General features: G+C 31.6%; 38 protein-coding genes. 5 read left to right on the top strand and 33 right to left on the bottom strand.

Annotation, left to right across the window (positions count from 1 at the left end):
* Positions 1-231: 231 nt before the first annotated feature.
* The 20 genes from rlmD to abc-f all read right to left on the bottom strand — a co-directional run bounded on the left by rlmD (position 232) and on the right by abc-f (position 30,898).
* Complete coding sequence (gene rlmD / locus KPL55_RS17805; RefSeq protein WP_246599590.1) at positions 232-1,659, bottom strand: 23S rRNA (uracil(1939)-C(5))-methyltransferase RlmD; 1,428 nt, start codon at positions 1,657-1,659, stop codon at positions 232-234.
* Between the two features lie 294 nt (positions 1,660-1,953).
* Positions 1,954-2,337 (bottom strand): DUF1540 domain-containing protein, encoded by a 384-nt coding sequence (locus tag KPL55_RS17800; RefSeq protein ID WP_216308093.1) that lies wholly within the window; start codon positions 2,335-2,337, stop codon positions 1,954-1,956.
* A gap of 289 nt (positions 2,338-2,626) precedes the next feature.
* Positions 2,627-4,387, bottom strand: coding sequence for a pyruvate kinase (pyk, locus tag KPL55_RS17795; RefSeq protein ID WP_216308092.1), 1,761 nt, complete (start codon positions 4,385-4,387; stop codon positions 2,627-2,629).
* Positions 4,388-4,479: 92 nt separating this feature from the next.
* Positions 4,480-5,439 carry a 6-phosphofructokinase gene (pfkA, locus tag KPL55_RS17790; RefSeq protein ID WP_216308091.1) on the bottom strand — a complete coding sequence of 320 codons (960 nt, stop codon included), beginning with the start codon at positions 5,437-5,439 and terminating at the stop codon, positions 4,480-4,482.
* A 352-nt stretch (positions 5,440-5,791) separates the two neighbouring features.
* Complete coding sequence (locus KPL55_RS17785; protein WP_376770466.1) at positions 5,792-9,352, bottom strand: DNA polymerase III subunit alpha; 3,561 nt, start codon at positions 9,350-9,352, stop codon at positions 5,792-5,794.
* A gap of 118 nt (positions 9,353-9,470) precedes the next feature.
* Positions 9,471-9,755: a Dabb family protein gene (locus tag KPL55_RS17780; RefSeq protein ID WP_216308090.1), complete on the bottom strand. Its 285-nt coding sequence runs from the start codon at positions 9,753-9,755 to the stop codon at positions 9,471-9,473.
* A 37-nt stretch (positions 9,756-9,792) separates the two neighbouring features.
* Positions 9,793-11,094 carry a DRTGG domain-containing protein gene (locus KPL55_RS17775; RefSeq protein WP_216308089.1) on the bottom strand — a complete coding sequence of 434 codons (1,302 nt, stop codon included), beginning with the start codon at positions 11,092-11,094 and terminating at the stop codon, positions 9,793-9,795.
* An 8-nt stretch (positions 11,095-11,102) separates the two neighbouring features.
* Positions 11,103-12,053: a DNA-binding protein WhiA gene (gene whiA, locus KPL55_RS17770; protein ID WP_216308088.1), complete on the bottom strand. Its 951-nt coding sequence runs from the start codon at positions 12,051-12,053 to the stop codon at positions 11,103-11,105.
* A 4-nt stretch (positions 12,054-12,057) separates the two neighbouring features.
* Complete coding sequence (mgfK, locus tag KPL55_RS17765) at positions 12,058-13,392, bottom strand: gluconeogenesis morphogenetic factor MgfK (RefSeq protein ID WP_216308087.1); 1,335 nt, start codon at positions 13,390-13,392, stop codon at positions 12,058-12,060.
* Positions 13,389-14,273, bottom strand: a complete 885-nt coding sequence (gene rapZ / locus KPL55_RS17760) for an RNase adapter RapZ (protein ID WP_216308086.1) — start codon at positions 14,271-14,273, stop codon at positions 13,389-13,391. Before rapZ ends, mgfK begins: the two co-directional genes overlap by 4 nt.
* A gap of 248 nt (positions 14,274-14,521) precedes the next feature.
* On the bottom strand, positions 14,522-15,457 hold the full coding sequence (gene murB / locus KPL55_RS17755; RefSeq protein ID WP_216308085.1) for a UDP-N-acetylmuramate dehydrogenase: 936 nt from the start codon (positions 15,455-15,457) through the stop codon (positions 14,522-14,524).
* A gap of 177 nt (positions 15,458-15,634) precedes the next feature.
* Entirely contained in the window at positions 15,635-17,500 is a 1,866-nt protein-coding gene (gene uvrC / locus KPL55_RS17750; RefSeq protein WP_216308084.1) for an excinuclease ABC subunit UvrC, read from the bottom strand.
* Positions 17,501-17,674: 174 nt separating this feature from the next.
* Positions 17,675-19,105 carry a peptidoglycan D,D-transpeptidase FtsI family protein gene (locus tag KPL55_RS17745; protein WP_216308083.1) on the bottom strand — a complete coding sequence of 477 codons (1,431 nt, stop codon included), beginning with the start codon at positions 19,103-19,105 and terminating at the stop codon, positions 17,675-17,677.
* Positions 19,098-20,342: an FtsW/RodA/SpoVE family cell cycle protein gene (locus tag KPL55_RS17740; protein WP_216308082.1), complete on the bottom strand. Its 1,245-nt coding sequence runs from the start codon at positions 20,340-20,342 to the stop codon at positions 19,098-19,100. Before KPL55_RS17740 ends, KPL55_RS17745 begins: the two co-directional genes overlap by 8 nt.
* 26 nt (positions 20,343-20,368) lie before the next feature.
* Positions 20,369-20,797: an FHA domain-containing protein gene (locus KPL55_RS17735; RefSeq protein ID WP_216308081.1), complete on the bottom strand. Its 429-nt coding sequence runs from the start codon at positions 20,795-20,797 to the stop codon at positions 20,369-20,371.
* A 66-nt stretch (positions 20,798-20,863) separates the two neighbouring features.
* Positions 20,864-23,686: an excinuclease ABC subunit UvrA gene (gene uvrA / locus KPL55_RS17730; RefSeq protein ID WP_216308080.1), complete on the bottom strand. Its 2,823-nt coding sequence runs from the start codon at positions 23,684-23,686 to the stop codon at positions 20,864-20,866.
* Between the two features lie 71 nt (positions 23,687-23,757).
* Positions 23,758-25,743 (bottom strand): excinuclease ABC subunit UvrB, encoded by a 1,986-nt coding sequence (uvrB, locus tag KPL55_RS17725; protein ID WP_216308079.1) that lies wholly within the window; start codon positions 25,741-25,743, stop codon positions 23,758-23,760.
* A 488-nt stretch (positions 25,744-26,231) separates the two neighbouring features.
* Positions 26,232-27,116: a YncE family protein gene (locus tag KPL55_RS17720; protein WP_216308078.1), complete on the bottom strand. Its 885-nt coding sequence runs from the start codon at positions 27,114-27,116 to the stop codon at positions 26,232-26,234.
* A gap of 362 nt (positions 27,117-27,478) precedes the next feature.
* Positions 27,479-27,910, bottom strand: coding sequence for a hypothetical protein (locus KPL55_RS17715; protein ID WP_216308077.1), 432 nt, complete (start codon positions 27,908-27,910; stop codon positions 27,479-27,481).
* 1,344 nt (positions 27,911-29,254) lie between these two features.
* Positions 29,255-30,898, bottom strand: a complete 1,644-nt coding sequence (abc-f, locus tag KPL55_RS17710; protein WP_216308076.1) for a ribosomal protection-like ABC-F family protein — start codon at positions 30,896-30,898, stop codon at positions 29,255-29,257.
* Positions 30,899-31,199: 301 nt separating this feature from the next.
* Between abc-f and KPL55_RS17705 the strand changes: the two genes are divergently transcribed.
* A complete protein-coding gene (locus tag KPL55_RS17705) occupies positions 31,200-31,442 on the top strand; it encodes a hypothetical protein (RefSeq protein WP_216308075.1) in 243 nt (80 codons plus the stop codon).
* A 1,339-nt stretch (positions 31,443-32,781) separates the two neighbouring features.
* Here KPL55_RS17705 and KPL55_RS17700 read toward each other — a convergent pair.
* The 13 genes from KPL55_RS17700 to KPL55_RS17640 all read right to left on the bottom strand — a co-directional run bounded on the left by KPL55_RS17700 (position 32,782) and on the right by KPL55_RS17640 (position 43,798).
* Complete coding sequence (locus tag KPL55_RS17700) at positions 32,782-34,074, bottom strand: PDZ domain-containing protein (RefSeq protein WP_216308074.1); 1,293 nt, start codon at positions 34,072-34,074, stop codon at positions 32,782-32,784.
* Positions 34,075-34,223: 149 nt separating this feature from the next.
* A complete protein-coding gene (locus KPL55_RS17695) occupies positions 34,224-35,495 on the bottom strand; it encodes a S41 family peptidase (protein WP_216308073.1) in 1,272 nt (423 codons plus the stop codon).
* A 121-nt stretch (positions 35,496-35,616) separates the two neighbouring features.
* Entirely contained in the window at positions 35,617-36,507 is an 891-nt protein-coding gene (ftsX, locus tag KPL55_RS17690) for a permease-like cell division protein FtsX (RefSeq protein ID WP_216308072.1), read from the bottom strand.
* A complete protein-coding gene (gene ftsE / locus KPL55_RS17685; RefSeq protein WP_216308071.1) occupies positions 36,497-37,183 on the bottom strand; it encodes a cell division ATP-binding protein FtsE in 687 nt (228 codons plus the stop codon). Before ftsE ends, ftsX begins: the two co-directional genes overlap by 11 nt.
* Before the next feature lie 282 nt (positions 37,184-37,465).
* A complete protein-coding gene (locus KPL55_RS17680) occupies positions 37,466-37,813 on the bottom strand; it encodes a type II toxin-antitoxin system PemK/MazF family toxin (protein WP_071614469.1) in 348 nt (115 codons plus the stop codon).
* The gene (locus KPL55_RS17675) at positions 37,773-38,093 is read right to left on the bottom strand and encodes a CopG family transcriptional regulator (protein ID WP_216308070.1); all 321 of its coding nucleotides are present in this window, start codon (positions 38,091-38,093) and stop codon (positions 37,773-37,775) included. The genes KPL55_RS17680 and KPL55_RS17675 overlap by 41 nt, the downstream gene beginning before the upstream one ends.
* Before the next feature lie 159 nt (positions 38,094-38,252).
* Positions 38,253-39,413: an alanine racemase gene (gene alr / locus KPL55_RS17670; protein WP_216308094.1), complete on the bottom strand. Its 1,161-nt coding sequence runs from the start codon at positions 39,411-39,413 to the stop codon at positions 38,253-38,255.
* Between the two features lie 53 nt (positions 39,414-39,466).
* Positions 39,467-40,081, bottom strand: coding sequence for a germination lipoprotein GerS-related protein (locus KPL55_RS17665; protein ID WP_216308069.1), 615 nt, complete (start codon positions 40,079-40,081; stop codon positions 39,467-39,469).
* A gap of 134 nt (positions 40,082-40,215) precedes the next feature.
* The gene (acpS, locus tag KPL55_RS17660; RefSeq protein ID WP_216308068.1) at positions 40,216-40,686 is read right to left on the bottom strand and encodes a holo-ACP synthase; all 471 of its coding nucleotides are present in this window, start codon (positions 40,684-40,686) and stop codon (positions 40,216-40,218) included.
* A gap of 224 nt (positions 40,687-40,910) precedes the next feature.
* Entirely contained in the window at positions 40,911-41,264 is a 354-nt protein-coding gene (locus KPL55_RS17655) for a DUF6514 family protein (protein ID WP_216308067.1), read from the bottom strand.
* Positions 41,265-41,641: 377 nt separating this feature from the next.
* On the bottom strand, positions 41,642-42,241 hold the full coding sequence (locus KPL55_RS17650; RefSeq protein ID WP_216308066.1) for a hypothetical protein: 600 nt from the start codon (positions 42,239-42,241) through the stop codon (positions 41,642-41,644).
* 157 nt (positions 42,242-42,398) lie between these two features.
* Positions 42,399-42,857, bottom strand: coding sequence for a COG2426 family protein (locus KPL55_RS17645; RefSeq protein WP_216308065.1), 459 nt, complete (start codon positions 42,855-42,857; stop codon positions 42,399-42,401).
* Positions 42,858-42,907: 50 nt separating this feature from the next.
* Positions 42,908-43,798: a DegV family protein gene (locus KPL55_RS17640; protein ID WP_216308064.1), complete on the bottom strand. Its 891-nt coding sequence runs from the start codon at positions 43,796-43,798 to the stop codon at positions 42,908-42,910.
* A gap of 201 nt (positions 43,799-43,999) precedes the next feature.
* Between KPL55_RS17640 and KPL55_RS17635 the strand changes: the two genes are divergently transcribed.
* From KPL55_RS17635 to KPL55_RS17620, 4 genes are all read left to right on the top strand, one after another.
* Positions 44,000-46,549: an FAD-dependent oxidoreductase gene (locus tag KPL55_RS17635; protein ID WP_216308063.1), complete on the top strand. Its 2,550-nt coding sequence runs from the start codon at positions 44,000-44,002 to the stop codon at positions 46,547-46,549.
* Positions 46,550-46,721: 172 nt separating this feature from the next.
* The gene (locus KPL55_RS17630) at positions 46,722-47,027 is read left to right on the top strand and encodes an ArsR/SmtB family transcription factor (RefSeq protein ID WP_216308062.1); all 306 of its coding nucleotides are present in this window, start codon (positions 46,722-46,724) and stop codon (positions 47,025-47,027) included.
* 32 nt (positions 47,028-47,059) lie between these two features.
* Entirely contained in the window at positions 47,060-48,217 is a 1,158-nt protein-coding gene (locus KPL55_RS17625; RefSeq protein ID WP_216308061.1) for a DUF362 domain-containing protein, read from the top strand.
* A gap of 144 nt (positions 48,218-48,361) precedes the next feature.
* Positions 48,362-48,604, top strand: coding sequence for a hypothetical protein (locus tag KPL55_RS17620; protein ID WP_216308060.1), 243 nt, complete (start codon positions 48,362-48,364; stop codon positions 48,602-48,604).
* The last annotated feature ends 197 nt before the right edge of the window (positions 48,605-48,801 follow it).

The following is a 48,801-nucleotide window of genomic DNA, read 5'->3' as shown; positions in this document are numbered from 1 at the left end:
AATAGAAATCGAGCCTGAAAATGGGCAAGGTGAAACCTCTCCAAATAAGATGAATCACTAAAAACATGTGAGATAATTCCAGTTCATAAAATTGTATATTAGCTTCACAAACTTAAAAATCTAGCTCAAGACATAACATTCATACTCATAGTAAAAAGGTATAAAAATAGAACTAAGGTAACTCACTCCTTAGTTCTATCATTATTCTATCTTAGCGATTGGTATAGTTATCTACAATTTCTTCTCTATCCTCACAACGCACTCCACATGCGCCGTCTGCGGAAACATATCCACTGGCTGAATTTCTAAAGTTTTATATCCTAGTTCATCTAAAATCCCTAAATCACGAGCTAAAGTACCAGGATCACAAGAAACGTAAACTATATTTTTTGGGTTCATACTACAAATAGCTTCCAAAAGAGATTTATCACAACCCTTTCTTGGTGGATCAACTACCACTACATCAGCCTTTACGCCTTTATCTATAAGTTCTGGGATGATTTTTTCTGCATCTCCTACTATAAATTCCGCATTGTCTATCTTATTTTCTTTAGCATTTTTTATAGCATTCTCTATAGCCTGAGGTACTATTTCTACACCATACACTTTTTTAGCTTTCTGCGATAAAAATAATGATATAGTTCCTGTACCACAATAAACATCAAGCACCGCTTCTCCACCACTTAAATTTGCATATTCTAGTGCCTTATTATAGAGTACCTCTGTTTGAATTGAATTAACTTGGAAAAATGACAATGGCGAAACTTCAAATTTAAAATCACTTATGTAATCAGTTATAGTATCTTTTCCCCAAAGCGTTAAACATTGCGCCCCAAGTATTACATTTGTCTTATCAGTATTAATATTTTGTACTATACTAACAAGCCCTTTAATCTTTTTACAAATCAATGTTATAAATTCTTCTTTATGAGGAAGATTATTACCATTTGTAACTAGTACAACCATAACTTCTCCTGTTTTAATACCTTTTCTAATCATAATATGTCTTAGAATTCCTTGGTGATTTTCCTCATTATAACTTTCAATATTAAATTCTTTTATCCACATTCTCGTAAGTTTTACTACAAGATCTGCAACTGAATCCTGGATATGACAATTTTCCATATTTATAATATCATGACTTCTTGCCGCATAAAACCCAATCCTTACTTCGCCATTCATATTGCTTGCTGGTAATTGAACCTTATTTCTATAATTATATGGAGATTCCATTCCTATTGTAGGGTGAACTATCACGTCATCTAATTTCCCTATTCTATTTATAACTTGTATTACCCTATTAGTTTTAAAATCTAATTGTGCATCATAATCTATATGTTGAATATTGCATCCGCCACAGTTTTTATATATATTACAGACTGGCTCTACTCTATCTATAGATTTCTCAATAATCTCAAGTAATTTTCCAAAAGCAAACTTTTTAGAAACCTTAACAATTTTAACAATTACCCTTTCTCCTATAATTGCACCAGCTACAAAAATGGTAAAGTTGTCTATCTTACCTACGCCCTCACCATCATATCCCATATTATCTATAGTCATTTCATAATCTTCATTTTTTTTAACAGGAATAACATAATTTTCGATTTCTGTTTTTCCTTCAGTTTCTCTTTTCATCGTTTTGCTTCTACTTTTCATAATTTCTCCTCCTAAGCTTATCTATGCCAATCTTTTATGCATACGCCACTCTTTTAGGCATACGCCACTCTTTTAGGCACACGCCACTCTTTTAGGCACACGCCACTCTCTTAGGCATACGCCACTTCTTTATATAAGGCACATAGAAACAAATAACTATGCAAAAATGCCAGTATATTTATCACCATGTGCCTAACTAATTGTAATAAAAAATTTATTACTTGTAATAAAAATTTACTAATCCAAATTTTATAATTTTAAAATATTAAATATTGCATAATTTTTTCTTAAAAATTATTGTTCATCGAAGGTTTCACATTGTGTTTTCTCGATACACAAAGGTGTTTTATCAATACATGAACCCTCTAATACATCCACCAATATATTTTTTGCTAAACATAATTCTTCTTCATTGTGTTTACAATTAATCGCTTCACATCTAATTCTTGGACTCATCTCTATAGAATCATTATCAAATACTTGCTTAAACTGACCAATCACATTCATATTAAGTACATTAGATAACGAATTCTTTAATCCCTTTTCATCAAATGTCTCGCATTGTGTTTCTTCACTTCTATGAGCATCGACTCCTGAAACATGGATAGTACTAGCTGAGCATATTCCAGACATATTATTAACACATACTGTTGCACTACAACTTAGAATTCCCCTCATGTTAATCCCTCCGCAAACTTATTTTCAATAAAAAACATAATATTAATTATAATACATTACTTTTAATTATAATTCCTAGCATCTGCTTTCATTATACTACAGATAAAAAAAAAGCACCATATAGATGCTAATAAAGAATCAGTCGCCAATTATTTGCTTGTACTTTTAATTATAACCTTAATTACATTAATTATACATAGATTTATTTTATATTTAGAATTTTTTTAATAATAAAAAAGATTGCCAGTAATAAACTGACAATCTTTTTTGCTCTAATCCGTTTTTTAAATTAGTTTTTTACGTTAGCTCTTCCACTATAAACAAGACCTCTAGTTGCATCCATTGTTATAAATGAACCAGTTTTAATAATTCCTATTGCTCCTGTTGCATTGAATATTATTGGAACTGCTTTCGAAGTACCTTCTATAACAACATTTGAAGTTACTGCATCTTCTTCTACAATAATTCCAGAAACTCTATCTAATATATCAGTGTAGTCAGCATCTAATGTTTTAACTACTAATATATCTCCATCTTGCATAGTATCACTAGCTTCTTGCGCATTAGCAGCATAAAAAGCTGTACCACAAGCTGATGCACTTATGTTTCCTTTACCTTGAAGTAATATATCTCCAACAATATGAACCTTCATCATATTTGTACTACCTACAAAATTGGCAGGGATTCCAGCAGCAATAACTACTAAATCACCTTTTTGTACATAACCTGATTGTAACGCAATAGCAACAGAATTATCTATAAGATCATCTGTAGATTCTACCTTATCTGCACATATTGAAATTACGCCCCAGTTTAATGCTAAACTTCTAGCTACTCTTTCATAAGGAGTAACAGCGATAACTGGACATTCTGGTCTATATGTTGAAACCTTTTTAGCAGTATTACCACTTTGAGTTGCAGTAATAATAGCTGAAGCTTTAAGTTCCATAGCTGTACTACATGTAGCTAAACTAATAGCATTTGGTACGTTTGGAACATGAGATTTTCTCTTCTTCTTTAATTTCTCTTCATAATTAAGAGCATTTTCAGCGGTTTGTGCTATTTTAGACATTATGCTTACAGCTTCTAAAGGATATTTACCATTAGCAGTTTCACCACTTAGCATTATAGCATCTGTACCATCAAATATTGCATTTGCAACGTCTGAAGACTCTGCTCTAGTTGGCCTTGGGTTTCTCATCATAGAATCAAGCATCTGAGTAGCTGTTATAACAGCTTTTCCAGCAGCATTACATTTTTGTATAATCATTTTTTGAACTATTGGAACTTCTTCAGTTGGAATTTCTACTCCTAAATCTCCTCTGGCAACCATAACGGCATCAGAAAATTTAACAATATCATCGATATTATTAACGCCTTCTCTGTTTTCTACCTTAGATATTATTTGTATTTTTTCTCCACCATTTTCATTAAGAACACGTCTTATATGAAGTACATCTGATGCTTTTCTTATGAAAGATGCTGCAACAAAATCAACGCCTTGTGCACATCCGAATTTCAAATCTTCTATATCTCTAGCTGTAAGTGCAGGTAGATTTATTGAAACTCCAGGAACATTAACTCCTTTGTGATTGCCTATCATACCAGTGTTTGCAACTATACATAGGACTTTTTTGCCTACCACTTCTTGTACTTTTAGTCCAACTAAACCATCATCTATTAATATAATATCGTTAGGTTTAACATCTTGATATAAATTATCATATGTTACTGAGCAGATAGTTTCATCTCCAATAACTTCCTCACCACAAACAACAGTAAATTTAGCGCCTTCTTGTAATTCAACTTTACCAGCTGCAAAATTTCCTGTTCTTATTTCTGGTCCCTTAGTATCGAGTATTATAGCAATATGTTTATTAAGTTCTACTCTAAGCTCTTTTACTAAATCCATTCTTATTTTATGTTCTGCATGATCACCATGAGAAAAGTTATGTCTTGACGCATCCATGCCTGCATTGATTAAGCTTTTTATAGTTTCGCTATTATCACTTGCTGGTCCTACTGTACATATAATTTTAGTTTTTTTCATAAATTACTCCTCTTATTGTATATTATTTTAAATTCATTTGATTAATATATAATCTTTCTTTTTAAATTATCAATTATAATTTTAATAATGATTTAGTAAGAAAGAATTTTTGATATATGATATAGACTTTCGTTGAATTCTCTAGGTACTGCTATTGCCTCATTTATGTCTTGATCCATTATTTGGCCATCTTTCATTCCTATAGCTCTTCCTGATTTGCCATCTATAAGCACTTCAACTGCTGCTACTCCCATTTTAGAAGCAAGCATTCTATCAAATGCACTTGGACTTCCACCTCTTTGAATATGTCCAAGAATTGTAGCTCTTGATTCAATACCTGTTATTTCTTCAACTTGCTCGGCAAGCTCATTCGCTCCACCAACGCCCTCAGCAAGAATTATAAGATTATGCATTTTACCTCTAAGCTTTCCTTCAAAGATAGTTTTGCATAACTCATCCATTTCATAACCTTTTTCTGGAACAATTACTTCTTCAGCTCCTCCACCTATACCAGCGTACAAAGCTATATCTCCACAATTTCTTCCCATTACTTCAATTACACTAATTCGTTCATGAGAACTTGATGTATCTCTTATTTTATTTATTGCATCAAGTACTGTATTGAGAGCTGTGTCAAATCCTATAGAATATTCACTGTAAGGTAAATCATTATCAATAGTTCCAGGTATACCAACAGTTGAGATGCCCATTTCAGATAGAAGTTGTGCACCTTTAAAAGATCCATCTCCTCCAATTACAACTAGGCCATCAATGCCAAATACTCTTAGTACGTTAGCTGCTTTTTTTCGTCCAGCTTCGGTTCTAAATTCCTCACAACGTGCAGTTCTAAGAATAGTTCCACCTCTATGAACTATATCCGATACTGAATGTCTATCCATTTCAACAATTTCACCGTTTATAAGCCCACTATATCCTCTTTGAACGCCCATAACTCGTATGCCTTTATATATACCCATTCTAACTACAGCTCTAATGGCGGCATTCATTCCTGGTGCGTCTCCTCCACTCGTAAGTACAGCAATTGTTTTCATAAAATTCCTCCTTGTAGTTCTTTAGGGCATAAAACAATATTTTCCTTTGTAGTTCTCTGGATCATTAGACCATGCATTGGACAATTATTAATTGTTTTTTCTTTGTGGTTCTATAGTTGTACCAGCGGGACATATAAAGTCCCACTATAGTTGTGATTAGTTCATGTCCTAAAACAAAACCTTACTACTTATTAAAAATACCCTTTATATTATAATATTATACATTATTCTCGAAATATTCAACGTTTTATCCGAAAAAAAATTTATTTATTTTTTAGATATTGACTTTAACTAAGGTTACCATAAGTAATTTTTTACCTATGGCAACTAATTATATAATGTTATACAAACTTTATTGTATTTTTATATTACTTTCTCCAAATATACTTCTAAGAATTTCCATAGTGTCTATTTCCTCACTTAGCCATAAGCCCTTATCTACAGCATACATTTTTCTTGGTTGTTTTGTACAAAGATATACAGGTGTATTCCCTCGATAAATAACAAGATTTGTTTTTAATTTTTTTAACGCATCCTTCATCATATCTTCATTTTCTACCAATATATAGATTTTTTCACTGTTTATCTTTAAAAGTGGTTTAATATCTTCACATAATATCTTAGGCTGCTCTTCTTCTCTAATGCTAACTCTACCTTTTAATATTACTATCTCATCCTCTTCTATAAGAGTTTTATATTTTTCAAAAGTCTTTGGAAAAACTATTACTTCTACACTGGCATATAAATCCTCTAGATTAATAAAAGCCATCATGTCATTATTTTTAGTAACTTTTTTATTAACAGATGATATAATGCCTCCGATAATAACTTTGTCACCATCTTGAAGTTTAAAGCTATCACCTAAAAGTTCATTTCCATCTTCTAAGCTTTCATCCACTACAATATCAGATATTCTAGTATTAGTTTGTATTTTAAGCGTCTCTTCATATTCATCTAGTGGATGACCAGATAAATATATTCCTGTCATTTCCTTTTCCATAGCTAAAAGATGTTTCTTTTTAAATTCCTGAATGTTCGGATACTCTATTTCAAAATTATCATACTCATTATCAAAATCCAAAAATAAATTGATTTGTCCTGAAATATTTCTCTTCCTATCATTGTTCACTCCATCTAATACTTTTTCATATATTGCTAGGAGTTGTGACCTATGGATCTTAAAATCATCAAAAGCTCCTGACTTAATAAGGCTTTCTACTGCTCTTTTACTAACGCAGGCTGTATCTATTTTATTGCAAAAATCCATAAAGCTCGAGAAATTTCCTTTTTCTCTCCTATTGCGAACAATGCTCTCTATTACATTTACCCCTACATTTTTAAGTGCAGATAGACCAAATCGTATAGTATCACCTTTTACAGTAAATCCAGCGAAACTTTCATTAATATTTGGAGGTAAGACTCCAATATTAATTTGAACTGCATACCTAGTATAAAAGGCTATTTTCTCACTATTACCCTTTACACTATTAAGCATAGCAGCTATAAACTCAGTAGGATAATAACACATCAAATATGCTGTCTCATATCCAACAACAGCATAAGCTGCTGCATGAGATTTATTAAACGCATATGACGCAAAATCCATCATTTGATCAAATATACGGTTTGCTGCTTTTTCAGTAATTCCATTTCTAAGGCAACCCTCAACTTCTATATTTCCATCAGTACCTACTATTCCATGGATAAAGTTATAACGTTCCTCTTCCATAACCTTGTGTTTCTTTTTAGACATGGCACGACGTACAAGATCGGATCTACCCATAGAATATCCAGCAAGTTTTCTAACAATATCCATAACTTGTTCTTGATACACCATTACCCCATACGTAACTCCTAGAATTTCTTCAAGCTCTGGCGTTTCATATTCAATCTTGTCTCCACTATTTTTATTTCTTATATAACGTGGAATTTCAGCCATTGGGCCTGGTCTGTACAAACTTATACCGGCGATAATATCCTCTAAATTGTCAGGTCTAAGTTCCTTCATAAAGCTAGTCATTCCAGCAGATTCTAGTTGAAATATCCCTACAGTTTTACCTTCTCCTATCATCTTATAAACCTTATGATCTTCAATGTTTAGATCATCTATATCAATATCTACATTTCTATTTTGTTTTACGAACTTTACGCAATCTCTCATTACTGTAAGGGTACGAAGCCCAAGGAAATCCATCTTTAAAAGACCAAGTTCCTCAAGGGTTCCCATAGGAAACTGCGTTACTATCATTTCATCATTTTTCTGAAGTGGAACATAGCTAACTAGAGGTTTTGACGCAATAACTACTCCTGCTGCATGAGTAGAACTGTGCCTTGGAAGTCCTTCTAGTGCCTTTGCAATATCAATTAAAGCTTCAACCCTTGTATCATCCTCATATAATGTTCTAAGCTCTGCATTCATCTCAATAGCCTTATCTATAGTTATATTAAGGACACCTGGTATCATCTTAGCAATCCTGTCTACCTCTGCGTAAGAATAATTCATAGCCCTTCCCACATCTCGTATACAAGCTCTAGGGGCCATTGTTCCAAAGGTTATGATTTGCGATACATTATCCGATCCATACTTATCTACAACGTAATCAATAACTGCTTGGCGCCCCTCGTAACAGAAATCAGAATCTATATCTGGCATAGATACCCTTTCCGGATTAAGGAAACGTTCAAAAACAAGACTATATTTAATAGGGTCTATTTTAGTTATATCTAATGTATAAGCAAGTATTGAACCCGCAGCAGATCCACGCCCTGGCCCTGTTGGAATACCACTATCTACTGCGAACTTTATAAAATCCCATACTATAAGAAAATAATCTACGAACCCCATCTGTTTTATTATATTAAGTTCAAATTCGAGTCTATCTATATACATCTTAGCTTGGTCATTACCAGCAGCTATTTCATTTATATATTCTATAGAAAAATTCTCACCAGTGGCATCACTAAATTCATGATACCTTGGTGCCAATCCCGCGTAACAAAGTTCTCTTAAGAATTCATAAGGGTCTACCCCCTCAGGTAGTGGAAACCTTGGAAGTTTTGATACATGAAATTCATAATCGAAGTTACACATCTGAGCTATTTTAACTGTATTGCTAAGCGCCTCTGGAACATATGCAAAAGTCTTCTCCATCTCACTTGAAGATTTTAAGTAAAACTGGTCTGATGGATATCTCATTCTATTTTCATCATCAACAGTTTTCGCTGTTTGAATGCATAGTAATACATCATGAGCTTTTGAATCTTCTTGCAATATATAATGAGTATCATTAGTACAAATTAGAGGGATTCCAGTTTCCTTAGATAACTTTACTAAAAGTTCATTAACCTTAAACTGGTCCTGCATACCATGATATTGTAATTCTAAGTAAAAACCATCTTTAAATATTTCATTATATTTAAGTGCTATTTCCTTGGCTTTTTCATAATTATCACGAAGCAATAGGCTTTGAATTTCGCCACCAAGACAAGCACTACTAGCAATTATTCCTTCGCTATGCTTTGATAAAAATTCAAAATCAACCCTTGGTTTATAATAGAAACCCTTAATTGAAGCTGCTGAAACTATTTTCATCAAATTATCATAGCCCAATGAATTCTTAACTAAAAGCACTAAATGATGAGTCTTATTTTCCCTATCTGGTGCCTTAATGTCCATTGATTTAGCTGCCACATATATTTCACAACCAATAATAGGTTTAATTCCCTGCTCTTTTGCCTGTTTATAAAATTCCACGCATCCATACATTACTCCGTGGTCAGTTATAGCAATGCTCTTCATACCAAGTTCCTTGGTTTTAGCAAGTAGCTCTTTAATTTTTCCGGAACCATCCAAAAGACTATACTCAGTATGTACATGAAGGTGCACAAAACTTCCAAGGTCTTCTTTTTCTATATTTTCTTCAATTTCTTTTTTTATCTGTAGTTCTTTGTGCACACTTTATCCCTCCCCTTGTAACCATATAATTATCCACAGATGGTTTAATTAATAATCTAGCTCATCATATTATGATTTAACTCTCATAATCCACAGATTTAGAACTTTCCAGCATTGGTTTTAAATATTTTATTACTTCATTTACATGATACTCATGTACTGCATATGTATTCATATCCTCAAAAGTTTCAAACCTAGTAATAAGCGCCAAATCATAAGAACGCTCTGAATGCACAACATCAATTCCTACCTCAATCTCCTTAAGTTCTGATATCTTTCCCTCCATACTAAGTAAAAGATTCCTAGCTTCAATTGTTTGATTTTTATTTTTCAATTTAAAAAATATTATGTGTGTAAACATTTCATTACCTCCTTATAATCATTAATATAAAAGAATATTATTTACTAAATATTTTAGCAGAAATCATAGCTTTTGCAACAGGTTCCTTAAGTCTATTAAACATACTTATCTCTACCTTAGAAAAACTTCTACCTTTATCGATAACTTCTGCATATATATCTATATCACTACCCATTTGAACAGGTTTCATAAAATATGCTGTAATACTATCTACTGAAATATTGATATTGTTATTTTGCCTTAATGCCATTATTCCCATAGTCGATAATAACATATTGAGTGAGCTCCAAGATGCCGTACCAAAAGGATCTAACATTTGGGGTATAATTTGACCATTAAAATGCAAACTATCTCCCTCGTGTATACAACTAAAATTCATTAAAACAAGATCTTCTATAGTTTCAGCAACTTGTGGTTGCCTTAAGGCAAACTCCATTGCTTTCATAACATCTTGTATACTTAGTACCCCTACAAGCTTCTTCTTATTAACTACAGGACAAAGTTTTTTCCCATCCCACCCCATAATATGAGCAGCATAAGCTACCGTTGTTTTTGGTGTTACACTTATAAGTTCCCTATTCATAACCTTATGTATTGATTCATTTTCATCATGTCCTTGTAAATCTCTTAAAGTAATCATGCCAACAAGCTTCATATTCTCATCTACCACAGGATATCTCTCATGATTAGTTTCAGCCATTAATATTCTATAACTTGCAATAGTATCCGTACTTCTCAGAAATTTAGCATCACTTTCCATAACATCTTCAACTAAAATAATTTCCTTTTTAATCATACTGTCATAAATAGCTTTATTTATCATACTTGCTACTGTAAAGCTATCATATGTTGATGATAATAGTGGGATACCTTTTTCATTCGCAAGGGCTTTTATTTTTTCACTACAATCAAACCCTCCTGTAATGAGTACTGCCGCTTCAGTTTCAAGAGCAAGTTCTTGTGCTTCTTCGCGATTACCAACAATAAGCAAATACCCTGGTCTCAGATACTTACTTATTGATTCAACAGCCATCGCGCCTATAATAAATTTATTTAAAGTTCTATTTATACCTTCTTTTCCACCTAAAATAGTTGCATCAAGTATACTTACAACCTCAGTATAGGTAAGTGCTTCAATATTTTTTTTATATACTTTTTCAACTCTTATTGTCCCAACCCTAGGCACAGTTTTAACAATACCCATATTTTCTGCTTCTTTCATAGCTCTATAGGACGTACCATCGCTAAGCCCTAGTTCTGAGCTTATACCTCTTACCGATATTTTAGCTCCAATTTGCAGTGAAAGAATATAATTAATAACTTCTTCGCGCTTTGACATTACATGTTTTACCTTCCTTCGCTTCTTAATTCTTCTGCAATCTTCTCTATTCTTCTTAATCTATGGTTAATTCCAGATTTACCTACAGGAGGTTCAAGTATAGCACCAAGTTCCTTTAGTGATTCATCTGGATATTCAAGCCTAAGTTCTGCTATTTCCCTTAAATTTTTAGGAAGCCTTTGAAATCCGATTGACTGTTGTATAAGCTTAATACTTTCAACTTGTCTTACTGACGCATTTACTGTTTTACTAAGATTTGCTGTTTCACAGTTCACAAGTCTATTAACATTGTTTCTCATTTCCTTCATTATTCTTACATTTTCCAAAAACAATAATGAATTATGTGCACCTATTATATTAAGGAGATCTACAATCTGTTCACCCTCTTTAATATAAATTACGAAACTACTTTTCCGCTGAATTATCTTTGAGTATAAACCATAACTATTTATAAGTGTCCTTAGCTCCTCTGCATAGTCACTATCATGTGTAACAAACTCCACATGGTAGTTCTTTTCAGGATTACTAATACTTCCGCCCCCTAAGAAGGCCCCTCTTATATATTTACGTTTGCATTCCTCAGCATCAATTAACCTCTCAGGTATAGTATAATCTATTGAAAAAAAGTTATCATTTTCAAGTACAGCCACTTGTTTTAATAATTCTTTAACTCCCATTTCTTCGGTAATTATAACTACATAAACATTCTTTTTCTTAAGAGAATTACTTCTCTTAACTAATAACCTAGGATGAATTCCAAAATGTTCTTTTAATAATTTAAATATTAGTCTTGCTATTGCAGGATTTTCAGTGGTTATTTGGAAATTCATTTGTTTATTTGACCCAAGTCCAATAGTTCCACTAACCTTCATTATAGCCGCTAGTTCAGCCATTGCTTCATTTTTGCTCATTTCTGTGAATCTACAAATTTCATTTTTAACCTTCGATGAAAATGACATTACTTTACTCCTTATTTCTTTTATTTTCTTTTAGTCTTTGTGATAAATAAAAGTATTCTACTAATTTCTTTTTATCATATAATAATTTTTTCTCCATAATTGTTTCTACAAGAGTTACTGCAAGCTTATCTGTATCATGTCTTACATATCCTTTTCCAATTTTAACAAAATCACTCTTAATAATTCCTATTCCAAGCTTTGTAATTTCATTTTCATTTATACTAACTAAGGTAGATTTATCTTTAAAATATTTTTCTTCTAGTTCGTCACTTATTTCTCCTGTGTTCACTACCACATAGTCAACAACCTTACATTTAGCATGTTTATTAATAGCCTTTATATGGTCATTAACACCATAGTTATCAGACTCTCCTGGTTGAGTCATTATATTGGACACATAAATTCTTACGGCTTTAGTTTTAGCTAAAGCATTTCTTATTTCCTTCACTAATAAATTGGGAATAATACTGGTATAAAGACTTCCTGGCCCAAGTATCACTGCATCTGCTTCATTTATAGCAATTAGTGCTTCCTTCATTGCCTTAGCATCATTAGGCTCTATAAAAACCTCATCAATAGCACTATCATTGTCAATTACACCTCTTGGTATATTGGACTCCCCATCGATTATTATCCCATTTTTAAGTTTTGCCTTTAATATCATATTATCTAAAGTAACTGGGATAACTCTGCCCGTCACTGCCAGGACTGAACTCATTTTCTGCACAGCTTCTTCAAAATTATTTGAAATTCCATCCATGGCAGCTAAAAATAAGTTACCAAAACTTTGATCCTTAAGCCGTCCATCTTTAAATCTATATTGTAGTAATTCTTCCATTAATGGCTCCGTATCAGCCAATGCTAAAATGCAATTTCTAATATCACCAGGTGGTAGAATTCCTAAATCTTCTCTTAAAACTCCTGATCCACCACCATCATCCGCCACAGTAACTATTGCAGTTATATTGTTAGTGTATTTTTTTAATCCGCGGAGCATAGTTGATAAACCAGTTCCTCCTCCGATTACTACAATTTTAGGCCCTTTTATAAGTACCCTCTTTTCATAGATCAGATCTCCGAGTTTCTTTGAATTTATAGCTACATCCATATTACCTGTATTTAAAATAATAAAAAACTTAATAATTTGAACTACTGCTACATATATTATTACAACTCCAAGAAGTATAATAATTACCATGAGCCCAATATTTCTTGGTGAATAATTTTGCATATTTATAAGTTGCATTATTCCAAAAGCTAAAAGGAAAATACCAATAATACCTAGAAGCACCCACTTCTTTATATTGATTCCAGGCGCAAGTAACTTACGTGGCATCATAGCTTAACATCACTTCTAGTCACATCTTCATTTACATCTCTGTGATCTATATTAACGTTATACCCAGTGTGTTCAAGTATTTCGTAAATCCTATTAGCAATAGCTACAGATCTATGTCTTCCCCCTGTGCATCCTATAGAAACTATGAGCTGTCTTTTTCCCTCTGCCTTATAATTTGGAATTAGAAAAACTAACATATCTTGAAGTTTCTCTATAAACGTTTTAGTGCCCTCAAACTCTAATACATAATCCCGAACAGGTTTATCATTACCAGAATACGGCTTAAGTTCTGGTATATAGTATGGATTTGGCAAAAACCTAACATCAAATACTAAATCTGAATCCATAGGTATTCCATACTTAAACCCAAAAGAAAGCACAGTTATAACAAGTTTCGTTTCTATCTGACCTTCCTCACCATAAATATTATTTATTTCTTCTGTAAGTTCTCTCGCCGAAAGCCTTGTTGTATTAATTATGTGGTCAGCACGCTCACGTACATCCTTAAGCTTTCGCCTTTCAGTATCGATTCCGTTTAAAACTCTTCCCTCTGGTGCAAGCGGATGTTTTCGTCTTGACTCTTTATATCTTTTTATAAGTGTCTTATCTGAAGCCTCTAAAAATAAAATCTCATACTTATATCCTTCTTCTTTTAGGTATGCTAAGCTTTCAAATAAATCATCAAAAAACTTTCCACCTCGAATGTCTATAACTAAAGCAATTCTATCTATATTTCCGTTAGATTGATAACATGCCTCTGCAAATTTTGGAATTAATACTGGTGGCAAATTGTCCACACAAAAAAATCCCAAATCCTCAAGGTTTCGTACCGTTTGTGTTTTTCCAGCGCCTGATAACCCTGTCAATATAACAAATCTCATTTAAAACCCCCCTTTAATAAAAATCCAGAATTTCTATTACTATGAATATATATAATATTCCTAATGATTTCTTTTCAGTTGTTTTTATATATCATTTTATTAATCTGTTTCACTTTTTATTATAACACATGAATTCATATTTTTAGATATCTAAGCGCAAAAAAATACACAGCAACTTAACCGGCTGTGCATTTAAATTTATATGTTTTTTCTAAGTATTTCATTAAACAATTGATTATGCTTTTTTATTAGGCTTCTTTAGCTAATAACAGGTCTTCTCCCCAAATCTTAACTTCTGTGCTAAGTTGTACACCATATTTTTCTTCCACTTGTTGTTGCACAAGACTTATAAGGTCTAGAATGTCTTTTGCACTTGCATTTTTTTTATTAATAATAAAACCAGAATGTTTTTCAGACACCTGAGCATCTCCAACTGAGGTTCCCTTTAAGTTGCAATCCTGTATAAGCACACTTGCATAATGACCCTCAGGTCTTTTAAACGTACTGCCTGCTGATGGATATTCTAGTGGTTGTTTATCATTTCTTTTTTTCCAAAGATCATCCATTCTTGCCTTTATAACAGCTCGGTCTCCTGGTTCAAGAGCTAACGTGACACTTATTACTGTATATCCATGTTTTAAAATTGCACTACTTCTATAAGAAAGTTCTAGTTCATCTTTAGTTAAAGTTAATAATTCACCGTTGTTATCAATAACTAATGTACTCTCAAGTACCATACACATTTCTCCATTATAGGCTCCTGCATTCATTGCTGCTGCGCCACCAATACTTCCTGGAATACCATTTGCAAACTCAACGCCTTTAAGCCCCTTGTCTAATGCCACCATTGTAACGTCATATAAACTAGCTCCACTTTGAGCAGTTATTTTATTTCCTTCTACCTCTATTTTGTTAAGTTTACATAGTTTTATAACAACGCCACGAATTCCACCATCACGCACAAGTAAATTAGATCCCTTACCTATTAAGTAATAATCCACTTTATTTTCTTTACATATTTTTATTATTGACTGAACTTCCATAGCATTTTCTGGAGTAACCAAAACATCAGCTGGTCCCCCTACCTTGAAAGAAGTATGATTTTCCATTAGTTCATTTATTTTTATATTCTCTTTAGAAGTTACTTTATTTATTTGTTTAATTATCTTCTCATATTGCATCATATTCTACTCCTTGAAATTATTAAGTATTTATACGCTTCCATATAATGTATTTAATTGTTTATGTTATGGAAGTTATAGTCCCTATAGTTTAACCGTTTTGTTAATAAATTTCAACAATTTAAGCCATTATTATCTATTATTAATCTCTATGACACATTTAATTAATATTTTTTCATACTATTTTCCAATTTTAAAATATTCGATAACGCTTTGCGCTGCCTTACTATCTATGGATGGTGTATCCATTAATTCTGCACTACTTGCCTTTTTTATATTATCGATACTTCCAAACTTTTTAAGTAACTCTATCCTTCTCTTTTGCCCTATATTAGGTATATTATCCAATATAGAATATAAAGTTCTTTTATCTCTCAAAGTTCTGTGATAAGTAATAGCAAATCTATGCACCTCATCTTGTATTCTAGTAATTAAGTGCATACTTTGAGAATTACTTCTCATATTAAGCTCTATATTATTATATATTAAACCTCTTGTTTTGTGCTTATCATCCTTAACCATTCCACATACAGGTATATTAATATTAAGACTGTTTAAAACCTCAAGAGCAACATTAACCTGTCCTTTACCACCATCCATCAAAATTAAATCTGGAAATATACAAAACTTACCTTTACTTAATTCTAAATTTCTAGCTTTTATTTTCTCTACTTCTTCCAATCCATGAATAAATCTTCGCTCTAAAATTTCGCGCATACTGTCATAATCATTAGCCCCTATTACTGATTTAATTTTAAATCTTCTGTAATCGCTAGTTTTAGGTTTTCCATCCTCAAAAACAACCATACTACCTACAGAATCTACTCCCATTATATTAGAAATATCATACGACTCTATCCTCTGCGGTACTTCATCAAGTTCCAGTAATTCTACAATTTCATTAAGCGCAAACTTGTGGACTTCCTTATCTTGTTTGTCCTTTATTTTAAAATTCTCAAGAGTTATCTTAGCATTGTTTTCAACCATCTCTAAAGTCTTTTTCTTTTCTCCCTTTTGTGGAACCTTAATTGTAACTTTTGATTCTTTCCTAGCGCTAAGCCACTGCTCTAAAATATCAAACTCATTTATAAAAGGCACATAAATTGTTTTGGGAATAAATGCTGCTCCTCCATAAAATCTTTTAATAAATTCTTCTATGAGCTCTGCTGGCACTTGCTCCGCTTCATCATTTAAAATAAAGTGTTCACGCCCTACTATCATACCATCACGAAGGAAAAACACCTGAATGCAAACATCTTTATCATCTATATATAAACTTATAAAATCTTCATTTTCGCAATTTCCTATTACTATCTTTTGCTTTTCATTTATTTTATCTATTGCCATGATCTTATCGCGAAAAACAACTGCTTTTTCAAATTCTAAAGACTCTGATGCACTCTCCATCTTCTTCTTTAAATCATCCTTTATAGCCTTATCTTTTCCTGTTAATAGTTCAATAGCGGATTTTATGATTTCACCATATTCTTCTTTATTAATGTATCCCGCACAAGGTGCTTTGCATAGTCCAATATGATAATTCAAACATGGCCTAGTAGGCGGTAACCCCTCTTTAATACTTCTCCTGCATGTCCTAAGCGGAAATACTTGTTTTATAAGTTCAATAGTACTATAAACAGCTGCTGAATCTGTGTATGGTCCAAAATATTTGCCTCCATCATTTGCTATGTTACGAGTTACAAATACTCTTGGAAATTCCTCATTTATAGTTATCTTTATAAAGGGATAATGCTTATCGTCCTTAAGCAAAATATTGTATCTAGGACTATATTTTTTAATAAGATTACACTCAAGTATTAGTGCTTCCATTTCTGAATCCGTTACTATATATTCAAACTCAGCTATATTTTTCACCATAGCTAAAACTTTTACAGAATGGTTTTTAGAACTTTTAAAATATTGCCTTACTCTATTTTTTAATATTTTGGCTTTTCCAACATATATTACCGCGCCAAGGTTATTCCTCATAAGATATACTCCAGGTGCATCTGGAAGAGTCTTTAGCTGATATTCAAAATCAAACACGATAGGTCACCTCCTCTTTTTTATATTTTAACTGCTACATATATAGCCACAATTGTATCTTAATTGTTAAATTTCCTGGGCAATATAAAACATAATAGCGATAATATCAAAACAAAGTCAAATATTGTTACAATATTTGACTTTATAAATTAACATTATATTGATACATCTTATTTATTTTAAATAAGTTTTAATAAGTTCACTAGTTATTTTAGCGGCACGTCCACCACCAACTCCACCTTCTTCTACAATTACAGCTATAGCAATTGTAGGATTATCATAAGGTGCAAAGGAAGTAAACCAAGAATGAGCAGCATTTTGGGCACTAGAGTCCGCTTTATGATCTGCAGTTCCTGTTTTACCACTAACTTCAATACCACTGACTGCAGCACTCCCACCTGTACCGCCAGTTACTACTGCCCTCATTAACTCCTTCATGATGGTAGCAGTTTCCGTAGTCATTACTTGACCTAATTGTTTAGGCTCCGTTGTTTCGAGCGACTTACCTTTGCTATTTAATATCTCTTTAACAAGCATTGGCTCCATCATAACACCATTGTTAGCAACACTACTCACAACTAATGCCATTTGCATCGGAGTAACTAAAACCCCAGCCTGACCTATAGCACTTTGCGCTATATTACCTTTTTCATTGCTTTTATACGCTGGAAATTGACTAGGATCTATTGTTATCCCTGTAGCATTAATATCCTTATTAAAGTAAAACTTTTCTGCAGTTTCCTTTAAAGCTTTATTTCCTAAATCAATGCCCAGTGATCCGAAAAACACATTACTAGAATGCATATAAGCAGATTTAAAGTCGATATTACCAAAAACCTCACCATCATAATTCTTCAATAATTGCGTTCCATTTACCACAAGTTTACCATTATCATGAAATCCCTTATTGAAAACACCAGAAATGTTTTCTAAAGCACTAACTGCAGTAACGGTTTTAAATACAGATCCTGGTGGATATAAACCAGACACCGCCCTATTAAGAAGCGGAACATCCTTATTTGCATTTAGACCACTCATATCATTTTTTAAATTATTCGGATCATAAGAAGGATTAGACACCATAGCTAAAATTTCTCCTGTTTTTGGATTTATTGCTACTATAGCACCTTTACGATCTGTTGCCTTTAAAAGGTCATAAGCTTTCTTTTGAAGTTTAGAATCTAGCGTAGTTCTTAATCCGTTACCAACCTTTTCTTCATTGTCTTTATTAAAGAAAACGAACTTTGAAATTAGAGGTTCTGATGAATCCATAAGTTCTGTATCATATTTTTTTTCAAGGCCTGCAAGTCCATATATAACATCCATATATCCTATAGCATGTGAGAAAACTGCACCTTGTTTATATTTTAATTTTTGAGAAGTTTCATTTATTTTCGTACTTTCAGTAAGGGCTGTCATATCTCTATCGTAAATCGTTCCTCTTAATACCTTGTTTCTCTCTACCCAAAGTCTCTTATTAAAAGTACTAGCTAATGTTTTTTCACTAGTAAACATAAATGAATAAGTTATGTAGGAAATTAAAACAATAAAAAGTATTAAAAACACCAACATTACCTTTTTTATATTATTAACGAAATCATTCATAACTTTGACCGTCCTCCGAAATTTTTTGAAGTATCCCAAGCGAAAAGAATGTTATTATCATAGAACTTCCTCCATAACTAACTAGTGGGAGCGTGATTCCCGTTAGTGGAATAGCTCCAACTACTCCACCTACTATAACCAATGCTTGAGCGGCTATCATTGTACTATACCCAACTGCCAGAAGCCTTGTAAAGTTATCCTTGCTGTAAATTGGAACTCTCATGCATCTATAAAACATTAAAAAATATAAAATTAAAATAGCAAACCCAGTAAGTAGTCCCATTTCTTCAGAAATAGCTGAAAAAATAAAATCCGATTCTCTTACAGGTACCATTTTAGGATTTCCTAGTCCAAGACCTGTTCCAAAGAGCCCGCCTGAGGCTATTGAAATCAATGATTGTACCACCTGATGCCCTTCGTTATTGCCATATTTCCATGGATCACCCCAGATCATAAACCTTAAGCGCACATGTCCAAAAAGCTGATAACTTATAAATCCACCTATAATGAAAAGCCCTAAACATACTATTACATATTTTAAATTTGAAGTAGCTATATATAACATTGTTATTGAAATAGCAAAAAATATTAGTGCTGACCCTAAATCCTTTTGAAGTACCATAAACCCAAGGGATGTCATAACAACAACTCCAGGCTCAATTAACGCTTTAATTTTTATTAGTTCCGTCTTATCCTGAAAATTCTTTCCATAATACTGAAGCGAAGCTGCTAAATAGGCAACCAAGGATAATTTTCCGAACTCTGTTGGCTGAAAAGTAAATCCAGCTATACTTATCCAATTTTTAGATCCATTAACTTCTTTTCCAAGAATACTTCCCAGAGACATAAGTATAATAGTGCATACTAAATAAAAATATTTATACTTTCCAAACTTAGATAGACTTGGCATTAGCACCACCACTAAAATAAATATGGCAATCCCAACGGTATACCATATAAGTTGTTTTAGTGCCATGGGCGAGTCTAACCTATATAACATACCCATACCAATAACCGCTAACACATTTGAAAACAGCAATATGTACTTATCGCCATCAGGAAAAAATCTTCTAATTATAAAATGAGAATACGCGAAAATAAAACATACTATAACACCCATTATTAATGCGCCATTATCAAATCCATCCTTGCCAATAAAAAACATATTAAAAAATAATACTATACATAAAAGATAAGTATACCTCAGAAGTTTTTTCTCTTCCTTTATACTGTCCATACTATCACCCCACTTAGACTTATAATTTATCCTATAACCTTAAATACCGAGGTTCCTATTTTAATTTCGTCACCTTTTTTTATAACTACTTTATCAGTTACTTTTTTGTTATTCCTTAATGTACCATTAGTACTTCTCATATCTTCCAAAATATAATCCGTGTTTTTTAAATATATCTTCGCATGCTGAGATGACACATATTGATCACCTAGAATTAGAAGATTATCTGCTTTTCTTCCTATGGTAAGTTCATCATTTAGAGGAATAACCGCACCAGCTCTTAAATTAAAATTCTCTCCTCTTTCTATAACCTCAAGTCCCATAGTTTTTCTTATCATCGGTTTCTTCTTTGGGCCACCTTTAATGTCTTTATACATTATTTTCAAAGCAAATATTATTATAATGTAAATAATCGCTATAATTGCATATCTCATAATTAAACTTATTTCAGCCATAACTCACTTTCTCCTCACTAAAAAATAATAAAAAGCTAGCATAGTGTCATGCTAGCCTTATATGAATTATAACATTTTTTTAAGATATTGTCCTGTATATGAATTTACATTTAGAGATATTTCTTTTGGCGTTCCTGTACACAAAATAGTACCTCCCTTGTCTCCACCCTCAGGTCCCAAATCTATAACATAATCCGCGCATTTTATAACATCTAAATTATGCTCAATTACAACTACACTATTCCCTGCATCTACTAGTCTTTGCAATATCTTAATAAGTTTGCTAACATCATCAATATGAAGCCCTGTAGTTGGTTCATCTAAAATATAAAATGTCTTACCAGTACTCCTCTTAGATAATTCTGAGGCAAGTTTAATTCTTTGAGCCTCTCCACCAGATAACTGAGTTGATGGTTGACCTAGCCTTACATACCCAAGTCCTACATCCATAAGTGTTTGTAATTTGCTATAAATTCTTGGAATGTTTTCAAAGAATTTTACAGCTTGTTCCACAGTCATCGTCAAAATTTCATCAATATTTTTGCCTTTATACTTAACCTCTAAAGTTTCTCTATTATATCTTTTCCCTTTACAAACCTCACAAGGCACATAAACATCAGATAAAAATTGCATTTCTATCTTAATTATTCCATCACCACGGCATGCCTCACATCTTCCACCCTTTACATTAAAACTAAATCTACCTGGCTTATATCCACGTATCTTCGATTCTGAGCTCATAGAAAAAACATCACGAATCACATCAAATACACCTGTATATGTAGCTGGATTTGATCTTGGAGTACGACCTATAGGCCCTTGATCTATGTTTATAATTTTATCTATGTTCTCAGCGCCTGTTATATCTTTATGAAGTCCTGCATTTTTTTTAGACTTATTAACCTTTTTATTAAGGCCTTTAAATAAAATTTCATTAACTAAAGTACTTTTTCCAGAACCCGAAACACCAGTGACTGCAGTAAGTACCCCTAGTGGAAATTCTACACTAACATTCTTAAGATTATTCTGCCTAGCATTAAGTATTTTAATACTATTACCATTAGAAACTCTTGTTTTTTCTGGAATAGCAATCTTCTTTTTACCACTTAAATATTGCCCTGTAATTGATCTTTCACAGTTTTTTACGTCCTCAATTGTTCCTGCAACCACAATTTCTCCACCATGTTCTCCAGCCTCAGGCCCAACATCTACAATAAAATCTGCTGCCTTCATAGTATCTTCATCATGTTCTACAACTATAACTGAATTACCTATATCTCTTAAGTGTTTTAATGTCTTAATAAGTTTATCATTATCTCTTTGATGAAGACCAATACTAGGCTCATCTAAAATGTATAAAACCCCCATCAAACTAGAACCGATCTGAGTAGCTAGTCTTATTCTCTGAGCTTCTCCACCAGACAAAGTTCCTGCTGATCTAGCTAAATTTAGATAATCCAGTCCCACATCTTTCAAGAAATTAAGTCTATCATTAATTTCTTTGAAAATTTGATTAGCTATAATCTTGTTTTTCTCTGATAATTCTATATCTTGTAGAAATAAGACTTCATCAATGATAGATAATTGGCAAAAGTCACTTATATTTTTGCCTCCAACTGTTACAGCTAGTGCTTCTGGACTTAACCTTGCACCTTTGCACTTAGGACATGCATTGTCTCCCATATACTGTTCTACATCTCTTTTTATATAATCAGAAGAAGTTTCAAAATATCTGCGTTTTAGGTTATTTATAATACCTTCATAAGAATGATTAAAAGTACCTGATCTATATTCCTTAACATACTCAACCTTAACTTTTTCTCCATTAGTTCCGTATAATAACATCTTAAGAATTTCTGGCTCATAATCTTCTATAGGTGTGTCTAAACTAAATTTATATTTCAAGCTTAATGCACGAAGTACCGAAAAAGTCCAAGAATCTTCCTTAAGGCTACCTTCTCCGAAAGACAAAACGGCTCCTCCCTTAATACTTTTACTTCTATCAGGTATAATTAAATCTTCGTCAATTTCCATAAGTGTACCAAGACCATCGCAAGTATCACACTTACCAAATGGCGAGTTAAATGAAAACATTCTAGGCGCTAATTCTCCAAGACTAATTCCACAATCTATGCAAGCAAAATGCTCACTAAAAAGTATATCTTCTCCGTCAGAGATACTAGCTATCGCAGTTCCCTCAGAAAGTTTTAAAGCACTCTCTAAAGATTCTGCAAGCCTTCCCCTAACTTCTTCTTTTACAGAAATCCTATCTATTACTATTTCTATACTATGTTTTTTGGTTTTCGTTAGCTTTATATCTTCTTCCATTAGCTCTATAGTATTACCATCTATTCTTGCACGAACAAACCCATTTTTCTTGATATTTTCTATAACCTTAGTGTGTTCACCTTTTTTCCCTCTTATAACAGGTGCTAAAATAGAAATCTTTGTTTTCTCAGGCATTGAAAGTATTCTATCTACCATTTGGTCAACAGTCTGCTGAGTAATCTCCTTACCACATTTAGGACAATGAGGTGTCCCAACTTTAGCATAAAGAAGCCTCAAATAATCATAAATTTCAGTTACTGTTCCCACTGTAGATCGTGGATTTCTATTAGTAGTTTTCTGATCTATAGAAATAGCAGGTGATAACCCTTCTATATACTCAACATCTGGCTTATCCATATTCCCTAAGAATTGCCTAGCATAAGCTGAAAGTGATTCAACATACCTTCTTTGTCCCTCTGCATATAATGTATCAAAAGCAAGTGATGATTTACCCGATCCCGAAAGCCCAGTGAACACAACGAACTTATCTCTTGGTATCTCCAAATCAACATTTTTTAAATTGTGAACCTTAGCGCCCTTTATAAAAATTTTATCTCTCATGTTATCTCCTCTGCATTCTGATAGTTAGATATCTAATTATTAACTATTGTAATAACTAGTTACTCTAATAGTTAGACTTCTTTAATCTGTTTCTTAAGTTTATAAAGTATATCTCTAATCTGAGCAGCTCTTTCAAAATGTAAATCCTTGGCTGCTTGTTTCATTTCATTTTCATATTTATCCATTAACTTTTTAGTTTCATCATAATTTGCGCCCATAGCAGCTTCAAGAGTTTCATATACAACCTCATCCTCTGCTACCATAATAGCTCCGATTACATCTCTAATATCTTTTACAATAGTAGTTGGTACTATGTCATGCTCTTCATTATATTCCATTTGAATTATTCTACGCCTTGATGTTTCATCTATACATTTCTTCATAGATTTTGTAATCCTATCTGCATACATTATTACCTTACTCTCGGAATTTCTTGCAGCTCTTCCCACTGTTTGAATTAATGATGTTTCAGAACGGAGGAATCCTTCTTTATCTGCGTCAAGTATTGCAACAAGGGCTACTTCTGGAATATCTAACCCTTCCCTTAAAAGATTTATACCAACAAGCACATCAAATGTACCTAGTCTTAAATCTTGAATAATCTTCATTCTTTCTATAGTATCAATATCAGAATGTAAATAAGTTATTTTCATATTCATTTCTCTGAAATATTTAGTCAAATCCTCTGACATTTTTTTAGTAAGGGTTGTAACTAAAACTCTAAAACCCATTCCTATTGTTTCCTGAATACTTGCATATAAATCATCTATTTGTCCTTTAACAGGTCTTATAACTATTTCTGGGTCAAGTAGCCCAGTAGGCCTTATTACCTGCTCAGCTACATTTTCACTATGCTCTGCCTCATAAGTATTTGGCGTTGCACTTACGAAAACCGTTTGATTTAAACTATTTTCAAACTCTGGAAAAGTTAGTGGTCTATTGTCATATGCGGATGGAAGTCTAAACCCATATTCTATTAAATTAGTCTTCCTGGATCTATCTCCACCATACATAGCCCTAACCTGTGGTAACATTACGTGACTCTCATCTATAAACATTAAATAATCATCTGGAAAATAGTGCATCAATGTTTGGGGTGCTGTTCCAGCAGGCCTACCATCTAAAATTCTAGAATAATTCTCAATACCAGTGCAGTAACCAACCTCACGCATCATTTCAATATCATAGTTTGTTCTTTGCTTAAGCCTTTGCGCTTCTAAAGCTTTATCTTGGCCAATAAGTTCCTTTAATCTTTCTTCCAGTTCCTGCTCTATTTGAGCTATACCAATTTCTAATTTGTCTTTGGAGGTAGCAAAATGGGAAGCTGGAAAAATAGAAACATGTTTTCTATTGCCAATAATTTCTCCTGTAAGTGAATCAAATGATCTTATTTTTTCTATCTCATCTCCAAAAAACTCTACCCTAATTCCCTCGCTTGAAGACGATGCAGGGAATATATCAATAATGTCGCCCCGAACTCTAAAAGTTCCTCTAATAAAATTGATATCGTTTCTTTCATACTGTATATCTACTAAATGTCTTATTACTTCATTTCTATCCTTTTCCATACCAACCCTTAAGGACACTGTAAGTTTTTTATACTCCTCAGGATTACCAAGTCCATATATACATGAAACAGACGCCACAACAATAACATCATTACGCTCAAGTAATGCTGATGTAGCTGAATGTCTTAATTTATCAATATCATCATTAACCGATGAATCTTTCTCTATAAATGTATCCGTCTGAGCTATATAAGCCTCAGGCTGATAATAATCATAATATGACACAAAATACTCAACGCAGTTATCAGGAAAAAACTCTCTGAACTCCGAGCAAAGCTGTGCTGCTAAGATTTTATTATGAGCAAGTACCAATGTAGGTTTTTGAACTCTTTCAATAATATTAGCCATAGTAAATGTCTTACCTGAACCAGTTACCCCTAAAAGAGTCTGAAACTTCTTCCCCTCCTCAATACCTTGCACTAGACTATCAATAGCCTGAGGTTGGTCTCCAGTAGGTTTAAACTTTGAATGTATCTTAAACTCATGCATAAAATCACCGCCTTATTTTCCTTTTTCTGAACGTTTGTTCGCTATATACATTTTATCAATAAGTTTTTAATATGTCAATATACCGCATAAATAATCTCATGCCATTTACTATCATAACATCATTAAGTATTATTTTAGGGTTTATATTAAATATTCTTTCTAGTAATTATTTACTGTATTTTATTTATTTTACAACAATACTAAATATCAGTCAATAATAATTATCTTTTATATATAAAAAGGCTACCCATGAAAAAGGTAGCCAATTATAAAAAATAACATTAGTAAAATCTATATCGATTACTTTATAATCTGCTTAAAACTAAACTTTATACTATTAAGCAATTCTGAAAATAGTTATTGTTCCAATAGGACCCGTTAATATGCAGCATTATTTTCAGGCGTATTACTAATCCTCCTAGGTATTATTGAATTTCTTAACTAAAAAATAGAGTTATGAAATTAATCATAACTCTATTTTTTTATTCTTATCGATTAGAAATGACCTTATCTAGTTTAGTTAATTTTAGAACGGGCTCACGTTTAACTTGATTAATAAATAATGAATAAATTCTATTTGGAGAATTATATCCTATGGCTAAATAAGATTTCCCATATTCTGATGCTATTGTTATGCCCTCACTCTCGCCTCTTTTATTAAGATGATATTGAGCAATTTTTAAACCATCATAATTATAAACTGTAACTTTATTATTTGTATATAAATAAATATATTTTCCATCTGATTCTAATCCTTGTGGAATACCTTCTCTAGCCAAATTAAAAGACTTTAATATCTTCATATTTGATAAACTAATAATAGTAAATCTTGGATTTCCAACATCACCTCTCTTTAAAACAGTATGTAATATTAAATAATCATTAACATTATCTATGGCAAGTAAAGCTGATGTTCCCAAATTTCCGTAGTTTAAATCATTTAATATAATACTTTTATCATAATCAACAACATAAACATGTGTTAGATTATGACCTCCACCATTAGTAATATACATCTTATTAGTTTTAGCTCTATATCCAATGTCAGCACAATGCCCTACACGCATAGGACTTGATTCAGATATTATTTTTCCTGACATATTATATTTTACTATCTTCCCATTTCCACCACCAACATCAAAACCACAATATATGTTTCTATTAAAAAAAGTAATTCCTTGAAGCTTATTCTTATCTTTTATATTAAATAACAAATCATATTCAGGCAAAGCTGATTTTTCGATTTTCTCATTGGAAGTATCCCTGTAATTTATTGGAACTATCTTCTTAGCTTTTGTTCGCGTTGTGGCGGCTTTTGCGACTTCTTTAGGCGTATTAGAATATCCTCCTATACTAAAAAATAAAACCAACATAAAAAAGCATAAACAAATCTTAAACGACTTCAATTAAAGACACTTCCTTCTACTTCAAATTATATTCGAAAATCCAAACTACCCTTAATCATTTACAGTAAGTAGATGTCTACAAATATAATATGACCATTTTAAAAGGAAGCTAAACAGGTTTTGTTTATATTAATATTTAAACATACAATCTTAATTCCAATTAAAGAAAAAATTCTATATATTTTATTATCGTATAAAACATTATAAAGTGAATACAAATATACAATTATATTTTATATTTAAATGCAATAAAAATGGTTTTAAAAATAGGGCCCTAAGCCCCTATTTTTAAACTCTTATTAATTTATTAATATTGAACAATATAAATTTTAACTGTTTTTCAACTTAAAATCTAAAACTCGTGATAACTTATTTATATTCCCCTTAAAAGGGTAGCAAAGTAATTTTTTTTCGCTATCAAAAATAATAAAAAATGGCACATCTTTTTCTGGGACTATTATATAAACATCATCTACAAGTGTATTAATACATTTACCCTGTATCTTAACAGGGGGATCAAGTGGTACTCTAATTGCATACCCATCATTTGTAATAGGGTCACTTTTACCATAGATATCATCCACATCATTTATCCAGCTAGCAACCATGTCATGAATTTCTCCATTTAGCTGAACTAATTTAACTACCTCATCTTTCTTTGGATCAAAAATTTCGACGTATTTAAATCCTTCAGCAAAAACGACCGTTGAATGTAAAATCATAATAAATAATAACATAACTACAAGAATTTTTTTCTTCATACGCATCACCTATTATTACTGTTCCCATAATGAATTATAGTTATGTTACTTAGATAAATTTAATATCAAGAATTGCGACCTATGAATTCCTCCTGCGTGGCACCAAATAAGAGTTTGAAACGTGAAATTCTATTAAGAAATTCTAATCTTTTGCCAACATAAAATTCCCTATCACTCACATTCGGCGTGCGCCGGTTCGCTAGCCTTCCTTCCAGTCAGGCTCACGAGAATTTTATATTTGCAAAAGAAGAATTTTAAATAGAATTTCAATGTTTCTGCTCTTCTTATTTGGTGCCACTCCCAGAGAAATTCATACTATGTCATATTTACACTTAGATGCATCTAGAATATTCTAGCCGATAGGCTGCAGCTTAATATTAATAATAAGTGTGAAATCTCTATAGTGACTTACAATAAGAAGTAAATAGCTAACCTAAACTACAATTAACAGTTTCATAATATAAATTACAATATTGACTTAAAAAAACTCTTAACACGACATCCTACGGGCTGAAAGATCTTAAGGATTTAGGATATTATGCTTTTTTCTTAGAAAATGCTAACAGAAGTATATTTTGCATAGAATGCGTTCAAACAAGCCTTAATGTATCTTCAATTAAACACTTAATATAAATAATAGTATGAAATCTCTCCAGAGCGACTTGAAATAAGAACCGATAAAACATTATAACTAAATAGTACGCTACGCTAAACTAGAAACAATTTGTTACATTATATAAATTACAATCTTTCTCTTTTAATCACTCTTAACACGACTGCCTACCGGCTGAAAGATCTTAAGGATTTAGGATATTTTGCTTTTTTCTTAGAGAATGCTAACAGAAGTATATTTTGCATAGAATGCGTTCGAACACATCTTAGATGTTTCTTTAATTAAACACTTAATATAAATAAAAGTATGAAATCTCTCCAGATCGGCTTGAAATAAGAAGCGATAAAACATCATAACTAAATAGTACGCTACGCTAGACTAGAAACAATTTGTTACATTATATAAAATACAATCCTTCTCTTTTAATCACTCTTAACACGAAAGCCTACGGCTAAAAAATCTTTAGGGATTTTGGACATTATATATTTTTCTTAGAGAATGCTAACAGAAGTATATTTTGCGTAGAATGCGTTCGAACAAGCCTTAGTAATTCTTAATTTATTTTATTTTCAGTTGCGTAAAGAAAAATGAATGTCTGAGCGATAGCGAGTTTTCATTTTTTAGCAACTGAAAATATAATTAATTTTAGAATTACTTGGCAAAGTGAGCGCATTTTAGCAATATATACTTCCCGTTATAGCATTCTCTAAGAAAATAGAATACCTTCTTTACTATTTATCTAGACTTTTAATCTCTTTTAATTCTTTTATAAGTTCCTTATATTCTAAATCCAATAGTTCCACATTATCTTTTTTAGTTGGCATCGAAATCTTCCCTAAAACTCCTGAAATTTTATTTTCAACAATCATCCTTCGATTCTTTAAATCCTGAAATTGTGAGTTTTCATTTTCCTTTTGTAAATATTCATCATATCCCCCACTAAAGGACTCAATTTTATTATTGTTTATTATCATTAAATGATCTGCCACTTCACTTATAAATTTTCTATCATGGGAGACAAATAACAATGGACCGTTAAATTCTTTTAAAGCAGTCTCAATTGCTTCCGCAGAATAAATATCAAGATAATTTGTGGGCTCATCTAGAATCAGCATGTTTATATCGCCAGCAAAAATTTTAGCAAAGGATACCTTTACTCTTTCTCCTCCACTTAAGCAGTTAACTTTTTTATGAATATCCTCACTTCTAAATAAAAGCCTCGCTAAGAATATTCGTGTTAAAGTCTCATCATAAACACTTTCTTCCATAACATTTTCAAGCACACTTTTTTCTTCATCAAGTATACTCAAATCTTGATTAAAGTACCCTATTCTTAAAGTACTAGAACTACTAATATTAGAATCTTTATCTATTATCATTCGTAAAAGTGTACTTTTACCACAACCATTATGTCCAATTAAAGCGACCTTCCAACCATTGCTTATTTGGAAATTCGCCTTATCAAATATCTTTCTACTTCCAAAATTTTTATCAACATTATTTCCTTTAATTAAAATCTTGCTGTGTAATTTCTCAGTCTTTTGTATGTCGACCTTTGTTTTATAAATATCTAACGGTTTATCCTTTATTTCTAATTTCTCTAGCCTGGATTTAAGAGACTTTACGCCATTATCTACATTTTTTTCTGCTTTTTGATTCCCTAGTCTATGAAGTCTTGCTTCAGAATTACCCATACGCTTAGGGGTTTTTCTCATATTAGACTTATAATGTTTCTTATCTACAATAGATTCCTCTAAACCTCTCTTCTCCTTAACAAACTGTGAATACTCAAAGTTTTGCCTTTCCCGCTCTAATTGCTTCTGGTTTTTATAGAAATTATAGTTTCCATTATATATTTTAATCTTTCCATTTTCTAATTCAATTATTTTAGTACACAACTTATCTAAAAAAAATCTATCATGAGAAATCAAAACTAACGCACCTTTATGGGATAGTAATTTTTCCTCTAAAAGCTTAATACCTTCTATATCTAAATTTGATGTAGGTTCATCTGCAAAAATTAGATTTGTCATTTCACTTAAGCTATTAGCAATTTTAAGCCTTGTCTTTTCTCCCCCACTCATAAATTCACCCTGATTTACAGGCACTTTAAATAACCTAGACACCTGCGTCAAAGGTTTCTCATTAATGCTATAATCTAGTTGAGTTATATATGAATAACTCCCATATACTTTAACGGTACCTTCATCTGGAGATAGCCTCTTTGAAAGAATATCCATTAAGGTCGTTTTCCCAACTCCATTAAGTCCTACTATTCCTATTTTATCCTCAGAATCAATCGCTAAATTCTCTATATCTAAAAGTAATCTATCACCAAAACTCTTTTTAATATTTCTCATTTCTAAAAACAACATAAAAAACCTCTCCTTTTTTAATATGGAGAGGATAAAATTTGCACTTAAAAAAAGCATAGACCCCATGCATATCCTACCCTATCCAAAACTATAAAATTCCACATCAAAAACAAACCTATCTAAAGGCTTAAATTTTCATGTAAACAAATTAGTTCATATAGATAAGATTAGATTCTCATTTCGGTCCACCATTTTCCTTTATTTAATATTATAATTTCATTTAATTATACAATTGAATTTTTACCTTGTCAATATATGTTATTATTAATTAGAGGTGGTGGTTTAGATTAATAATAAGAAAATGAAATGGATAAAGGCATTGTTTTCAGTAATAATATTAATATTTTGCGTAAGTAATTTGTTGGGTTTAATTCCTGGTAAAATTGCTAATCCAATAATTTTTACCTTTGCAGGGTGTTGGTTATTGTTCAAAGGATTTAATTCAAAATCAAAAAATAAATATACAAAAAAGCTTTCAATTTCCTTTGGTATATTGCTTATTATAATTACAGTATTCGTTGCAATTCCGGTATATTATTTTTAATAAGTTAGTGCGCATATTTCTTATAAATCAAAAGAATTCACTTAAGGATCTTTAGATATGACTTTAATTGAAAGTAATTGTATTGGGTTATGCAACTCATTTACTAGCTCTTAACACGATAGCCTACCGGCTAAAAGACCTTAAAGATTTTGGACATTATGATTTTTTTCTTAGAGAATGCTAACAGAAATATATATTGCGTAGAATGCATTTGACAAGCCTTATATCTAGATAAATTAAATAAACAACAGGAATAATTTTCTCTGAAGTACTTGCAATAAGAAGTAAAAAACATTAGAACTACATAGCTACGCTAAATTAGAAACCACTTGTTTATAATATAAAATATTATCTTTCTCTTTAAACTAATCTTAACATGATAGCCTAACGGCTAAAAGACCTTAAGTAATTTGGACGTTATGATTTTTTTCTTAGAGAATGCTAACAGAAGTATATATTGCGTAGAATGCATTTGACAAGCCTTATATCTAGATAAATTAAATAAACAACAGGAATGATTTTTTTCTGGAGTACTTGAAATAAGAAGTGAAAAACATTAGAACTACACAGCTACGCTAAATTAGAACCTACTTGTTTATAATATAAAATATTATCTTTCTCTTTAAACTAATCTTAACATGATAGCCTACCGGCTAAAAGACCTTAAGGATTTTGGACATTATGATTTTTTCTTAGAGAATGCTAACAGAAGTATATATTGCGTAGAATGCGTTCGATCAAGCCTTAGTAATTCTTAATTTACTTTAAGTTGCATTTTCAGCAATATACTCTTACATCAAAAGCATCTCCGGAGTACTTGCAATAAGAAGTGAAAAACATTAGAACTAAGTAGGTATGCTAAATTAGAAACCACTTGTTTATAATATAAAATATTATCTTTCTCTTTAAACAACTCTTAACACGATAGCCTACCGGCTAAAAGACCTTAAAGATTTTGGACATTATGATTTTTTTCTTAGAGAATGCTAACAGAAGTATATTTTGCGTAGAATGCGTTCGAACAAGCCTTAATAATTCTTAATTTACTTTAAGTTGCATTTTCAGCAATATACTCTTACATCAAAAATAAAGTATGAAATCTCTCCAGAGTAACTTGCGATAAGAAGCGCAGTAACATTGAAATTTCATTTAGTAATTCTTGTTTTTCGATTACAAAATTCTCGTAAACCTGCCAGGACGGCAGGTTAGCGAACCTGAGCCAGGACGGCGAATGTGAGCGCTAGAGAATTATGTGTGAGAAAAACACTAGAATTTCTTAATGAAATTTTACGTTTCAAGTTCATATTGCAAGGTATGCAGGAGAAATTTCATACTTTCCTTACTCTTTATCTTTGTCTCTAATTTTGTCCATTATATCTTTAAATGTTTCTTCATTAACATTTACAACAGTAGTATCTCTAGGTACTTCCCTAGGTACAATTACTATCCCCAGTCTTTTTCTCTTAGCCATATTATCATAAGTAATGTCCTTTAATTCCCCAGATGCTTTCTTAATTTTCATTGATAAAGAATTAAAATTCCCTTTAATAACATTAAAAATTTCTTCTTCGACCTCTATCTTTTTATCATTGAGCAACAAAATTAAATCTCCACTTTCAATACCCATTTGAAAAGCGGGAGATTCCGGAGCTACCGCGAGTACCATAATTCCCTCGTCACTACTTACATATTTAGGTTTTGAAGTAAGCTCCACATGTTTTTCTATTCGCAACATAGCTTCATGAGAAACCGCAGCAAATATTAAAATAAATAATTGAAACCACACACCGAATACCGCGAGTTGCGATATTGCTGTTAAAATTACACCATACCCAACTATTAAACCACCCGAAGTAAGCTTCTTTCGCGTTTTACTCTTAGTAAACGTAATACTGCCATATCCTATAACTCCGTACAAAGCAATAGTAGCTATAACTGAATTTTTCAGAATTTTATCTATTATGTCCCCTTTTAATAAATGTCTCCACTCAGGAATCATTACGCTTTGTCCAACCATTGCATCTGAAGTAGTTGCACTTAAAAGTATAAGTAAAGCAATTGGCAATGCCCAATATCTTTTTAAAGAGAACCCACCAATAATTTTATCATCTCTATTAGTAAATACAGGAATAGCTCCTCTTGAACCATCTATCATTACTAAACTTCCTTCTATAATGTGCAATATTCCAACAAGCATCATTAAGGTTAAGATATCTATTTTAATAATATCTAATTGTGGCATATGTAAAACACTAGCTGCATATTTAAACAATAGGCTAGCAATTCCTAAAACTGCACCAGAATAAGAAAAACAAATATATCTAGGTTTAAATGCCATGAAGAATAATGACACCATAAACAATAAATAGATATTTGAACTTTCATCAAAAACTAATCCTGAATATGTAAATATAAGACTCGCTATAGCACCAGCAAAAATCCCTATAACAATTTGAGATATAGTAAGCTCGAAAGCTGAATCTAAAGTTTCCCCCATTATCATTTTCTGCATAGCCGCAATCTTCTTGTTTTTATTATAAAAAATCAATGCAATCATTATCAAAATAAACGCATTTGAAGGATCTACAATTGCAAAAGCAACTGCTCTTAAAGTATGTATTGCGATTTCCATCGGATTAAAATCTCCTCCCTGAGCATTATCAAACACATTACATTATAACATAGACTATGTTCCACAGCTAAGTAATCACGTACAAAATCAAGCATCCACCAAATTTATTGGTAGATACTTGTTATTTATTAAACTGTATCTTTATGATATTACTTAATTTTATCTTTAGCGAGTTCTAAAGCTTTTATAAATTGTGGATCTGTTTTTTTATCATATGTTTTTGTTTTAAGTGCTGCTGGGTAAGTAACTGCAACTTCTGGTTTAATTCCAACATGATGGATATTCTCACCATTTGGAGTATAATATTTAGAAATAGTTACCTTTAATGCAGTACCATCATCAAAACCATCTTGGCTTCTTGAAAGCATAGTTTGAACAACACCTTTACCAAAGGTTTTTTCTCCCACTAAAGTACCAACTTTATAGTCTCTTATAGCACCTGCGAAAATTTCTGAGGCACTAGCGCTTCCTGCATCTGTTAATACTGTTAATGGCATACCTATAGCAATGCCTCCAGTAGATTTATATTCTGTTTTTTTCTTATTCTTATCTATTGTATAAACTATGTTCTTTCCTTTTGCAACAAAATTAGAAGTTAAAGATACAACTTGATCTAGAAGACCACCAGGATTTCCTCTTACATCAACAATCAGACTCTTCATACCCTTCTGCTCGAGCTCTGTTAATTTCTTTTCAAAGTTTTTAGAAGTATGTTCATCAAACATCGTAAGCTGAATATATCCAACATTATTTTCTAGCATTTCACCTTTAACTGTTACTAAATCTATTTGGGCACGTTTCATGCTAACATCAAAGTTACCTTTTCCTTCTCTATTGATAGTTAGAGTAACCTCTTCACCAACTTTGCCTTTCATCATTGTAACAGCCTTATCTAGTTCTTTTCCTGTAACTTCTGTTTTATTAACCTTTTCTATAACATCTCCGGATATTAAACCTGCTTTTTTAGCTGGTGAGCCATCAAAAGGAGCAATTACAACTATATTATCTTCTTTCACTCCAACCTGTAGACCAAGACCAGTATAAGCTCCCTCAGTTTGAGAATTAAAGTCTGTATACTCTTTTTTGTTCATGAAAGTTGTATAAGGATCTTTTAGAGAATCCGTCATACCCTTTATAGCACCTTCTACAAGAACATCATCAGTAATCTTACCATCATAGTACTCATACAATTTATTTCTCACTAAAAACAGTTTTTGAAATTTTAATACCTGATCATAAGCTTCTCTACCAATCATAACTTTACCATTTGGTAATCCTAGAGAAATCCTATTTGAGACAAACAAGGTTATGGAATTAGTAACCACAAGCAATACTATTATCCATGTTACCCATTTTCTCTTTCTGAATTTATTTCTTTCATTACCATTATCTACGATTTTAAATTTATTTTCATCGCCCATTTAATACACCTCTTCGCAATTCTCTATATATTATTATGTAAATTTAATAATTTTATAACAATAATATTAAATATATATATATTTAATAACTTTATCAAATATTACATAAATTCACTTAATACTAAACGACCAAGAATTTTCTTATTGAGAGAGAACTTCCGAGTGCCCCAATAACTAAGCCACCAATCACAAACTGCCATAAAAAAGTGCCTAATATAATATGAGGATTCATTAACGTAATTCCGAGTAATGAACTTGTATATTTTACGAAAACTATTTTATATGCATAATATAATACTCCAGTAGAGAGAAGCGCTCCTGTTATTCCAAGCATCATACCTTCAATAATAAATGGCCATCTTATAAACCAATCAGTAGCTCCAACGAATTTCATAATACCTATTTCTCTTTTTCTCGAATATACTGTAAGTTTAATTGTGTTTGCTATTAAGAATAACGAAACACTTATTAAAATTGCAAATAATACTGCTCCTACTATTTTAAGAGTATTAGTTATGCTTATAATTTTGTCAACTACTTCTCTAACATCCTTAATCTTATCTACACCTTTTAGCCCCGCTGCTCCCTTAACTACATCGTCTACAACTTTAGGGTTTGACACTTTAACAACATATGCATTTGGAAAAGGGTTTGTCTTTTCAAATCCTTGTACTAATGATTCACTATCCTCTCCAAATTGTTTCTTTACATTGTTTAGTGCATCTTGCTTATCTTCAAATTTAACCTCTGATACTCCCTTAACTTTGTTTATTGCAGCTTCTATAGCTGATTTATCCGATATTGTTGCATTATCCTTAAGGAAAATTTTCACCTCTAGTTTAGCACCCAACTCCTGGACTCCTGCATTAACATTAAAAACAATGAGTAAAAACACACCTAGAATGAACAGAGTAGCCGCTACTGTAGCCACTGATGCTATACTAACTGTACTATTTCTTTTTAAACTTTTTAAAGCATCCATAACATAATATTTAATTGTACTAATCTTCATAACCGTATCTTCCTCTCTGCTCATCTCTAACTAGAACACCTTTTTCTAAAGCAATTACTCTTTTTTTCATAGAATCTACTATGTTTTTTGCATGTGTCGCCATAATTATAGTAGTTCCCGCCTTGTTTATATCATTCAGAATATCCATTATACCCAAAGCAGTTTCTGGATCTAAATTTCCTGTTGGTTCATCTGCTATTAGCAAAGTCGGATTATTGACTATAGCTCTCGCAAGAGAAACTCTTTGTTTTTCTCCACCTGAAATCTCATTTGGAAAAGCCATATGTTTTTTTGATAATCCCACTAAATCTAAAACATAAGGTACTTTTTTCTTAATGTCTTTAGCAGAAGCCTCCGTAACTCTTAGTGCGAATGCTACGTTTTCATAAACATTCAAACTATCAATTAGTCTAAAATCTTGGAACACTACTCCAATTTTCCTTCTAACATATGGTATTTCTTTTCTGCGCAATGTTGTTATATCAGTTCCATCCAAAAAAACACTACCAGTAGTTGCTTTTGTCTCTTTTAATAGTATTTTGACAAAAGTAGATTTTCCTGCGCCACTAGGCCCTACAAGAAATACGAATTCGCCTTTTTCAATAGTAATATCAATATTCGACAAAGCTATTACATTATTATCATAAATCTTAGTTACTTTCTTAAGTTGTATCATATTTAACTCTCCTTAATATGTTTATGTAATTTATTTCAGTAAAATCACTAATAACATTATAACATAATGACTAGGCATGTTATAAATTTTAATATAAAATTTTCGTGAATATTATACAAAATGAGCTAATTTATTTACTCTTAATCTTATAGAGAATATCTTTTTATTATTTACACAAAAATTAAAAATTATGAAAGTTTATTAAATATTGCAAAGTCCAATAAAAATAAGGGCAAAAGTGCCCTTATCTTATTTAATAAGAGCTACAAACCCTTATCCCTTTTATAAACCTACACTAATTAAAAGTGCAGTATCTACCTTTTTCATATCTCCATCAGTCATATGACCAATTTTTTCTTTTAATCTCTTTTTATCTAATGTTCTTATTTGTTCTAGCAAAACTACAGAATCTTTATTTAGACCATACTCTTCTGAAGAAATTTCAACATGAGTAGGGAGTTTCGCCTTATTTATCTGAGAAGTAATAGCTGCAATTATAATGGTGGGACTGTACTTATTACCAATATCATTTTGAAGTATTATTACTGGTCTAATCCCACCTTGTTCCGAGCCTACAACCGGACTCAAATCAGCATAAAATATATCTCCTCTTTTTACTATTGTTGTCATTTGACAAATCACTCTCCGAAAGCTTAACTTCGTATTCTTTAAAATCTTTGATATCAGTCTCAAAACCCATATTAGATATTTTTAAATTTAACTCCGCCATTGCTAAATATCCTTGTTTCATTTCATCAATATAATTAAGTTTTTTCTTTTCCTCACTATATAGTATTATAGCAACCCTAATAAATTCACTTCTTTTTTTACAATCTTTTTGAAGTGCCTTATTAAATTCCATATAAAGTTTTTTTGAGAGGTTTATTACTAATTTCTTTGAAGTTGACATAGAAAATTTAATACCTCCTATTTAGTAAAACAACAATATGTATGAAATATATTATAAATCAACCTATGTCAGTCTGTCAAAGAAATTATTCTTTTTTTCGCCCTTTTTCAACAATTTTCAATACATTAAACGTATTATTTTCCATGTAAATCTTTAGTTTTATACATACTTTCTTATTTTTACGACCACACCATTTTTAGTATACACTCTTGGAACTCGTTTACCGATCATACAAACTACTTCGTAACTTATAGTACCAATTAGCTCCCCTATCATATCTGCTGTAAATTTATTCTTACCATCTTCTCCAATTAATATAACCTCATCTCCAACTTTTACTCCTTGGATTTCAGTTATATCAATCATGCATTGATCCATACAAATTTTGCCTATAACTGGAGCAAATTTACCTTTTAAGATTACCTTTGCCTTTCCAAATAAAAGCCTTGTATAACCATCTGCATATCCAATTGGAAGTGTTGCAATAACAGTTTCTTTTTCAGTTTTATATTTTCGTCCGTAACTCACGTATTCACCAGCAGGAAGTGTTTTTATGTGTACTACATTTGTTTTTAATGTCATAACAGGTAATAAATCTATGTTTTCCTTATTTACTTCGTCAGATGGATAATATCCATATATTATTATCCCTGGGCGCACTGCCTCATAATGAGTTTCTGGTAAATCTATTATAGCTGCGCTATTGGCAATATGCCTCATCTTTATGTACACTTTCCTAGCCCTTAACTTTGCATAAAAATCATCAAATTTTTCAACTTGCTTATAAGTATATGTTTTATCTTTTTCATCTGCCGTTGAGAAATGGCAGAATACTCCTTCTATAACTATATTAGGTAACTTACTTATATTATATACGACCTCGCAGCTCTCGTCATTCGGTAAAAAGCCTATTCTGCCCATACCAGTATCAACAGCTATGTGAATCTTTGCTATTTTATTTTTCCGTACAGCCATCTTTGATAATCTTTTCGCGAATTCATAAGTATATACAGTTTGTTCAATATCATATTTTAATAAATTATCTATTAAATTAGGCGGTGTAAACCCCAAAACCATTATTGGGCATTCTATTCCTGAGCGTCTAAGTTCCATAGCTTCACTTTGAATTGCTACTGCAAGCCTATTAGCACCATTTTCAAGAAGCACAGGAGCCACATCTACTGCACCATGCCCATAAGCATCTGCTTTAACAACAGCAATAATGTTCTCACTTTTAGCTATTCGCCTAATTTCTCTCATATTATGAGCTAATTTATCTAAATCAATCTCTGCCCACACAGGCCTTAAATGTTTAAAAATTACCCTCACCTCATTTTTATTACTATTTTTTCATTTGTTTATATTAATCTATATTATGGAACTAAAAACACTGATGGTTCAATTTTTACATTAGGCAGGAAATTAGTATATGTTATATTAATTTTTTCTTTACCATCGATATCGTAAATGACCATTTTATCTGGTATCATTTTTTTATTATTAACATATAACAATGCTTTATTAATATTTCTATTACTACCAGGTATTAGTAAATCAATTACTGTGTATTCGATATCATTAATATTTTTGGTAACATACTTTATTTCCTCATTAGTATATAATAATCCTATGTATTCACCAATAAAACTTAGTTTCAGTACTTCATCAAATTCCTTGCTTTGTACATACTTTGTTTTATTGTTTTTGTCACTAATATAGATTTTATCATCATTTTTGTAAATAAACACTCTATTTTTATTTAGTTCTAGTTTGTATCCACCTCCCCGCAAATATGATTGTTTTGCCTTATAGTTAATTGTCTGTTTAGTATTAATTATATCCATATTCATATTTGTTGTATAGCTTTCCATGTTTTTAAGAAAATTTGTTATATCATTAGTATCCTTTGGTTTCTTATCACATGAAGTAAGTAGCATAAAACTTAAAATTAGTAAAAAGCTTATAATTAATAGTAATTTCTTTTTCATTGTTATCCTCCTAGGATTTCTCTGGAGATGTTAAACAATTATGCCTTGTTTATAAACAATATTTATTACCAAAGCATTTCGTTATACTACTAATACTATTACTAAGAGTTTAATACTATTACTAAAATAAATAATTAGAAAGACTCAGGTTCTATAGCCTCATATTTACATTTTTCATCGGTACATTTTTCATCGGTACATTTTTCTTCGTTGCACTTTTCTTCAGTTTTCTTTTCAACATCTAGTATAGCATAAGCCACCGCGCTATCTTCCCCATGAGAAATGCTAAGATGAATACTATATTGCCCTTCTTTTTTAGCAATTAACTTTGCCTTTCCTTTTAAAATTACTATTGGTTTTCCAAGAGTTGTCCTGTCGATCTCAATATCCTTAAAATCAAACCCTCTAAAACCTGTACCTAATGCTTTTGCTACTGCTTCTTTAGCTGCAAATCTTCCAGCCACATACTCAGCTCTTAAATTTCTACTCTTAAGATATTCCAGTTCAGTACTAGTAAATATCTTCTCTAAAAACTTACTATTGCTCTCCATAGCTTTTTTTATACGTGGTATTTCAACTATATCAATACCTACACCAAAGATCATAAATATCACTCCCACCTATTAATCTATGTTCGCAAAGATTAATATCTATGTCAACACGATTTAATGTTTATTTTCGTTAATAATACTATATTATAATAAAACTAATATAATTTATAGTATTATCTAATAAAAATTTTATGTATTTCCATTGAATAACAAAAAGAGAAGAATTATTCTCACCTGGAGAAACGCCCTCCTCAATATGTTAGTCCACTTTTTAGATATTAACAAGTGACTATGTTATTTAACATTTCATCGAAGTCGCTAGTATAGTCATCAATATACTCACCCAAGATATCTATCATGTGAATAGGTGAAACTGTGTTTTCATAAACCATTTTAAAAAGTTCTTTAACTTTATGTCTTTGTGGACTTATATTTAGAACACTGTCCCTTTGTATACATTCTACTATTCCGCTCACAGTGTCTTGTCTTTCTATTTCAATACCATAGGCTTGTACCTTAGTAACTTCGTCATACATTGAAACAGAAATTTGACTTTTTACTAACCTATAAAAATAATTATGAACTACATCGCCTTCTGTAATCTTTTTATTTAAGTTCTCTAACACTACCATATCTGTTTTCCCCCCTATACTTTGTTATTAATTTTATATTAACATTGCTTTTCAGAGAAATCTGTCATTTTATGAATCATGCATTTAAAGCATTATCTGTTTAAAATGACAACTTAAACTGTTTACACCCATAATCTTATACTTAACAAAGTTTACAAAGAGTTATCATTGAATATGTCGTGAATTATTTTGTCGAAATTGTATGAAAAACATCTAAAAGTTTTTTATTAAAAGTTGAATATTTTTTTATGAAACCGTAATTATTATCCATGTTTACCTTTACATTACATAAATCATAAGTTTTATGTAAATATATGGCATACGATTTTCGATTTTTTTTCTTTTATTTTTATTACTTTTGAATTTAATTCACGACCTTATTGGTATATTTTGGTTCTTATTTCCTTAACCATTTTATATCTATTAACACCAATGTATTTACATAAATCCTCTAAAATCAATTGAACCGCAATCACCATAGTGCAATCATCGTTTTTATAATCCTCTAAAGCATAACGGTTCCTATATATAACCATACTAGTCTTTTTACAACTAATTGTTTTATATAACTCCCTTAGAGTATCATACAATATGGAATATGAGATTAATATGAAATCTCCTTTAGTTTTTTCGCTTCCATTGACGACTCCTCTAATAATTTTATTCAAAGATGTATTTTTGTAATACTCCATCATTTTCAATTTATAATTATCCTCAATGAATTTTCCAACTATCTCAGCGTTGATTAGAGTTATTTCACCCTTAGTATTAAAAAATACGCCAGCATCTATAATCTCATTTTTTTCTTCATTAATCTCCGCTATAATTTTTTTCATCCTAGAATTAAAAAAGCTAGTAAATTCTCCCTTTGTAATAAATACCTCAAGTTCCTTTGCACTCACAACATATACAAGCTCTGAAAAATTTTTATAAGCTTTTTTTAAATGATTTTTGTCACTATCGTCCATTTCTCTCATATTCATATCTCCCAACACGTTATAATCACTCCACTTTTAAATGTAAGTTTCATTATATTTAGTGTGGCTCAAAAATTTAAAACTATTCTAATTAGGATAAAAATATTAAGGTAATAAAAAAAAATAATCTCCTACCAAATTGGCAAGAGATTATTTTTTAAAGAATTTTAAAGAACGCAGGGACTGCTAAAGATATACCTGTAACTATAAGGCCACATATAAATGAACCTATAACTGCGCACATAACAGATTTTTTAAAATCAAGCTTCAAAAATGCAGCTATTGCAGTACCTGTCCAAACACCCGTAGTAGGAAGTGGTATTGCAATAAATGTTATAAGGGCTATTGCCTCAAATTTTTCAAATTTAGATTTATTTTTGCTTATTTTTCTGTCAATCAAATTGTATATGCCACTAAAAAACTTATATTTTCCTAGCCATATAAATATTTTATTAAAAAATATCAGCACAAAAGGGACTGGAAGCAAACTTCCTATAAAACTTAATAGAAATACTGCCATTGGATTAATATTATACGTATATAATCCAACCGGTATTGCCCCTTTTTGCTCAATAAGTGGAACTGCTGCCATTAACAACACTATTAACCAATTCATATAATTTCTCCTTGTTAGTATGTATTTTTAGGTACTTTTTATTTATAATCTTAAATATCCACTACATGATGTTGTCTACTTTCTCCAATGAAAAACACCGCTAAAGCCTCCGGACCACTAAACGTTCCCACTACTGGTCCAATAAAATGAATAATCACTTCTTTAACCTTAACTTTTGCGAGTATCTCTTCTTTAAGTCTTATAGCTTCCTCGTAGCAATCTGCGTGGCAAATAGCAATGGTTTGATTCTCAGGATTTTCTATTTTCTCCTCCACTATCTCTGCAAGTTTGGTTAAGGATTTTTTGCGTCCCCTAACCTTAAGCACTGGCATTACACGTCCTTCATGATTAATAGTGAGTATAGGTTTTATATGCATAACGATCCCTAATGTAGCCGCAACGCTGGAAATTCTTCCACCTCTTTTTAAAAAGTTTAAATCCTGAACTGTTATATATGTATTCAATTTTTGTATGTTTTCTTCTATCTTACACACAATTTGCTCTACACTAGAGCCTTCATTCTTCATTTCCACAGCTTTCATAACCATAAGTCCTTGCCCCAATGACGCCGTTAAAGCATCAATAATATATATACGAGCATTCGGGAATTCTTCTAATATAGCTGTTTTACCAATATTCGCACTGTTATATGTTCCGCTAAGACCTGAAGAAACTCCGATATAAATTATATCCTTATCACGCTCCGAAGCAGATTTGAATATATTATAAAAGCTTACAGAATTAGCTTGAGAAGTCTTAGGTAACGCACCATCCCTAAGATCATCAAAAAACTGCTTTTTGCTTAGGGTTTGTCCAAAATCATCAAAGTACTCTCTACCATTATAAGTAAATGGCAACATTGCAAAGGCAATATTATTATCATAAATATATTCATTTGGCAAATCACAACAAGAATCTGTCACAATAACAAAATCTCTCATTTGTTTTCCTCCTACGTTTCTTGCTTAGCTTATAATCACTTAAATTTATACCTAGTCCATTAAAAACTATAGCATAAAAATATCTCACTGTAAAACAAAATTACCCTCATATTAAGCTTTGTTGTTGCATTCTAAATAATCTTATACTATAATTCAGTCAATAACCATTGTTTTTAAATAGCTATTAAAGGAGTGTTATCAATGAAAGCATTAGAAGTGAAAAAGGACATACACTGGGTAGGTGCACAGGACCCTAATCTTAGAATTTTTGATATAATAATGTATACGCCTTTTGGTACTACTTATAACTCATATGTAGTTAAAGGTAGTGAAAAAACCGCAATATTTGAAACCGTAAAAGAGAAGTTTTTTGATGAATATCTTGAAAGATTAAAATCTATAGACATTGACATAGAAAAAATTGACTATTTAGTTGTAAATCATACAGAACCTGACCATGCAGGTTCTGTTGGAAAGCTTTTAGATATTGCTAAAAATGCCAAAATAGTAGGATCTCAAGCTGCAATTGACTTTCTTAAAGAAATTATTAATAGAGATTTTGAATTCATAGTAGTAGGCGATGGCGATAGTATAAGTCTTGGAAATAAGACCTTATCCTTTATCTCAGCACCCTTCCTTCATTGGCCAGATTCAATGTTTACCTATGTTGAGGAGGATAAACTTCTTATAACTTGTGATTCCTTCGGAAGTCATTACGCAAGCGATGCAGTATTTAATGATCTTAGTGAAAACCAAGAAAATTACATGGAAGCCTTAAAGTATTATTTTGAATGTATTATGAGTCCCTTTAAACCCTACGTATTAAAAGCAATAGATAAAATTAAAGACCTAAAAATAGATATGATATGTCCAGGGCATGGACCTGTTTTAAGAGAAGACCCTTGGAAGATAGTAAATCTATACAAAGAGTGGAGCCTTCCAGAGAAAACTTCTGCCCAATCAGAAATTACTTTATGCTACGTTTCAGCTTATGGTTACACAGAAGCTGTAGCTAAAAAAATAGAAGAAGGTATAAATTCTAAATCTGATTATAAAGTTAATATGTATGATGTTATTCATCATGACATGAATGATATTTTAACTAGCATAGATAAATCAGAGGGAATAATTTTTGGTTCTCCTACTATAAATGGAGATGCTCTAAAACCAATATGGGATATATTGATAAATTTAAATCCTATAGTTCACGGTGGAAAAGTTGCTTCTGCCTTCGGTTCTTATGGTTGGAGTGGAGAAGGTGTTCCAAATATTGAAGACAGATTAAAACAAATTAATCTTGATTTATATCCCTCAATGAGCTTTAATTTTAAACCTAATGATAAAGATTTAAACTTTGCCTATAAATTCGGTGAAAGTTTTGCGCAAAAAATAACTGAAAAAATTAAAAAAAGAAACGCTCCTGTTAAACCATCAACGCAAAAAAGATGGAAGTGTGTAGTTTGCGGAGAAGAATTTGATGGTGCAAGACCACCTGAAATATGTCCTGCTTGTGGCGCCGGTGTAGATCAATTTATTGAAGTAACACCTGAGATAATCACCTTTAGTTCTGACAAAAAAGAAAAATTTCTTATTATCGGCAACGGTGCAGCTGGATATTATGCTGCAGATGCCATTAGAAAAAGAAATAAACAATGCGAAATAGAAATAATCTCCAACGAGACGCAATTAACATATTACAGGCCTTCTATATCTGATGGTTTAAGTGAAAATTTAAAGGATGATGATTTTTATCTATCTCCAAAAGAGTGGTACGTAGAAAACAATATAACACTTCTCTTAGGAGTAGAGGTTCAAAGCCTAACCCCTGATAAAAAACAAATATTAATTGATGGCGGTAAATCTATAAGTTATGATAAATTAATTATAGCAAATGGAAGTCAAAACCGTATGATCCCTACAGAGGGAATAGATAAACAAGGCGTATTCACTTTAAGAGATCTTAAGGATTTAGAAAATATCAAAGCTAATATGAAAACAACTAAAAATGTTGTAATTGTAGGTGGTGGACTTTTAGGCCTTGAAGCAGCATATGAGATAAAAAAGGCTGGTATCAACGTAAGCGTAGTTGAATTTAGCGAATCCCTTCTTGGAAAACAGTTAGATCATGAGGGAAGCCTTATACTCAAAACTGCTGTTGAAAACCAAGATATTGAGGTTATTTTAGGTGACTGCGTAACAGTTATAAACGGCGAAAAGTCCGTTCAATCAGTTACTCTAAAAAGTGGTAAAACTTTTGATGCACAACTTGTTCTATTTTCTACAGGTATTGCACCAAATATAACCATAGCTGATAAAACAAATATAGAAACTAACCGTGGAATACTAGTCAATGAAAATATGGAAACAAATATTAAAGACATATACGCTTGCGGCGACATTGCAGAATTTGAAGGTGCCGTATATGGCAATTGGCCAGCTGCTGTAGACATGGGTAAGATAGCAGGTACAAATGCTGCTGGAGATATTAAAGCCTATGTACACGCACTAGGAGCTATATCCTTTAATGCAATGGGCCTTGAGTTATTATCTGTAGGAGAAATATCCAAAGATAAATTTAAAGCTATTAGCATAAAAGATGATGAAAACAAAATATATAAAAAGTTATTTTTCAATCAAAATATTTTAGTGGGTGGAATAATAATAGGAGACAACAAATCCTCAGCTACCCTTATAGGTGATATTGAGGAATCAAAAACTCTTGATGAAGTATTAAAAGGAAATTTAATTTAGCTACACAAAACGGGGCAGCCAGCTAGCTGTCCCTTTTTATGTAGTTATTTATTTGAACTTTTCATGTAAACAAATAGTTCTTTTCAGCTATTAATTGACATATACTTTACAATAAGTTACAATCAATTCGATGGTTATCGAATCTTAATACTATTAGATGGAGTTGATACAAATGGATACAAGAAAAATGGCGAAAATATTTAAAGCTCTTTCCAATGAAAATAGATTAGAATTATATTTAAAAATTGCACAGGCTCACGAAGCAGGTTTTGAAGCTGGCGGGCAATGTTGGGTTTCAGATATTTCCGCATGTCTAAATATTGGTGCACCAACAATTTCACATCATATAAAAGAATTAGTAAACGCCGAACTAATTACCACTCAGAAAAAAGGAAAATTTTTAATATGCTGGGTAAATGAACAACTGATTACCGATGTAAGCAGGATGTTAGATCTTCAACATTCAATTAATAAATAATATTTTTATTAAATTATAAAGGAGTAGTTATTATGGAACAGGTTGCACTTTTAAAATGTACAGATTATGACGTAGATCTAATAGAAAAAACGCTAAGAGAGGGTTTTGAACTTCTTGGAGGGAAAACTTTTCTAAGGAAACTTATACCTAAAAATAGTAAAGTCTTGTTGAAACCTAATTTTCTTAGTGTAGAGCAAAAAGGGTCACCGGTTGTAACTCATTACGCTGTTTTTGAAGCTGTTGTTAGAATAGTTAAAGAGTACAGTGACAATATTATATTTGGAGACTCTCCTGGTTTTGGAGATTCAAGAAAAGCAGCTGAAAAGTCAGGGCTAATGGAAGTTGCTAACAGATACGGGGTTGTATTTGATGATTTTAAAGATGATGTTCATGTAGTTCTTGAAAATGCTCTATTATGTAAATCATGGAATATAGCTAGAGCACCTTATGAAGCTGATGTTGTGATTACACTTCCAAAGCTAAAGACTCATGCTATGGCATATTATACGGGAGCCGTTAAAAATCAATTTGGTTGCGTTCCAGGTGCTCAAAAGGCCTCATGGCACACAAGAATGCCAGAAGCTAATAATTTTAGTAAAATGCTATTAGATGTAAATTCCGTAGTTAAAACTAGCTTTGCAATTCTTGATGGAATAATTGCAATGGAGGGAAATGGACCTAAAAGTGGAACACCTAAAAAGATGGATACAATAATTATGGGACAATGTTTAACTGCGGTAGATTCAGTTGCCGTAAGGTTAATTGGTTATAAAGATGTTCTAAAACTTCCTTTTTTAAAAGAAGCATATGATGCAAAGTGGGGAGCTGTTCTACCAGAAGATATAGAGGTATTAGGAGAAAAAATAGAATCCATGAAATGTAAAGACTTTAAGTTATCAAGAAAAGGCGGCAGTTTCTATTTTATAAACCCTTCTGTAAATCATTTTTTAACCTCAATGATTGCACCCAATCCTGTTGTAATAGAAGATAAATGTATTGGTTGCAAGAGGTGTAATGAAGTTTGCCCACGAAAGCCTGAAGTCATATCCTTTATAGAAAAAGGAAATAAAGTAATTCCACAATGGGATTACAGTAAATGTATAAGATGCTTCTGCTGTCAGGAACTTTGTCCAAAGGGTGCAATAGAAACAAAGTATAAGGCATTAGGCAAATTACTTGGCTTAAAATAGTTAATAAAAAGGATATAAAATCATTGCCTATCATGCTTTGCATACGCCGGAAAACTTTCCGCTTTACCACATGTTAAATTGTCAGCGTAAGCTATATAATGCATAAATATATGGTATAATAAATTTATAAATGAGGTGATATCATTGGATAATGAATTAAAATCTATGCTAGTTAAAATATTAGAAGGACAAAACAGGCTTGAAACAGATGTATCTGGTTTAAAAGAGGATGTATCAGATTTAAAAAGCGAAGTAAAAAAGACTTCTATACAACTTGAAATAATAGGCACAGCTCTTAAAAGTGTATCCAAAGATGTAAAAGAGGTTAAGGAAAGCATTGAAGTGTTAAAAGATATGACAGGCAGACATGAAGTAGACATGAAGTAGACATAAACATATTACAACGTAGGCCAGTATAAAATATATATACTAATTAAATACATGCATTATTGCAAAAGAAGGACATCCCCTCCATGAACTGCCCCCCGTCAAGTAGACAGTGGAAATAATTAAAGATTTCAAGTAAGGCGTCTATCATTTGATAGGCGCTTTGTTTATGATGCATTGCCTAATAGATATCGCTG

Origin of the sequence: Clostridium lacusfryxellense, assembly GCF_018861735.1 — a bacterium.
Taxonomy (GTDB): Bacteria; Bacillota; Clostridia; order Clostridiales; family Clostridiaceae; genus Clostridium_AD; species Clostridium_AD lacusfryxellense.
Note: the sequence above shows the minus strand (reverse complement) of the source record. Positions and strands in the feature narration are given on the sequence as shown.

Excerpts from the sequence above, each read along its gene's own strand:
- rlmD (WP_246599590.1), bottom strand. The coding sequence starts at position 1,659 with ATGAAAAGTAGAAGCAAAACGATGAAAAGAGAAACTGAAGGAAAAACA.
- KPL55_RS17800 (WP_216308093.1), bottom strand. The coding sequence starts at position 2,337 with ATGAGGGGAATTCTAAGTTGTAGTGCAACAGTATGTGTTAATAATATG.
- pyk (WP_216308092.1), bottom strand. The coding sequence starts at position 4,387 with ATGAAAAAAACTAAAATTATATGTACAGTAGGACCAGCAAGTGATAAT.
- pfkA (WP_216308091.1), bottom strand. The coding sequence starts at position 5,439 with ATGAAAACAATTGCTGTACTTACGAGTGGAGGAGACGCACCAGGAATG.
- KPL55_RS17780 (WP_216308090.1), bottom strand. The coding sequence starts at position 9,755 with ATGTTTACACACATAATATTTTTTAAATTGAAAAATAAAAATCAAACA.
- KPL55_RS17775 (WP_216308089.1), bottom strand. The coding sequence starts at position 11,094 with ATGTCAAAGCGCGAAGAAGTTATTAATTATATTCTTTCACTGCAAATT.
- whiA (WP_216308088.1), bottom strand. The coding sequence starts at position 12,053 with ATGTCATTTTCATCGAAGGTTAAAAATGAAATTTGTAGATTCACAGAA.
- mgfK (WP_216308087.1), bottom strand. The coding sequence starts at position 13,392 with ATGATGCCACGTAAGTTACTTGCGCCTGGAATCAATATAAAGAAGTGG.
- rapZ (WP_216308086.1), bottom strand. The coding sequence starts at position 14,273 with ATGAGATTTGTTATATTGACAGGGTTATCAGGCGCTGGAAAAACACAA.
- murB (WP_216308085.1), bottom strand. The coding sequence starts at position 15,457 with ATGATGCAATATGAGAAGATAATTAAACAAATAAATAAAGTAACTTCT.
- KPL55_RS17745 (WP_216308083.1), bottom strand. The coding sequence starts at position 19,105 with ATGAATGATTTCGTTAATAATATAAAAAAGGTAATGTTGGTGTTTTTA.
- KPL55_RS17740 (WP_216308082.1), bottom strand. The coding sequence starts at position 20,342 with ATGGACAGTATAAAGGAAGAGAAAAAACTTCTGAGGTATACTTATCTT.
- KPL55_RS17735 (WP_216308081.1), bottom strand. The coding sequence starts at position 20,797 with ATGGCTGAAATAAGTTTAATTATGAGATATGCAATTATAGCGATTATT.
- uvrA (WP_216308080.1), bottom strand. The coding sequence starts at position 23,686 with ATGAGAGATAAAATTTTTATAAAGGGCGCTAAGGTTCACAATTTAAAA.
- uvrB (WP_216308079.1), bottom strand. The coding sequence starts at position 25,743 with ATGCATGAGTTTAAGATACATTCAAAGTTTAAACCTACTGGAGACCAA.
- KPL55_RS17720 (WP_216308078.1), bottom strand. The coding sequence starts at position 27,116 with ATGTTGGTTTTATTTTTTAGTATAGGAGGATATTCTAATACGCCTAAA.
- KPL55_RS17715 (WP_216308077.1), bottom strand. The coding sequence starts at position 27,910 with ATGAAGAAAAAAATTCTTGTAGTTATGTTATTATTTATTATGATTTTA.
- abc-f (WP_216308076.1), bottom strand. The coding sequence starts at position 30,898 with ATGTTGTTTTTAGAAATGAGAAATATTAAAAAGAGTTTTGGTGATAGA.
- KPL55_RS17705 (WP_216308075.1), top strand. The coding sequence starts at position 31,200 with ATGAAATGGATAAAGGCATTGTTTTCAGTAATAATATTAATATTTTGC.
- KPL55_RS17700 (WP_216308074.1), bottom strand. The coding sequence starts at position 34,074 with ATGGAAATCGCAATACATACTTTAAGAGCAGTTGCTTTTGCAATTGTA.
- KPL55_RS17695 (WP_216308073.1), bottom strand. The coding sequence starts at position 35,495 with ATGGGCGATGAAAATAAATTTAAAATCGTAGATAATGGTAATGAAAGA.
- ftsX (WP_216308072.1), bottom strand. The coding sequence starts at position 36,507 with ATGAAGATTAGTACAATTAAATATTATGTTATGGATGCTTTAAAAAGT.
- ftsE (WP_216308071.1), bottom strand. The coding sequence starts at position 37,183 with ATGATACAACTTAAGAAAGTAACTAAGATTTATGATAATAATGTAATA.
- KPL55_RS17680 (WP_071614469.1), bottom strand. The coding sequence starts at position 37,813 with ATGACAACAATAGTAAAAAGAGGAGATATATTTTATGCTGATTTGAGT.
- KPL55_RS17675 (WP_216308070.1), bottom strand. The coding sequence starts at position 38,093 with ATGTCAACTTCAAAGAAATTAGTAATAAACCTCTCAAAAAAACTTTAT.
- KPL55_RS17665 (WP_216308069.1), bottom strand. The coding sequence starts at position 40,081 with ATGAAAAAGAAATTACTATTAATTATAAGCTTTTTACTAATTTTAAGT.
- acpS (WP_216308068.1), bottom strand. The coding sequence starts at position 40,686 with ATGATCTTTGGTGTAGGTATTGATATAGTTGAAATACCACGTATAAAA.
- KPL55_RS17655 (WP_216308067.1), bottom strand. The coding sequence starts at position 41,264 with ATGGTAGTGTTAGAGAACTTAAATAAAAAGATTACAGAAGGCGATGTA.
- KPL55_RS17650 (WP_216308066.1), bottom strand. The coding sequence starts at position 42,241 with ATGAGAGAAATGGACGATAGTGACAAAAATCATTTAAAAAAAGCTTAT.
- KPL55_RS17645 (WP_216308065.1), bottom strand. The coding sequence starts at position 42,857 with ATGAATTGGTTAATAGTGTTGTTAATGGCAGCAGTTCCACTTATTGAG.
- KPL55_RS17640 (WP_216308064.1), bottom strand. The coding sequence starts at position 43,798 with ATGAGAGATTTTGTTATTGTGACAGATTCTTGTTGTGATTTGCCAAAT.
- KPL55_RS17635 (WP_216308063.1), top strand. The coding sequence starts at position 44,000 with ATGAAAGCATTAGAAGTGAAAAAGGACATACACTGGGTAGGTGCACAG.
- KPL55_RS17630 (WP_216308062.1), top strand. The coding sequence starts at position 46,722 with ATGGATACAAGAAAAATGGCGAAAATATTTAAAGCTCTTTCCAATGAA.
- KPL55_RS17625 (WP_216308061.1), top strand. The coding sequence starts at position 47,060 with ATGGAACAGGTTGCACTTTTAAAATGTACAGATTATGACGTAGATCTA.